The organism is Halolamina pelagica (assembly GCF_900115675.1).
Taxonomy (GTDB): Archaea; Halobacteriota; Halobacteria; order Halobacteriales; family Haloferacaceae; genus Halolamina; species Halolamina pelagica.
The window spans coordinates 54,529-102,340 of the sequence record NZ_FOXI01000007.1 but is presented as its reverse complement, the minus strand read 5'-3'; the positions used below and the strand labels follow the sequence as shown (position 1 = coordinate 102,340).

Genomic DNA, 47,812 nt, shown 5'->3' with positions numbered 1-47,812 from the left:
CCAGAACTGCTGACCATTGATTCGGATCACCGTTTCGTCGAGCGCAACGTGATCCGGACTGGCATCGTCGGCCGGCTGTAGATCGGCCTTCTGCACCCAATCATGCACGGCTTTCCGTGACCGATTGACACCGAACTTCTCAATTTCTCGAATGGTATTCGAAAGTGATAGTCCAGACAGATGAAGCCGAATACCGAGTTTCATCAGCTCACTCGGAGTCCGCTCTCGCTCCACAAAATCTAACTCAATCCAGTCGCTATGACCGCTGAGGCGTGTGATTTCTGCCATAGATCAGCACAAAATCACCACGCCTCACTCTTCATGCTTAACTAAACACGACCGCCCGAACCGGCCGAACGCTTACTTCGGCCCGGCGCCATCCCCGAAACGTGATACCTGAGTCTCACGTCGACGTCTTCGAGTCGGAGTCGTTCGCGCACGTCTCCACGGTCGGTCCCGACGGCTTCCCCCACGTCACGCCGGTCTGGGTCGACCACGAGGACCGGGAGTACGTGCTGATCAACACCGCCCGCGGGCGCCGGAAGGAGAAGAACGTCCGGCACAACCCGAAGGTCGCGGTCTCGGTCTGTGACCCGGACGACCCGTACCGCTACGTCGCGGTGCGCGGCGAGGCCGAACTCACCGAGGAGGGCGCGAAAGAACACATCGACGAACTCGCCCAGCGGTACTTCGACGTCGAGGAGTACCCACACCACGGCGAGGAGTCGGGCCCGCGGGTGCTGATCAAGATCCCGACCGAGCGGATCATGACCAGCGGGTGAGCGGCCGAGGCTTCGACGCGTCTCGCCGGCGTCGGCGCCTTCGCCAAGCAGTACGGTTTTAGTGTTCGGCACGTGACTCCCGATAGCGTGAAGGGAAAGGAGTGGTACCAGGCCGACGACGTCGCCGAGGAGTACGACGCCAAGCGGTTCTCCCGCGGCGGCCGCCTGATCGACCGCCGGGAGAAGCAGGCGGTGCTCGACGCCGTGGGTCCCGTCGAGGACCGGAGCGTACTGGAGATCGCCTGCGGGACCGGCCGGTTCACCGTGATGCTGGCCGAACGCGGCGCGGATATCGTCGGGCTGGACATCTCCGACGCGATGCTGGCCCAGGGCCGCGAGAAGGCCCGACAGGCCGGCGTCGACGACCGCGTGGAGTTCATGCGCGGCGACGCCGCACGGCTCCCCTTCCCCGACGATCACTTCGACGCGGTGGTCGCGATGCGGTTCTTCCACCTCGCGCCCACCCCCCGGAAGTTCATGGCGGAGATGGCCCGCGTCTCGAAGGACCAGGTGTTCTTCGACACGTTCAACGACTTCAGCACGCGCGTGCTCTACAACCGACTGCTGCCGATGGGGTCACACCTCTACGGCCGCGACGAGGTCGAAGACCTCCTCGGCTCGGCGGACCTTGAGCTCGCCGACGCGGACCACGACTTCGTGCTCCCCTACGGGTTCTACCGGAAGATCCCCGACGCGATGGCGGGGCAGTTCCGGAAGCTGGACACGGCGATCGGAAGCTCGCCGCTGGGCGAGAAGCTCTGCTCGGTCAGCTGGTGGAACGCCCAGGTCGGGTAGCTACTCCTCGATGATCTCCCCGACGGCGAAGTTCGACTTCACCTCGGAGACCTCGATCTTCACTCGCTCGCCCACGTCGGCACCGGGGACGATGATCACGTACCCCCGCTCGACGCGGGCGATCCCGTCGCCCTGCTTGCCGATGTCCTCCACCTCGACGTAGCGCACTTCGCCCTTCTCGACGGGTGGCTGGGGCTCGCCCTCGCCGCCCGTATGCTGGGTGGTTGAGGTCGTCGTCCCGCCGCCGCCGTCGCCGTCCCCGTCGATCAGGGCGACGCGGTAGGTGTCGCCCGACTCGAGCGAGCCGCGCTCGATCTCGCGTTTGGGCACTTCGACGACGTACCGGTCGCCCTCCTCGCGGACTGTAGCACTGAACAGACAGAGTAGTTCGTCGGAGATCTCCATAGCTGAGACTCGAGTACGACCAGTCGGGCCTCCGTAATATGTGTACCGCTCTCACGGGGCGGTGAACTCGCGTTCACTCGGCCCGCTCGATCGAGGTTCCGTCCGCGTGTTTCGCGCCTTCGGAGTCGTGAACCACCACCTCGCCGTCGCCGACGTCGACCGGGTCGTACTGCTCCCGTAGCGCGATCGCCTCCTCCAGTTCCCTGACGGCGCGCTCTTTCAGCGCCGCGGCGAGGTCCTCGGCGTCGTCGCGGCTGATCTCCCGGCCCAGCCCTTCGCACTCGTGGGCGCGGACGAGCCCCTCGGCGTCGACGGGGTCGCCGGCCGGTTCGGCGGTGCCGTCGAGCGCGACGCTGAAGGGGTAGGTCTCACAGATCAGCGGCCGGTCCGCGTGCACCGTACAGGCCCCCAGGCCGTCCTCCTCCTCGTAGAAGGTGCAGTCGCCGCAGGCGTCGGTCTGGAGCGCCCACTCGAACGTCTCCCCCTCGGCGCCGTCGTCGCCCTCGGAGAGCCCGTAGGGCATCGGCCGCGCCACGTCGCGCCACTCGCGGTCGGCGTCGCCGGCCCGCTGGAGCGTCCGAACCTCGTCGGGGAACACGGTCGCCGTGTGCGGTTCGGTCTCGCCGTCGGGGGTCTCCTCCCGGGTACAGCAGGCGCCACACCGCGTGCACTCGAAGCCGAGGGACTCGACGGCGTCGGCGAGGTCGGCGGTGTCGAGCCCGCGGGCACGGTCGAGCTCGTCTTCTAGAGACACACCCGGGTTCGGTGACCGCGGGGGAAAACGTCGTCGGCGCGCTGTGGCCTCACTCCGGCCGGACGCGGCCGCTCTCGCGGTTCCAGTCCACCCGACCCTCGACAGCCAGTTTCTCGACGTGGGCCCGGACGGTCGCCTTCGCGAGGTCGCGCACGCCGGCGAGGTCCTTGTCGTAGGCGGCGTCGACGACCGAACCGAGGTCGCTCGCGCCGTTCCGAACCGCGTCGAGGACGGACCGCTCGCGATCCAGTCGGTGGCCGATCAGCCGGTCGAGGCTCGCCCGCGGCGCCGGCTCGCCGTCCATCGCCGGCCCGTGGCCCGGCAGCAGCCGGTCGGGATCACGTGCCCGGAGCCGGCGCAGCGAGGTGAGGTATGCCCGCAGGTCGCCCTCCGGCGCGCCGACGACGACGCTGCCCTCGGCGACCGCGAGGTCGCCGCAGAGCACGGTCCCGCCGAGTTCGAACGCGACGTGGTCGACGGCGTGACCCGGCGTGTCGAGCACCGTCACCGTGCCGGCGCCGGTCTCGATCTCGCTTCCCTCGGTGATCTGTCGGTCGGGGTCGACGCCCGTCGCGTCAGCGAAGCGTTCGGGGCGCCGGGCGAGCAGGGCCGCCCCGGTCTCGGCGGCGTACTCCGCGACGGCGCCGACGTGATCCGGGTGGGTGTGGGTGACCGCGACCGCGCCGATCTCGCGCTCGGCGACGAGCGAGTCGAGGCGACCCGTACGCCCCGCGGGATCGACGAGCAGCGCCGGCGAGTCGCCGACGACGTAGGCGTTGGTCGTACCGGTCGGCGCGCGCGTTTCAACTGGTACCGGGACGCGCTCGACGGGGAACTCCCCGACCATCAGTCCGCGCGACTGCCGGGGTCGAACGTTCGGGTCACGTCCACGTCGGCGTCGTCCGCGGTCGCGAACAGCGAGAGGTCCACGTCCGCGGCGTCGGTGGCCTCCTCGATCGAGTCGTAGGGGCGGGAGACGACGATGTCGCCCGCGCGGCCGTCGCTGACGCCCGGGATCGTCGCGAGTTCGTCCATCGACGCCGCGTTCACGTCGAGCGGGTACGGGACGCCCGTCACCGAGCGGTAGCCGTGGTCGACGATCGCCACGTCGATCGCTCGGCCGAGCTCCCGTTCGCCCGGGATCCCCACGAGCAGCGGGTAGGTGCCGAGCTGGCGGCCGAACGTCTTGCCGTCCTCGTGGTACTCCAGATGCACGTCGGGCAGCACCGTCCCGGGCGGGACGACGCGCTGGAGCATCGGGTTGTCGACCTGCTCGCGGACCTCGCGCTTGTACTCCTGGAACTGCTCCTTGTGCTCCTTGGCGATGTCCGCGCCCGTGTCGCCCATCTCCGTGCCGGCGAACGCCATCACCTGCCGGATGTTGATCCGGCGGAGCATCAGCCCCTCGTCGTACACCTGCCGCAGGAACCGTCGGTTGTGGTCGTACGTCTCCGGGCGCTCGCCCGCCAGCCCGTGGACGAGGTTGATCCCCGGCAGCAGTTTGGGGAGGCGGTTCTCGTCCGGCCGCCAGCCGCCGGCCTCGTTCACCACCCGCACTGCCTCCAGACACTCGTCGGCGGTGACGAGCAGGTTGTTCTGCTCCTGCACGACGGGGTCCGCCGACTCCAGGCCGAACGCGGCGGTGTCGCCGGGCGTGTTGTGCTCGGCGATGATCTCGATCGCCTCCCGCGACGCCTCGGGGTAGTCCGTGATCGTCACGGGGTTCATGTTGTCGAGGTGGAGCGTCTGCAGGTCCGGCGCCACCTCGCGGATCCCGCCGTAGAGCTCCTGGAGCGCGTCGGGGTTGGGCGCCTCGCCGTCGCCGCCGAACGCGAGGATGTCGGCCTGTCGGCCGAGCCGGAAGTGTTCGACGCCGTGGTCCGAGAGCCGGTCGACCTCCTCGACGACCGAGTCCGGCGTCCGGAACGCGGGGTTGCCGTAGAGCGGTTCGGTACAGAACGAGCAGCGGTAGGCACAGCCCCGCGAGGTCTCCATCTCCGCGATCAGGTAGTCGGGGTGGTTGGGGTGCTGTTCGACGACGAACGCGCCCTCGGCGGCCCAGCGGTCGAGTTCCGCGTTGTCGCGCATCCGGTCGTTGAACCCCTCCAGCCCGGAGTCGACGAGGTCGTACGCCGCGGCCTCGATGTCGCCCTTGGCGACGAACTCGTAGTCGAGGTCCTTGCGCTCCATCTCCTGGGCGCCGGCGTTCTCCTCGCCGACGCCGAAGCGGACGGGGCCGCCGAGCAGCGTGGTCCCCTTCGCGGTCCAGGCGAGTTCCTTCACCTCGTCGGGTTCGGCGGGAGTCCCGCCGACGTACTTGCCGGGGACGGTCATCCCGCCCACGTAGACGAACAGGTCGGCGGTCGACACGTCGCCCCACTTCATCCGGTCGTCCCGGAGTTCGTCGATCGTGTGGTAGGTGATCTGCTCGCGGGGGACGCCGGCGTCGACGAGCGCGCCGGCGGTGAACCGGGGGTAGGTGGAGACGTACGGCGGCACCCCGAAGTGGGCCGGCTCGTCGACGTAGCCGTCGACGATGGTGACGGAGAGCGTCTCGGGGTCGGTCATACCTCGGGTTGTCGGCCGAGGGGTAAAACGCGTGTGGTGCGGGGCGTGAGGGGGTCTCGGTGGGGTCGAGCGACTCAGTCCGCGCTCGCGGCCGTCGTGCCGTCGTCGGCGCCGACCGACGCCAGCGCGCCCTGCGAGTCCAGCGCCTCCTCCAGCAGTTCGGCCACGTCGACGATCTCGAGGTCGTCCTCGAAGCCGCCGGTCTTGCGGCCGTCCTCGAACATCGTCGTACACATCGGACAGGCGACGACGAACTTCTCGATCTCGCCGCCCGCGGCGGTGTCCTCGACGCCCTCGCGCAGGCGCTCCTCGCTGGGTTTGGGTTCGTCGTCGAACTCCATCCAGAGGCCGCCGCCGCCGCCGCCACAGCAGAACGAGTCCTCGCGGCTCCGGGGCATCTCGTGGAGCTCACAGCCCGTGGCCTCGATGAGTTGGCGGGGCGCCTCGTACTCGCCGTTGTACCGGCCGAGGTGGCACGGGTCGTGGTAGGTGACGGTGTAGTCCAGATCCGCGCCCGAGAGGTCGAGTCGCCCGGCGTCGACGAGGTCCGAGACGACCTGCGTCCAGTGGAACACGCCGATCTCGCCGTCGGCGTTCCACTCCTCGTCGTACTCGAACGGCATCACGGGGTCGTCGGCGAACTCCGCGAAGTCGATCTCGGGGTACTCGTTCTTGATCGTGTTGAACGAGTGGGGGTCGGTGCAGACGATCTGGTCGAACTCACACTCCTCGAAGGACTCGACGTGGTGGCCCGCGAGTTCGAGGTAGAGGAACTCCTCGCCGACGCGGCGGATGTCGTTGCCGTCGTGCTTCTCGTCGTCGAACAGGATCCCGTAGCTCACGTCCGCGGCCTCGAACACCCGGGCCAGCGCGCGGGCGACCTTCTTGTTGCGGTCGTCGAAGCTGGGGTAGTCGCCGACGTACCAGAGGTACTCGACCTCCTCCTCGCGGGCGTCGGTCACGTCGAACTCCAGGTCGTCCGACCAGTCGCCGCGCTTGCGGTTGGGGTCGCCGAACGTGTTGCCCTTCTGCATCACGTCCTGAAAGACGTCCTGCATCTCGGAGTTCACCTGGCCCGTGTCGACGAGCTGGCGGTTCATCTTCGTGAAGCTGGTCAGGTGCTCGATGTCGACGGGGCAGGCGTCCATGCAGGCCATACAGGAGAGGCAGGACTCCATCGTCTCGGCGGCGATCACCGACTCGCCGCCGTCGGCGACGATGTCGATCTCCTCGCCGCCGGCGTCGACCTCCTCGCGGTAGCTCTTCAGGTCGAGGATCACGTCACGCGGATCGAGGTTCCGGCCGGACGCGTTCGCGGGACAGACCGAGGAACAGCGCCCACATTTCGTGCAGGCGTCCTGGTCCAGCGTCTCGCTCCAGGTGAAGGAGTCGATGGACTCGGCGCCGGTGTCGGCGTCGAGGTCGGCCGGGACGGAGGGAAGGCGTGCGCCGGCCTTGTCGTCGCTGACGACCACGTTCGCGAAACTGGAGATCATGTGGAACGGCTTGGCGTAGGGGACGAAGGCGACGAAGCCGAAGGCGATCAGCGAGTGGGACCACCAGCCCCACCAGTAGAGCGCCTCGGCGCCGGCGGCGTCGATGCCGACGCCCTCGATCACCATCGCGACGAAGTAGCCGACGAAGCTCACGGTCTCGAAGTCGGGAAAGCCCGTCCCGCGAATGCGCAGGCCTTCGAGCAGGTAGCCGCCGATCCCGAGCGCGAACAGCGTCCAGACGAACGCGTCGTCCTCCAGGCTCGTGTGTCTGCCCCAGAGGCGCCCCTCGCGCTGGCTGTAGCGCTTGTAGATGGCCATGCCGACGCCGACGACGAACAGCAGCCCCATCGCGTCCATCACCAGCGAGTACGCGAGGTAGAAGTCGCCCTTGAAGAACGAGGCGCCGGTTACGATCTGGTACACGTCCATGTCGAACCCGAGGATGGTCGTCCCGATGAGCAGCGTCAGGAACCCCCACAGGATGAACGCGTGCATCAGCCCGGCGTACAGGTCACGGTCGAACTGGTTCCGGTTCGAGAGCACCGTGGTCGCGGCGTCGACGACGCGGCCCGGCAGGTCGTCCAGCCGCGGGAACGGGTCCTCCTTCGCCCGTGCGTAGCGCCGGAAGCGCTCGTAGACGCCGACGGCGAACACGAGGATCGCCGCCGCCGCGAGGAAGTAGAAGGCCGCCTTCCCCGTCGGCGAAATCGTCCAGAACGTCTCGCGCGTCTGTGCAAGCATACCCTGTGTGCTGCGGTGCCGTCACCTAAATGGTGCCGACTGCGAGCGACTGCCGGCGGCGATTCAGACCAACACGGACGCCGCCAACCCCGCCGCCAGCGCCAGCGCCGGCGCGTCGACGGCCCGGAACCGGATCCGCGGCAGCGTCGCGTTCCACGAGAAACACCGGGCTGAGAGCGCCATCGCGAGCCGGTCCGCCCGCGCGAACGCCCGGCGGAGCCCGGCCGCGCCGACGGTTTGGAGTCGTTCACGGGTGGGCCGCTCGTCGCCCAAGCGAGCCCGCTCGGCGTCGCGGATCGCCGCCAGATCCCGGCGAAGGAGGGGCAGGAACCGGAAGACGAGCCCCACGCCCGCACCCAGCAGTCGCCCCGGTTTCCCGGGGATCGCCCACTGCACCGCCGCGCGGGACTCGCGGGCCGCGGTCGTCCGGACGTAGCCGGCGGCGACGGCGACGATGAGCAGCGTCCGGTAGCTCGCGAGCAGCGGGTCGACGGCCGCCGCGAGATCGAGCCACGGCGGGCCGAGCGTCACCAGCTCGAACAGCACCGCGGCCGCGAGCAGCGGGAGGAGGAAGCGGTAGCCCCAGAGCACCGCGACGGGGGAGAGCCGGGCGCTCGCGAGTGCGCCGGCCGTAACGACGGTCAGCACCGCCAGCCCGCGCGGGTCGGTGTGGGCGAACGCGGCGACGGCGAAGGTCAACTGGACCGCCAACTTCGTCCGGGGATCGAGACGATGAGCGAGCGAGTCGCCGTGTTGGTAGCCGAGCATCGCTCAGCGATCCGGTACGCGCACGCCGTACTCGGTCAGTTCCTCGGTCGCTGCCTCCGGCCCCGCGTCGACGACCACCTCGCCGTCGGCGAGACAGACCACGCGGTCGGCGTCGTGGAGCACGTCCCGGAGGTCGTGCGTGACGACGATCAATCCCGTGCCGTCGGCGTGGAGGTCGCGCAGGCGGGCGAGCAGGCGCTCGCGGGCGGGCGAATCGAGGCCGGTGAAGGGTTCGTCCAGCACGAGGTGGTTCGGTTCCATCGCCAGCGCGCCCGCGACCGCGAGGCGCTCGCGCTCGCCGCCGGAGAGCGTCTCGATCCGGTCGTCCTCGCGGCCGTCGAGGCCGACCGCCTCGATCGCGGCCTCGACCCGGCGGTCGATCTCGTCGTGGGAGAGCCCGAGGTTCTCGGGGCCGAAGGCCACGTCGCCGCCGACGGTCGCGGCGACGAACTGGTCCCGGGGCTCCTGAAACGCCATCCCGACGGTGGTTCGGGCGGCGACGGGGTCCTCGCTCGCGACGGTTCCGTCGACGAGCACCTCGCCCGCATCCGGTTCGAGCAGGCCGTTCAGGTGGCGGACGAGCGTCGACTTCCCGGAGCCGTTCGGGCCACAGAGCACGAGGAACTCGCCGTCCGGGATCGTCAGGGAGACGCCGTCGACGGCGCGGGCGCCGTCGTACTCGTGGGTCAGGCCGTCCAGTTCGAGCACGTCAGGTCGCCTGCACCTCGTCGGAGCGTACGATGCCGATCGCGGCGGCCATCTTCACCGCCTCCGCCGGGACGAACACGAGGCCGGCGCCGACGATCGCGGCGACGAGGCTGGTGTCGAGGTAGTACCAGTAGACGGCGATCCCGAGCGCGTAGATCACGACCGTGCCGGCGGTCATCGCGCCGACCAGCCGCGGGAGCGAGACGCCCTCCGGATCGACGAGGCCGTTGACGCCGTGGACGACGGCGCCGATCAGTGCGGCCGCGAACGGGTAGGAGAGCAGGTACCCCCCGGTCGGGCCGAAGATCTCTGCCAGCCCGGCGCTGGCGCCGGAGAAGACGGGGGCGCCCAGCACGCCGGCCAGTACGTACAGCGCCATCGCGAACCCGCCCCACGCGGGCCCGAGGTAGATCCCGGCGAGGAACACGCCCAGCACCTGGGCGGTGACGGGGACGGCCGGGTTCAACGGGTTGGGGAACGAGACGAACGCGAACGCGCCCATCAGCGCTGCCAGCAGTGCGGCGCGGACGAGGTTGACGGCCACCTCGTCGCCGACGAGATCGACGGAGTCGGTTGCGGTAGACACGTCCGACGCTTCTCGTAAACTCACCTTAACGCTACGGTTTACGACCGGTTACCGTCGGCTACCCAACCCTTATTCGCGCTGGTCCCGTCGTTCCGGCAGTATGGACGAACAAACCGAGGAGCTCCGGGACCTGTTCGTCGAGACCACCGGCGAGGAGACGGTCACGGAGGATCAGTCCGAGGACCGCGGCGACCTCGGCGACGCGGTTTCGGCCGAGGAGGCCGAGGCGCGGGTCCGGGAACTGGTCGGCCGGATGCGCGAGCGCTACGAGTTCCAGTCGGGGCTCGACGACGGCGACCTGGTCCGGGTCGTGACGGGCTTCCACGCCGGCGAGGGCGACGCCGAGATCGCGGACGCCCTCGAAACCGACGAGGGGACGGTCGCCCTCGCGCGGCTGGACCTCCACCTCGTCCGGGAGGGGGACCGCGAGGCGCCGCTGTCGATGGACGACCTGCGGGAGCTCATCGTCGCCGACGTGCCCCTCGAGGAGCGTGTCGACCGGCTCGACGCGGACGCGGAGGCGGTCGAGCGCTACTCGCGGGTGATCGAGGCCGAGCGCCGCGCGACCCGCGCGAACCACCGGTTCACCGACGAGTTCGCCGAGCTACTGACCGACGCCGATCTCCGGGACAGCCACGCCGCCGACGCCCGCGAGTCCGGCCTGGAGGAGGCGGCCGAGGACATCGAGACCAACACCCAACTGTAGCCCGTTTTTGAAGTGCGATGGCGGGACCACCCCTCCCGTGTCCCGCGTCGCCGCCAGCGACCTCGGTCGCGCCGCGTACTGCCCGCGTCAACTCTACTACGCCCGGCAGTCGGACGACCGCGGGCCGCCCGCCGACGTCCGAGCCCGCCGCGAACTCGCCTTCCGGTACCCCGAACTCCGGGACGCGACCCGCGCCGATCTCGCCGACCGCCCGCTCGCTGTTCCGCCCGAGGAGTACCGCGAGAACCTCGACGCGCTCGCGGCCGGCGACCGCTGGGACCGCCTCGTCGATCCGGCCGTGCGCGACGCCACGCTGACCGGACAGGACTGTCGCGGCGTCGCGCACAAACTGCTCGCGGGGGACGCGAACGAGCCACCGATCCCGGTGCTCGTCTCGGGCGGCGTCCCGCCGCCGGAGGGGGTCTGGGAGCCCCACTCGGTCCGCGCCGTCGCGCTGGCGAAGGCGCTCGCGTGGGAGCGCGAGCGCGAGGTCCCCCGCGCGCTCGTGGAGTACCCCGCCGTCGGCGTCGTGCGGCGGGTCCGGCTGACCACCCGGAAGAAGGCGCGCTACCGGGAACTGCTTCGGACGGTCCGGAGCCTCGACGGGCCGCCGCCGCGGCTCGACGACGACGCCAAGTGCGAGTCCTGCGAGTACCGTGCGGACTGCGGGGTGAGAACGCGGTCGCTCCGGTCGCTACTCGGCCGCTAGTGCTCGGCCAGCCACGCTTCGACCGCGTCGGCTCCCCGGCCGCGCCGGTGGATCTCGTCGGCCCCGGGATCGACGACCGTGCTCTCGCCGCCCGGGAGCTCGCCGCCGTTGACGACGGCGCCGACGCCCTCGCGGATCGCGTCGTCGAGGTCGTCGGGGTGGGTGGCGTTCGCCTCGCCGCTGCGGTTCGCGCTGGTGGCGGTGACGGGGGCGAACTCATCGAGCAGCTCGAGGGCGAGTTCGTGATCCGGGATCCGGATGCCGACGCGGTCCCGCCCGGCGGTCAGCGCGTCCGGGACGTGGCCCTGCCGTTCGAGCACGACCGTGACCGGGCCGGGGAGGAACTCGCGCATGAACGCCTCCTCGCGCTCGGTCGCGACCACGTGTTCGAGCGCTTCGTCCACGTCGGGCACCGCCATCGAGAGCGGGTCGTCCCGCGATCGGCCCTTCAACTCGTAGACCCGTTCGACGGCGTCGGCGGCGATGGCGTCGGCGCCGAGCCCGTAGACGGTGTCGGTCGGGTAGACCGCCAGCTCGCCCATCGCGAGCATGCTGGTGGCCTGAACCAGGTCGTCGCGCATACCCGGAGTCGGGAGACGCGGGCGAAAAAAGCGCGCGGTCGAACACGATGCCGCCGTCGTCGACGCTACACGTCCTCGATCGCGGCCTCGACGGCGTCGTAGTCGGGGAAGTCGGGCCACTCGCTGGCGACCCACGCGTACTCGACGGTGCGGTCCTCGTCGAGCAGGAAGATCGCGGGCCGGTGCTCGGTGATCCCGGCCATGCCGTCGAGGTCGTGTTCGATGCCGTACTGCTCGGCGACGCCGGCGCCGGGGTCGGAGAACAGGCGCGCGCCGTCGGCGCGCTCGTCGAGCAGGCTGCCGTGCTCGTACGGCGTCGAGATGGAGAGGCCGACCACGTCGACCGCATCGGCCCACTCGCGGTCGTCGATCTCGTTCCAGACGTACGTGGCCGGGAACGCGCCGTCCATGGGGTGGGCGACGAGCAGGACGGGCCCCTCCGCGGTGAGTGACGAGAGCGAGCGGCCCTCCCAGAACGCCTCGTTCACCAGCGGGCGGGTGAAGTCGGGCGCGGTGTCGCCGACTTCGGGGTGGTCGGCCTCGGGGAGCTCGACGACGTCGAACTCCATCAGGCCTCACCCCCGTAGGTCTTCTCGAGGTACTCGACGATGTTGCCCGACTCCGACATCGTGAGCCCGGCGTTCTCGTCGACGATCGCCGGCACCGAGCGCTTGCCGCTGATGCGTTTGACCACGTCGCGCTCCGAGTGCATCGGTTCGACGAACCGGGAGCGGTAGTCGAGCCCGTACTCGTCGAGTTTCCGGACCACCCGTTCACAGAACGGGCAGGCCTGCAGCCGGTAGAGCGTGATCGGCGGTTCGTCGGACATACCCCGCCGTTTGGGTGCCCAGCGCCTAAAGTCGTCGGCGACGACACGTGGATGCCGGGGGAGCCCGCTGAACGACTGCAGAGCCCGCGTATGCCGCCGAGAGGGGAACGCTTAATCCGGACGCCGAACTACCCCGACGCGAAATGGGCTTGCTTCCCACGGTCATCCCCGCCCTTAGCAGGGGCGTTCTGCAAACCGCCTCGCAGGATGCCGACCCGCTCACCACCGCGTTAGGTGTGGGTATTCTGATCGTCCTCATCGGGTTCTCCGCGTTCTTCTCCTCCTCGGAGATCGCGATGTTCGGACTCGAGAGCCATCGGGTGGACTCCCTCGTCGACGAGGGGGTCCCCGGTGCCTCCTTGGTCCAGGACCTCCTCGACGATCCCCACCGCCTGCTGGTGACCATTCTCGTCGGCAACAACATCGCCAACGTGGCGATGTCCTCGATCGCGACGTGGCTGTTCGGCTTCTACCTCTCGGAGGGACAGGCCGTGCTGGCCGCGACGTTCGGGATCACGACGGTCGTCCTGCTGTTCGGCGAGAGCGCGCCGAAGTCCTACGCCGTCGAGCACACCGAGTCGTGGTCGCTCCGCATCGCCCGGCCGCTGAAGTGGGCCGAGCGCCTGCTCCTGCCGCTGATCATCGTCTTCGACTACCTCACCCAGACGATCAACCGCATCACCGGCGGCGGGTCGGCGATCGAGGACTCCTACGTCACCCGCGACGAGATCCAGAACATGATTCAGACCGGGGAGCGCGAGGGGGTCATCGACGAGGAGGAACGCGAGATGCTCCAGCGCATCTTCCGGTTCAACCAGACCATCGCCAAGGAGGTGATGACGCCCCGACTGGACATGACTGCCGTCCCGAAGGACGCCACCGTCGAGGAGGCCATCGAGGAGTGTGTCCAGTCGGACCACGAACGCGTCCCCGTCTACGAGGGGAACCTCGACAACATCATCGGCGTCGTGAACATCCGGGACCTGGTGCGAGCGGCCCACTACGGCGAGGGGGAGCCGACGCTGGACGACCTGGTGCAGCCGACGCTCCACGTTCCGGAGTCGAAGAACGTCGACGAACTGCTGGAGGAGATCCAGGACAACCGCCTCCGGATGGTGATCGTCATCGACGAGTTCGGTACCACGGAGGGGCTGATCACGATGGAGGACATGGTCGAGGAGATCGTCGGCGACATCCTCGAGGGCGACGAGGAGCAGGCGATCGAGTTCGTCGACGAGGACACCGCCCTCGTCCGCGGCGAGGTCAACATCGACGAGGTCAACGAGGCGCTGGGGATCGACCTGCCGGAGGGCGAGGAGTTCGAGACCCTCGCCGGCTTCATCTTCAACCGGGCTGGCCGGTTGGTCGAGGAGGGGGAGTCTATCGAGTACGACGGGATCCGCATCCGCGTCGAGCAGGTCGATACAACCCGGATCAAGCGCGCCCGGATCACGGTGACCGAGGAGTACTACACCGACGACGACGTCGAGGAGGAAGCGGAGTCTACCGACGCTGCCGACGTGGAGTAGGACTCTCGGGTCGACCGCGCGCGAAAAGCGGCGGTTCCCTCCGCGAGGTTCGTCGAGTCGCTCGGTGACTGCGGGACCGAGCCCCGCCGAAAAGGCCCTCTCAGGGCGAGAGGCGCTGGCGGTTCCGCGAAAACCGTCCCGCATCTCGCCAGGTCTTCGTCCTCCGGACCCAGACGCTGGCGATCTCGCGGGAACAGCGTCAGGCACACACCGGTCGCCTGTGGCTCCCGCTCGACAGTTGCTCCTTCGCCTAGGGGCTTAGTCGCTGCCTGTCCCGCGGGAACAGCACGGCTTCGCGGATGTTCTCCAGGCCGAGCATCGTCATCACGAGGCGCTCGCCACCCATCCCCCAGCCGGCGTGGGGCGGCATGCCGTACTTGAACATCTTGGTGTAGTACTCGAACTGCTCGGGGTCGAGCCCCTGCTGCTCGAACCCTTCGACCAGCTTCTCGTGGCGGTGCTCGCGCTGGCCGCCCGAGACCAGCTCCATCCGGGGGTGCATCATGTCGAACCCGGTCGAGAGCGTCTCGTCGTCGTCCTGGTCCTTGATGTAGAACGGCTTGATCTCGCTGGGCCAGCCGGTGATGAAGTAGAAGGTTCCCACGTCCTCGCCCAGCGCGCGCTCGGCCTCCGTCGAGAGGTCGTCGCCGAAGACGAGCTGCTCGTCGAGTTCGCCCGTGGCGTTGATGCGCTCGATGGCCTCCTCGTAGCTCAGGCGCGGGAAGTCGCCCTCGGGAACGTCGAAGTCGTCGTAGCCGAGCAGGTCGAGCTGCTCCTCGCAGTTCTCGGCGACGGCCTCGTAGACGGAGACGACGATCTCCTCGGCGGCGTCCATCGCCTCGTGGTGGTCGGCGAAGGCCGACTCGAAGTCGATCGAGGTCGCCTCGTTGAGGTGCCGCGGCGTGTTGTGCTCCTCGGCCCGGAAGATGGGGCCGATCTCGAACACCGTCTCGAGGCCGGAGCCGGCCATCAGCTGCTTGAACAGCTGGGGGCTCTGGTTCATGAAGGCCTCCTCGCCGAAGTAGGTGATCGGGAACAGCTCCGTGCCGCCCTCGGTGCCGGTGGCGACGATCTTCGGCGTGTTGATCTCGGTGGCGTTCAGGTCGCGGAACGTCTCCCGGGCGGCGCGCATGACCTCCGCGCGGATCTCGAAGATGGCCTTGACCTCGGGCTTGCGGAGGTCGAGCGTGCGGTTGTCCAGTCGGGTCGGGAGTTCGGCGTCGACCTTCCCGGAGGGGTCGAGCGGGAGCTCGGGGTCGGCCTCGGCGACGACCTCGATCGATTCGGGGACGAGTTCGAAGCCCGTCGGCGCCCGGGGCTCCTCCTTCACGTCGCCGGTGACGTTGATCACGGACTCGCGGTGGACGCCGAGGCCGGTCTCGACCAGCTCGTCGTCCATCTCGTCCTTCTCGAGTTTGATCTGGAGCTTCCCGCTCTTGTCCCGGAGGATGAGGAAGGCGATGCCGCCGAGGTCGCGGATCTCGTGGACCCAGCCGGCCACGGTGGCCGACTCGCCGGCGTCCACGTCCGCCGCGTAGGTTCGATCCTGCATGGGCGGTGGTTCGCTCGGGGCATCTTTAAACGCGGTGTTTCGCCGGCGAACGGCTGGCTCGGGCGGGATACGCGTTTCGGCAGTGTGCGACGAACTGGCGCACGCCTCCCCCGAAAGCGACAGAAGACATATGCCGTCGCCCCGAGATCGTCCGGGCGTGTCCCTCCACCGACGCGGTGCCCTCTCGATAGCGGCCTCGCTGCTCGCCGGGGGCTGTCTCGGCGGCATCGGCAACGACGACTGTACCAGCGGCGTCTACGTCGACGCCGAACCGTTCGACCCGGTTGCGGCGCTCGAGGACCGACTCCGTGAGCAGGAACGGGGCGTCGGCGCCGAGGCCGTCGAGAACGACGGCGCGCGCCGCACGACCTACGCGGGGGTGCCGTTCCGCGAGCCGACGCTGTTCCCCCACGGCGGCGCCTTCTACCGGATCAGCCGGGAGACCGTCGAATCGGTCGACGTGCCCGCCTTCGAACTCGACGCCGAGTGGGAGGAGGGCCAGTCGGCGCCGGCCGGGACCGAGGTGGTCCCGTTCGCCGACCTGCCTGAGAACGACCGTCGGGCGTTCCGGCTCGCGATGCCCGAGGAGAAGGGCGGGCAGTTCCCGGAGGGGTTCTCGGTCGGGATTTACCCCGCGCCGTACCCCGACGGCGGCGAGGGCTCGCGACTGATCGGCGAGACGACGTGGGTCGAGTGGGAGGACCGAGCGGTTCGGGTCGAGGTCGCGGGCGAGCGGACGGGCACGACCGAGCGCGTCACGTACGCGTTCGCGGCCGAACGCGTCGCCGCCGACGCCGCGGGGTTCCGGGCGTTCCTCGCCGATGCGTACCTCGTCGATCTCGCCGACGCTCCCGAGGCGCAACTGGAGATCCTGCGGAACGCCCGGGGCGAGGGGAGCTACGAGGAGTGTCTGCCGGCTTCGGACGCGCTCGCGGCGCTGCGTGACCGGTTGGACGACGAGGAGAAACTGCCCGAACCGTACCGGAACGACTGGTACGTCGCGTTCGAGGGTGAGCGCTCCCGGCTCTCGGTGTCCGAGTGGGTGGCCTAGGCGTCCTTGGCGCCGTCGACGGTCTCCGCCACCGCGTCGACACCCTCGTCGTGGAGCAGGTCGCCGACGACGACCGTGTCGGCGTGGTCGCCCATCTCCCGGGCGCTGCCGTAGTCGTGGATGCCGCCGCCGTAGAACAGCGTCGCGTCGTCGAGTTCCTCGGCCGCGGCGGCGACGACCTCGGGGTCGCCGTAGGTGCCGGAGTACTCCAGATAGACGATCTCCTGGCCGAACATGCGCTCGGCGACGCCCGCGTAGGCCGCCACGTCGTCGGCGGTCAGGTCGCAGTCGGCGTCGGTGTACTCCGCGACCGAGGCGTCGGGGTTGAGGACGACGTACGCCTCGGTGTGGGTGTTCGCCCAGTCGAGATCGCCGTCGATGCGGGCCCACTCCTTGTGGGCGCCGGTGATCCAGAACGGGTCGCCCGCGTTCAGCACCGTGGGGACGAGGTAGCCCGACAGCGCCTCGTGGTCGATCACGACGCCGGGGTTGGAGGGCTCCTGGTAGATCGGCACGTCGTGGGCCGCACAGGCGTCGACGACCCGCTCCATCTTCTCGCTCGTCATGTCCATCGTGCCGCCGATCTCGAGGGCGTCGGTGCCCGTCGCGGCCACGTCGTCGAACGTCTCGTCGTCCAGCAGCTCCTTGTCGGGGTCCACCTTCAGGACGTGGTCCCACTGCGCCCACGGGCCGGTCATGGGGTGCGAATCTTCGGTCCGCGGGTAAAAAGGGCGCGGACCGCCCCGGTCGCGGGCGGTGTGGGACCAGTTCGCTTATCTACGTGCCGGCGAACGGACAGGTATGCGACGACCCTCCCGCGCCGTGCTCGCCGGCGGCGCGACGACGGTGCTCTGGATCGGCGGCGTGCTCCTGACCCACGCGTCGGGCACGTCGTCGATCATCGAGGCGCTCAACACGCTCGAACAGGTGTCGGGGCTGCTGCTGACCGCGGGGATCCCCGGCGGCCTCGTCACGGGCGTGCTGGCCGACGAGTACGCGCCGCTGATGAAGGAAGGCTTCCTGGCCAGCGTCGGCGGCGCGGCGGCGGTCGTCGTCGCCGTCGGCGTCTACGGGATCGTGCTGTCGATGGTGCTGGGGTACGGCGCCGACTCGCTGCTCTCCTTCATGTTCACGGGACCGTCGATGTTCACGTTCTTCCTGCTGCTGCCGCTGCTGGCGATGGAGGGCGTGGTGTTCGCGCTGCTGTCGAACGCGGTCTGGGGGCGGTTGCGGCAGGGGGCGGTGGCGTAGTTAGGCGACGTCCACCGATCAGTCAGCCTTCGCCTGCCAGTCCCGCACCGACCCGGCACTGACCCCGTCCACGCTCGCCGCGAGGTCGTCCGGGTCGGCCTCCTTCAGCCCGGACACGTCCTCGATGCCGGCTTCCTCGAGCTTCTCGGCGGTCTTCTCGCCGATGCCCTCGACGGTCTCCAGCTCCGAGTTCGCCTCGCGGGCCTGGAACTCCCGGTAGTTACAGATCGGACAGCCCAGCTCCCACGGCTCGTCGTCGTCGCCGTGGACGACCAGGTGGGGGAGGTCGTGCTCCTCGCAGACCTCGTCGGTGACCTCGATCTCCCCGCGCCGGGGCAGCGGCAGCGAGTAGTCACAGTCCGGGTAGCGCGTACAGCCCACGAGCCGCGAGCCCGAGCGCAGTTGCTTGATCGCCAGTTCGCCGCCCTCCTCCTCCCCACATTCCGGACAGTCGCCGATGATCCGGTCCGCCTCCGCGTCGGCCTCCTCGGCCTTGCAGAGCGGACAGCCGTGGACGAACGTCTTCCGCCCGGCGAGCATCTTCACGTGGTTGAGCCCGTGCTCCTCGCATTCCTCGTCGAGGATCAGCGGCTTGCCCGTGGAGGGCAGGGGCAGCGTGTACTCGCAGTCGGGGTAGCCGTCACAGCCGACGAAGTAGCTGCCGTAGCGGGATTTCCGGACGAGCAGGTCCTCGCCACACTCCGGACAGGGACCCAGGATCTTGTCGGCCTTCATCGACTTGCGCAGGTGGTCGCCCACCTCCTCGCGGGACTCCCGGAGCTCCTCGAACACCGCGTCGAGCATCTCGCGGGACTCTTCGGTCACCTCGTCGAACCCCTTCTCGCCGGCGGCGATGGCGCGCATGTCCGCCTCCAACTGCGCGGTCATCTCCTCGCTCACGATGCGGTCGGCGAACTCCTCGGCGGCCTCGACGACCGCGTGGGCTAACTGCGTCGGCCGGGGTGGGTCGCTCTCGACATAGTTTCTATCGTACAGCTTTTCTATGGTATTATGTCTCGTGCTTTTCGTGCCGATCCCCATCTCCTCCATCGTCTCGATCAGCCGCGACTGGCCGTAGCGCCGCGGCGGTTGGGTCTGCTTGGCGTCGAGGTGCACGTCGCTGACCGCCAGCGCCTCGCCGCGCTCAACGTCCGGCACGACCGTCTCGTCGGCCGAGGAGTACGGGTACACCGAGTGGTACCCCTCCTCCAGCAGGCGCTTCCCGTTGGCCTTCAGCGAGAGGCCGCGCTCGCCGCCCGAGGGCAGCGAGACGTCGCCCTCAACACCGGCGACCACGCGCAGGTGCTCCCACGTCGCCGCGGGCGCACAGGTCGCGAAGAAGCGCCGCACGACCAGTTCGTACACCTCCCACTCGTCGTCGTCCAGATCCGTCGGCATCTCGCCGGTCGGGTGGATCGGCGGGTGGTCGGTGGTCTCCTCGTCGCCCTCGGTGGGCTCGATCTCCTCTTGCTCCAGCAGTTCCGCGACGCTCTCGCCGAAGAACGTCTCCGAGAACGCGTTCAGCAGCTCCTCGGGGTCCAGATCGTCCGGGTAGACGGTGTTGTCCGTCCGGGGGTAGGTGATGTAGCCAGCCGTGTAGAGGTCCTCGGCGATGCTCATCGCGCGCTGGGCCGAGTACCCCAGCGAACTCGCCGCGCGGATGAACTGCGTGGTGTTGAACGGCGCCGGGGGCTCGTCGGTCCGGGTCCGGCGGTTCACCTCCTCGACGGCGGCGTCGCCGGCCGACGCGAGCGCCTCGTGGGCGTCGTCGGCCGCCGATTCGTCCCAGATGCGCCGGGCCTCGTTGCCGTCGTCGTCGAGGTAGAAGTACTGCGCCTCGAACCCCGCGCCGCCCTCCTTCGTGAGGTCGGCGAACAGCTCCCAGTAGTCGTCGGGATCGAACGCCTGGATCTCGCGCTCGCGGTCGACCAGCAGCTTCAGCGTCGGCCCCTGCACCCGGCCGACGGAGATGAAGTCCTCGCCGAGCTGGCCCGCGGAGAGCGAGAGGAACCGCGTCAGGGCAGCGCCCCACACGAGGTCGACGGTCTGGCGCGCCTCCCCCGCCGCGGCGAGGTCGAAGTCGAGCTCGCCGGGGTTGTCGAACGCCTCCGTCACCTCGCGCTCGGTGATGGAGGAGAACCGCGCGCGCTCGATGGGGACCGAGTCGTCCACGTCCCGGACGATGTCGAACGCCTCCTTCCCGATCAGTTCGCCCTCGCGGTCGTAGTCGGTCGCGATGACGACGCGGTCGGCGTCCCGTGCCAGCCGGCGGAGCGCGGCGACGATGGCCTCCTGGGTCGGTTCGGTGTCGATCGGCGCGTCGATGAGTTCGTGGGGCTCCACGTCCCGCCAGTCGTCGTACTCCGGCGGGAAGTCGACGCCGACGACGTGGCCCGAGAGGCCGATGACGCGCGTGCCTCCCCAGCCGTAGACGTTGACGCCGTTGACCCGGTCGGCGTCGGCGGTCCCGTCGCTGAGGATGTCGGCGATGCGACGGGCCGCGTTGTCCTTCTCGGTGACGATGAGTTCCATTCGGTACCGGCGATAGGCCGCTCCTCGGCCTAAACGTTTCGCGCTCCGGGACCGGAAGGCAGTTCCCCGACGGCTTCCCACGCTCGCGTATGCGCGAACACGACCCCTCTCGCCGGACGATCCTCCGCCGCGGCGCCGCGGCGCTGGCGGCGACGACGGCGCTCGCCGGCTGCGCCGGCGGCGACGCCGCGACCGAGACCGGGAACTTCGACGGCGAAGTCGTCGAGGTCGGCCCGGACGGCCGGAACGTCTTCTCCCCCGGCACGAACGACCCGCTCCGCGTCGACGCCGGCACCAGCGTGCGCTGGGTCTGGCGCTCGGCTAACCACAACATCGCGGTCCGCGGGCAGCCCGCCGACGCGAACTGGGGCGGCGAGCCGGACATCCACCACACCGACCACACCCACGAGCACACCTTCGAGGTGCCCGGCGAGTACCACTACGTCTGTGAACCGCACGAGGGGATGGGGATGGTCGCCGACCTCGTCGTGGAGTGACGCTCCCCCGCCGCCTCCCTCGCCTCGGCGCGGTCGACCGGGAGTCCTACTGGGGCTGGGTGGCGGCGGCGCTGTTCCTCCTCCTGCCGGTCGACCTGCTCACGACGCTTCTGTGTGCGGCGGTCGTCGGCGCCGACGCCGAGGCGAACCCGTGGATGGCGTGGCTGTTGACCCAGCCGCTGTCGGTGCTGATCGCCGTCCACGTCGCCGTCGGTGCGACCGCCGTCGCGGGCTTCGCCGCCTACGAGGCGATCTCCCGGCGCTCCGAGCGCTTCGGCGACGTGATGCTCCACGCGGCGCGGGTGTATCTGGTCCTGCTGGTCGCGGTGGGCTTCCTCGTCTTCTGGAACAACCTCGCCGTGCTTCTCTTCCGCCGGAGCCTGTTCGCGATGGCCGGCCTGTGAGGTCGCCCGGTCCACTCCGGCCGACGCCGACCTACTGCTTCCCCAGCCGCCACCGGTCGATCAGCAGCGACACCTCGCCGTCCTCGACGCGGAACTCGACCGGCTCGCGTCGACCCGCGGAATCGACCGTCTCGTACCGATACGCCGCGTCGGCGCGCTCGTTCTCCCCCTCCTCGGGCGCCGGGAACAGCACCGTCTCGCCGTCTTTCAAGGGGTGGTCGAAGTCGACCCGGAGCGAACCGCCGTCCCGTTCGACGGTCGCGCTCATCACGCCCTCGTACGCCGCGTACTCGCCCGCGAGCCGCCGGTGGCGCCGACGCAGGCGGACGAACGGCACCGACTCGGGGTCCTCGCCCAGCACCGCCGCCAGGACGCCCTCGCCGACGGCGCCAAGCGGGAACGCCGGCGAGGTGTTCGACGCCAGCGCGACGCCGACCTGTTCGTCGGGGAGGAAGCCGAGATACGCCGAGGAGACGGTGATCGACCCCGAGTGCCCCAGCAGCGTGCGGTCGCCGAGGAACCCCTCGTCGCGGAACCAGCCGTAGCCGTACTGGCGGTCCGCCCCTTCGGTGTCGGGCGAGCGCCCCGGCACGTCGACGTACCCCTCGTGCGCTCGGGCGAGCGTGTCCGCGTCGAGCAGGCGCTCGCCCGCGGCCTCGCCGCCGTTCAGGTGGAGCCGGAGGTAGCCGGCCAACTCCGAGACCGACGCGAGGATCCCGCCGGTCGCCTGCCCGATGTCCCGCGTCGGGAGCGACGACGCCATCAGCCCCTCGTCAGTCTGCCGGTACTGGGTCATGTGGTCGTCGGCCATCGAGAACTCGTGGTCGTCGAACGTCGACCGGTCCATCCCCAGCGGCTCGAACACGTGTTCGGTCACGTACTCGTCGAACGGTTTGCCCGTCATTGACTCGACGGCTTCACCGAGCAGGGCGTAGCCCGTGTTGCAGTACGCGAAGCGCTCGCCCGGCGGGTCGACGCGCTCGGCGCCGGCGGCGTTCACGTGGGCGTAGAAGTCGTCGACGTCCCCCATCGCGATCCCGGGGTCCGGGAGGCGGAGTCGGCGAGCCAGCAGCGTCTCGCTCACGCCCAGCGAGGGGAGCCCCGAGGAGTGAGTCAGCAGGTGGTGGATGGTGGGTTCGGGCTCGTCGAACTCGACGGGGAGGTACGCCGAGATGGGGTCGTCGAGGTCGCAGATGCCGCTCTCGACCAACTGCAGGACCGCGACGCCGGCGAACGATTTCGTACAGGAGGCGATCCCGTACAGCGTCTCGGGGGTCGCGGGGCGGTTCCCGGCCAGGTCCCGGGAGCCGAACCCTTCGGCGTACACGGTACCGTCGGCGTCGGTGACGGCGACGCTCAACCCCGGCAGGGTCTCGTCGCGCACGACCCGGCGACAGAGCCGGGCGATCTCGCTGGCGTCGTCGGCGATGGACATACCGGCGATGGGGGCGCCGGGGCGAAGAAGGTGCGGGAGCGCGCCCCGATCGCCCGTTCCCGTAGTTCTTTGCCCCGTCGCACCCCACGCTGTCCCATGCCCGAGACCGACGACGACCTGGTGACGATGACGTGGGAGGACGCCGAGGACGCGTTCGAGGACGCCGATGCGGCCCTCCTCGGGACAGGGAGCGTCGAACAGCACTCCGTCCACCTGCCCGTCTCGGTGGACACCCTCCGCGCCGAGCACCTGACGGAGGAGCTGGTCGACGCCGCCGACGAGCACGACCTGCGGTTCGTCCGCCTGCCCACGCTCCCCTACGGGATGAGCGAGCACCACATGAACTTCCCCGGGACGATCACGCTCGACCCGCTGACCTACGAGGACGCGATCGTCCAGATCGGCGAGAGCCTCGCCCGCCACGGCGTCGAGCGGTTCGTGATCGTCAACTGCCACGGCGGCAACCGCGAGCCGCTCTCGAACGCTGCGGACCGGCTCGTCCGGGAGTACGGCCTCGCGACCCACTTCGTCCACTGGACGGACTTCGCCCGGGAGCGCCTGGAGGATGTGTTCGGCGAGGGCTGGGGCCACGCCGGCGACCACGAGACCAGCGTGATCGAGCACTACCGCCCCGATCTGGTGAAGGACGGAAAGAAGGAGCCGCAGGGCGCGAAGGAGATGCCCGAGACCGCCAGCTACGGCTACTTCGACCGGGTGACTGACCTCGGTGGACTGGGCGATCCGACCAACGCCGACCCCGAGGCGATGGCCGAGGTCATCGACCACGGCACCGAGCAGATCCTCGAAGCGTTGCAGGACGACATCGACGCCGGCTGGTAACCGATCACACGCCGGGCGAACCCTTAGGCGAGCACCCGCCGGAGCGGCTGTATGGTCACCGATCGCTCGGACCACCCGACCCCCGCGGAGCTGTACGACTGCCGGTTTCAGGACGACCCGCGCGACGACGTGTCGTTCTACCGCGACCTCGCCGTCGACGCCGGCGGCGCGGTGTTGGAGCTGGCCTGCGGCACCGGCCGCGTCCACCTGCCGCTCCTCGATGCGGGCGTCGACGCCACGGGAATCGACCTCGACACCGGCCGCCTCGCCCGCCTGCGCGAGCGAGCGACCGCTCGCGGCCTCGACGCCGACGTGCGGGAGGCGGACATGCTCGACTTCGAGCCGCGGCGGGCGTACGACCTCGTCCTCTGCCCGTTCAACACGGTGCAGCACGCCCGCAGCGTCGACGACCAGCGAACGTTGCTCGCGCAGGTCCACGACGCGCTCGCGCCCGGCGGCCAGTTCGTCTTCGACACGTTCGTCCCCTCCTTCGACGTGATCTGTGAGACCGACGGCGAGTGGCAGGAAGAGCCAGTCCAGTACGGGGGCCGCACGTACACCCACAGGTCGCGTTCGCGAGTGGTCGACAGCGTCGAACAGCAGTTCGAGGTCGAAACCGAGACCGAGGCGCCCCACGGTGCGGTCGTCCACGAGTCGTCCTACCGGCTCTCGATGCTCCCGAAGCAGCAGGTCGAACTGCTCGCTCGGGACTCGCCGTTCGATTCGTGGTCGGTCGAGTCCGGGTTCGACGGCGGCGACCCCGACCCGGCGGCGTCAGTGAGGCCTGGACGCTCCAGAAGCTGACGTAGCCCGATCCTGCGGTGTGTTTACAAGGGGTGGCGGGAAACCACCAGGCGATGGAGGGCGTCCTGTGGTACGTGCTCGCAAGCTCCCGGGGCGGCCACACGCGGGTCCGCGTCCTGCGGGCCATCGACGAGCGACCGCGGAACGCCAACCAGCTCGCGGACGCGCTCGACCTCGACTACACGACCGTTCGTCACCACCTCGACGTGCTCCAGGAGAACAACGTGGTGCGCAAGAGCGGCGACGAGTACGCCGCCGTATACCTGTTCACCGACCGCGTCCGGTCGAACTGGGACACCGTCGAGGAGATATTCGACACCGTCGATCCGGACGGCGACGACGCGGCCACTGGGGACCCCTGATTATGGACGAAATTCGGAACAAACGTATGTCGATGGAGAACCTCTGGAGGGACGCATGAGCCGCTGGCTCGACGTGGCCCGGATCGCCGCGGGCGTGAACGTCGTCCTGCTGCTGGGGCTGGGGAACGTCTGGCTCCGGAACTACCGGCGCCACGGCGCCAGCCACACGCTCGGGCTGCTGGTCGTCGGGGGGTTTCTCCTGCTCGAGAACCTCCTCTGGGTCGGGCTCTACGTGTTCCACGACGGCTTCGTGGGCTGGTTCGTCGCCACCACGCCGGACGTACAGATCGGGATGACGCTGCTCTGTGGGCTGGAACTGATCGCGCTGGTGGTCCTCGCACGGCTCACCTGGACCTGACCGGAACGGGCCCCGATCGGGGCGGTCGTCGAACCGCCCCGTTTGGGGAGGAATTTCGGACGGAGTTCGGAAAACCGCCATATCCCTCCCCTGAGACAGTGTAACACGCCCATGGACGTATCCAGACGAACACTGCTCGGAACCGTCGCTGTCGGGACCGTACTGACCGCCGGCTGTACCGGGAACTCGTCCCCGCCGGGCGGGGACCGAATGACGACCGAAACGGAGTCGCCGACGGCGACGGTGCAGGTCCGCTCCCACCCCGAGCTCGGCGGCGTGTTGGTCGGCCCCGAGGGGATGACCCTCTACGCGTTCGATCAGGACACACAGGGATCGGGGGAGAGCACCTGCTCCGGTGGCTGCCTGGAGAACTGGCCGGCACTGACAGTCGACGGCGAGCCCTCGGCGGGACGCGACGTGACGGCCGCGCTCTCGACGTTCGAGCGGGACGACGGGACGACGCAGGTGGCCGCGAACGGCTGGCCGCTCTACTACTTCACGCCCGACGAGGAGCCCGGCGACGCGACTGGGCAGGGCGCCAGCGACGCCTGGTGGGTGCTCCGTCCCGACGGCAGCCCGGTTCGGTCGACCGGAACCGACACGGGGAGCGGGGGGTCGGAGGACACGGCGACGCCGACGGACAGTCGCTATTGAGATCGCTCAGACGTGCTCCTCCAGGAACGCCGCGATGCGCTCGAACTCCTCGATCAGGTTCTCCCGGTCGGTCGTGTGGTGCCCCTCGTCCTCGAAGATGCACGTCTCGACGGGGATCCCGCGCTCCTCGACGGCCTCGGCGATCTGCTCGGCCTCGCCGACGGGGACGCGCGGGTCGTTCGCGCCGTGCTGGATGAACAGCGGACACTGGATCTCGTCCACGTCGTGGATCGGCGAGATGCGTTCGAGCAGTTCGGGGTCGTCGAGGCTCCCGTACTCCGCGGCGCGGTGCTCGCGGCGCCACTCGCCGGTGTTCTCGAGGAACGTCTGGAAGTCGGCGATGCCGACGAAATCCACCGCCGCGGCCCAGAGGTCGGGGTACTGCGTGATGGCCGAGAGCACCATGAACCCGCCGTAGGAGCGCCCGTAGACGACGAGGCGGTCGGTGTCGGCGACCGGCTGCTCTTCCAGCCACTCGGTCGCGTACTTGACGTCCTTCACCGAGTCGAGCCGCTTCTCCTGGTCGTCGAGGTGGGTGTACTCCTTCCCGTAGCCCGAGGAGCCGCGGACGTTGGGTTCGAGCACGGCGTACCCCTGGTTCAGGAAGTACTGCTTGGTCGGGTAGAACCACGGCCGGCGCTGGTGTTCGGGGCCGCCGTGGATGTCGACCATCACCGGGACTTCCTCGTCGTCGTCCTCGTCGACGCCAGGGGGGAGCGTCCAGTAGGCCGGGATCTCCCGCCCGTCGAACGTCTCGTAGCGGACCGTCTCCGAACGCAGGAAGCGGTCCTCCGGGATGCCGAGCGTGCCGGGGGTGGTCCAGCGCTCGGCGTCGCCGAATTCGGCGCTGGCGACGTAGACGGAGTGCGGGTGGTCGTCGGCGCTGAACTCGATCGCCGCCCGCTCGCCGTCGGGGTCGAGTTCGACGCCGGCGACGACGCCCTCGGGGAGGTCCGGCTCCACGGCGTCGACGACGGCGGTGCCGTCGTCGGAGAGGGAGCCGAGATACGTCTCCGAGTAGCCGTCGACGTTCAGCGTGTACGCGACCCGCCCGGTTTCGGCGTCGATCCCGAGCGCGTCGACGTTCCACTCCTCGTGGCCCGCCTCGATCGTCTCGACGCCATCGCCACGCCCGGACACGTCCAGCCGACCGACGTAGGCCGTCTCGGCGCCGTAGTCCGTGACTGCGTAGAGGTCGCCGTCCGGCCCGAAGTTCACGTGGTGGTAGCGCGCTTCCTCGTCGGCGTCGGTGATCCGCTCGGTGGTGCCGGACTCGATGTCCAGCCAGTAGAGCACCTGATCCGCGCTGGAGTTCGACTCCTGCAGGACCAGCGCGTCGCCGTCGGGGTGCCACGCGGCGACGCCGACGAAGCCGCCCGGCCCCTCCCAGACGAGGTCGGCCCCTTCGCCATCGCGGCCCTGCACGTACACGTCGAACGTGTCCCCCTGCCGCCGGTTCGCGGCGAAGGCGAACCGGTCGCCGTCCGGTCCCCAACCGCCCCAGAGGTGCTTTGACTCGGGCTGATCGGTGAGTTGGTGCTCCTCGCCGGTTTCGAGGTCGTAGCGGTAGAGCTGGTCGCGCTCGTTGCTCCCCTCGTCCATGCCGAACATCAGTTCGTCGCGGGTGGGGGAGGTGTCGACGAAGGAGACGCGCTCGTCGTGGGCGGTCAGGCGCTCGGGCCACGCGCCCGGCGAACCGAGCCGGTAGACCTGCGGCGTGCCGGTGGTGTCCGCGAGGAACGCGAGGTCGCCGTCGGGCGTGAACGTTGGCGTGTCGGTGCTGTCGATGCCGATGTAGCGGGCGACGCCGTAACTCATGAGGGTGTGTGGTGGTGGTTCCGGGAAAGGCGTTCGGGCACGGGCCGAGACTGCCGGGACGCGTCGTCGACGCACGCCCGCGATGCCGTCACCGTGACCGACCGAAACCCCACCAGCCCGACCGCAACGGCGGGATTTATCGGCGCCCGTCTCCACCCCCACGGCGTGAGCGGGAACGATTCGCGCGTCGACATGACCACCGGCGCGATCACGCCGAAGCTGTTCGCGCTGTCGTGGCCGCTGGTGCTGGGCAACCTCGTCCAGACGCTCTACAACCTCGCGGACATGTTCTGGGTCGGCCGCGTCAACGCCGAGGCCGTCGCCGCCGTCTCGCTGATGTTCCCCACCTCGTGGATGTTCGTCTCGGTCGCGATGGGGATCACCGCGGCGGCGGTGGCGCTGGTCTCACAGTACGTGGGCGCCGGCGAGCAGCGGAAAGCCGACCACGCGGTCGGGCAGACGGTGCTGCTGACGGTGGCTGTCGGCCTCCTGCTGGCGACGATCGGCTTCCTGATCCGCTACCCGCTGGTGAGTCTGATCGGCGCGCAGGGGCAGGTGTTCACCTACTCGATGGACTACCTCGAACCGATCCTCGCGGCGATCCCCTTCACCTTCCTCTTCTTCGCGTTCCGCGCGGTCCTCCGGGCGGCCGGGGACGTGCGGACGGCGATGTGGCTGGTGGTGATCTCCGCGGGCGTGAACGTGATCCTCGACCCGTTCCTGATCCTCGGCTGGACGCTCGTCGAGGGCGCGCCGATCGTCGGCACGATCACGTTCCCGGCGATGGGCGTCCGCGGGGCGGGGATCGCGACGATGATCTCCCGCGTGCTCGCCGCGCTGATCGGCCTGCTCGTCCTGCTGGACGGCCGCTGGGGCGTCCGCCTGCGGATCCCGGACCTCCGGCCGGATCGGGAGGTACTGACCGACCTGGTGCGCATCGGCGCCCCCGGCACCGGCGACGGCCTCGCGCGCTCGTTCGCGGCCGTCTTCTTCGCCGCGCTGGTCGCCCGGTTCGGCCCGATCGCCACGGCGGCGTACGGGATCGGCGTCCGGCTGATGTCGGTCTCGTGGACCGTCTCCGGCGCCGTCGGGCAGGCGACGGCGACCGGCGTCGGCCAGAACCTCGGCGCCGACACGCCCGACCGCGCCGCGGAGGTGACGTGGAAGGCGACCGCGGCGACGATGGCGTTCCTGTTCGCGACGGGGGCGGTGGTCTTCGTCTACCCCGCGACGGCGGTCGGCATCTTCGTCGACGAGCAGCCCGTGATCGACGCCGGCGTCGTCCTCCTGCGGATCATCGCGCCGTTCTGGGCGTTCCTCGGCGGGCTGATGGTGATCCAGGGCGGCTTCCGCGGCGCCGGCCAGACGGCGCAGGCGATGGCGCTCTCGCTGGCCTCGCGCTGGCTCTTCCGAGTGCCCGTCGCCGCGCTGCTCGCGTACTACCTCGCGTGGGACGAGAACGGGCTCTGGTGGGCGATGGCGTTCTCGGGCGTCATCACGTTCGTCATCGGCGCGGCGTGGTTCAACCTCGGCAACTGGCGGGAGGGCGTCGTCGACACGGGGCCTGACGTGGCCGCGGGCGACGATTAACTGCTCGCGACGGCAGCACGCGGGACTGGGTTTTTGCGACGCGCGGCACTGGGCCGACGTATGCGCCCGCCAACGCGGCGCGAACTGACGATCGCGCTCGCGCTCATGCTCGTGGCGGTGCCGATCTGGGCGCCGCCGCTGGACGTGACGGGACCTGACTACCGCTACGAGGTGGCGGAACTCTCGAGCGAGGACGGGAAACTGGCCGTCGACCTCCCCGAGGGCGGCTACGTCGCCGACGTCGACGGGATCGACTGCGTCGATCGCTCCTTCGACTTCCCGCGACGGTGTCTCTACGACGGCGGCGCGATCGACGGTAACGTCACCGGGGTGAACCCCGCGATCATTGCCGTCTCCGGGCCGTCGGCGGGCGACGAACTCACTCGCCGGGCGGGCGACGAGTACGTCGTCCTCGGCGACGAAGTCTACCGCCGGTCGGCGACGTACGTCGGCACGAACGAGTCCGTCGGCATGGTCGTCGAACTCGGCGTCGAGCGCGTCGACGCCGCCACGGCCCTGGAAGACGTGGCGCGGGACCGGCAGCACGTCTCGGACCCGGCCCAGCGGGCGATCCGGGAGGGGACGATCACGACGGACGAGCCGATCGACGACGCGAACGCGGTGCTCGCCGTCGACGACGGCTACTACGTCGTCTATCGGGACGGTCGGCCAACGTCGATTTCGGCGAAACCCGGCGTCGAGCGCGCGCTCGAAGCCGTCTCGGTCGCCGCGGGGGCCGGGCTCCTGCTCCGGAGCCGGCGCTAAGCGAGCTCCTCCCGCAGTAGTTGGTTCACCTGTCCCGGGTCCGCGGAGCCGCCGGTCTTTCCCATCACCTGCCCGACGAGGAAGTTGAGCGCGCCGTCGTCGCCGGACTCGTAGTCCGCGACGGCGTCGGGGTTCTCCTCGATCGCTTCCGCGACGGCCTGCTCGACCTCGCCGCCGCTGGCTTTCCCGAGGTCCTCCTCCTCGATGATCGCCTCGGGGCTCTCGCCCTCGTCGAGCATCCGGCGCAGCACGACCTCCTCGGCGTTCTTCGCGGTGAGCTCGTCCTCCGCGACCAGCCGGATCACGTACTCGATCTCGTCGAGGCGGTCGGTGATGTCGGCGACGACCATGTCGCGGTAGTTGAGTTCGCCCAGCAGGTTGTCGGCGACCCACGTCGCCGCGAGGTCGGGCTCGAACTCCGCGGCCAACTGTTCGTAGAGGTCGGCGACGGACTTCCGGGAGGTGAGCTTCGAGGCGGCCTCCTCGCTCAGGCCGTACTCCGCGCGGAAGCGCTCCCGGCGGTCGTCCGGGAGTTCGGGGATCGGGATGCGCTCCTTCCAGTCCGAAACTTGGAGGGGCGGCAGGTCGGCCTCCCGGAAGTAGCGGTAGTCCTTCTCCGCCTCCTTCGAGCGCATCGAGACGGTGACGCCGCGGCTCTCGTCCCAGTGGCGGGTCTCCTGTTCGACCTCGCGGCCGCGCTTGACGGCGTTCTTCTGTCGGGTGACCTCGTAGGCCAGCGCCTGCTCGGCACCCTTGTGGCTGGAGATGTTCTTGACCTCCGTACGGTTGGCGTCCTCGAGCGTGTCCTCGGAGATGTCGCCGTCGTCGCCGACCTCGTCGGCCGGCACCAGCGAGATGTTGGCGTCGACGCGCAGGCTGCCGTCCCGGGTGGCGTCGAAGACGCCGAGGTACTCGAGCACTTCCTCCAGTTTCGCGAGGAAGGCGCGGGTCTCGGCGGGCGAACGGAAGTCCGGCCGGGTGACGATCTCCATCAGCGGCGTGCCGGCGCGGTTGTAGTTGACGAGGGTGTAGTCGGCGGTGTCGATGTTGCCCCCCTCGTGCTGGATGCTGCCGGGGTCCTCCTCGAGGTGAGCGCGGCGGACGCCGATCTCGCGGCGCTCGCCCTCGACGCGCACTTCGAGTTCGCCGTCGGCACAGATCGGCGCGTCGTACTGGGTGAGTTGGAACCCCTTCGGCAGGTCGGGGTAGAAGTAGTTCTTCCGGTGGAACGTGGTCTCCTCGGGGATGTCGGCGTCCAGCGCCTTCCCGATCTTGACCGCCGACTCGACGGCCGCCTCGTTCAGCACCGGCAGCGCGCCCGGCAGCCCCAGACAGACGGGGCAGGTGCGGCTGTTGGGCTCCTCGTCGTCGGCGGCGTCGGTCGAGCAGTTGCAGAAGATCTTGGTGTCGGTCTCCAGTTGGACGTGGACCTCCAGCCCGATGACGGCCGCGAGCTCCCGGTCCGCGAGCGCCTGACTCATTACGTCCAGATTTCGGTGGTTCGTGGTTAAGCGTGTCGGGACGGTAGGGAGGCCGTCGTCGGCTCCCGTGCCCCGGCGTGCTCAGTACACCAGCTCGCCGGAGATGAACTTCCGCGTGCGCTCGTCGCTGGGATCCTCGAAGATCCGTTCCGTCGGCCCGATCTCCGTGAACCCGTCGCCGAGCAGCACGCCCACGCGGTCGGCGATGCGCTCGGCCTGGTGCATGTCGTGGGTCGCGACGACGACGCCGATGCCGCGGTCCCGGGCCTCGCCGATCGCCGCCTCGATCAGCCCCGTGTTCCGCGGGTCGAGGTCGGAGGTCGGCTCGTCGAGCAGCAGGTAGTCCGGCTCGTACGCGAGCGCTCGCGCGAAGGAGACGCGTTGGGCCTCGCCGCCTGAAAGCGAGCGAGCCTGCTGGTCGAGCTTGTGGTCCAACCCGACGACGCCGAGCGCGTCCGTCACTGCCTCGGGCGGTTCGGTCGTCCCGACGAGCGAGCGGACGCGGGCCTGCAGCGGATCCCGGAGGCCGACCGCGTCGAGTCCGCGACCGACCGGGCCCGGGAGGCGCCGCGCGGCCACGAGCGAGCGGAGCTGGTCCCGCAGGCGCTCGCGCCACGGCTGCCGGACCCGGAGGCCGTACTCGACGTTCCGGGCGACGGTCGCGTCGAACAGGCTGGCGTCCTGGAACACCATCCCGACCTGCCGGCGGAGCGCCAGCCGCTCGTCCTCGTCGGCCTCCCACACCGCGTCGCCGTCGAGTTCGACGGTCCCGGCGTCCGGTTCGAGGAACAACGAGAGCAGCCGGAGCAGCGTGGTCTTCCCCACGCCCGAGGGACCGATGACGCCGACGACCTCGCCCTGGTCGATCGAGAGCGACACGTCGTCGACGACGGCCTCGTCACCGTAGCTGTGCGAGAGGTTTCGGAGCCGCATCATCGGTTCATCGACCCCGCGTCGCCGAACCGGACGACGATCGCGTTGACTGTCAGTACGAGCACCACCAGCACCGCGCCGAGCAGCATCGCCGTGTCGTACTGGCCCTGCCGGGCCTCCAGTTGGATGGCCGTCGTCAGCGTCCGGGTCTGGGAGATGCCGTCGGCGCTGGTGATGTTCCCGCCGACGATGAGCACCGACCCGACCTCGCTGATCGCGCGGCCGAAGCCGGCGAGGACGGCGGTCGCGATCCCGTATCGGGCCTCCTTGATCACGACCAGCGCAACGTCCAGCCGGGTCCCGCCCAGCGCGCGGGCGGCCTCGCGGACGTTCTCGTCGACGCCGGTGACGGCGGCGAGGCTGATCGCGGTGATCGGCGGCGTCGCGAGTACGAACTGGGAGATGATCATCGCCTCCTTGGTGAAGATGAGGTTCATCGCGCCGAGGGGGCCCTGGTTCGAGACGGCGAACAGCACCAGCAGCCCCACGACGACGCTGGGGAACCCCATCCCGGTGTTGATGACCGACTTCACGAACTGCTTGCCCGGGAACTCGGTGAACCCCATCACGAGCGCGACGGGGATGCTGAACAGCGTGCTCAGCACGACCGCGGTACAGCTCACGTACAGCGAGACGTAGACGATGCTCCGGACGTACCCGTCCCGGAAGGGGAACTCGACGAACAGCGGGAGTAGCGGTGCGACCGGATCGAGCGGCACGGTTACTCGCTGTCGGAGTCGCTACTCCAACCTTCCGGAACGTACTGCTGGAAGTCCGGGTCCTCCGAGAGCGCCCGCGGGTAGAACAGCTGCTCGCCGTTCATCTCGTAGTCCGCGATGGCGTCCTGCGCGCCGGGGCCGGTGATCCAGCCGATGTACGCCATCGCGAGGTCGTAGTTCGCGTTCTCGTGGACGCCGGGGTTGACCGCCAGGATCCCGTACGGGTTGGCGAGGATCTCGGGCCCGCCCTCGATCGGCCCCTGCACGAGGATCGTGAGGTCGATCTCCGAGCGCTGGGAGATGAAGGTCCCGCGGTCCGAGAGCGTGTAGGCGTCCTGCTGGTTCGCGTTGTTGAGCGCCTCGCCCATCCCGGCGCCGATCTCCTGGTACCAGTCGCCGCCGGGCTCGACGCCGGCGGCCGCCCAGAGGTTCAGTTCCTTGGTGTGGGTGCCGGAGTTGTCCCCGCGGGAGACGAACGTCGATTCCGACTCGGCGATCGCTCGGAGGGCCTCGGTCGCGGAGTCCGTCCCCTGGATGCCCGCCGGATCGTCCCCGGGGCCGACGATGACGAAGTCGTTGAACATCAGGTCCCGCCGGTTGATCCCGTAGCCGTTGCGCATGAACTCGTCCTCGAGCCCGCGGGCGTGGACCATCACGACGTCCGAGTCGCCGTTGCGGGCGGTCTCCAGCGCGGCACCGGTCCCCTGCGCGACGGCGTCGACGGTAACGCCGTACATCTCCTCGAAGTCGGGGTGGATCTCGTCGAGCAGCCCCGTGTCGTACGTACTCGTCGTCGTGGTGAGCGTCAGCGTCTCGCCGGCGACGCCGACGCTGGACTCGGTCTCGCCACTGCCGAGCTGGGTACAGCCGGCCGTGCTCGCGATCGCAGCGAGGCCGACCCCCTGCAGGAACGTTCGGCGTTGCATCGTGTTCGGCATAACGCTCACCGGGGAAAAGTGTTCGCTTCCCGGAGTAACTTCTAGAGGTTACGCGACCGTCGCATACAGCTGAATCATCGCCATTCGTGGCCGAAGACAGTTGCATCCCGAATCGGGAACGCAGGGGACGATACCCGCCTAGGCCGTCGACGGCCGGAGTGAGAACTCCTATAACGCGCCTGTGCAAACCCTCGGGCGACTACTGATGCCACTCGATCCCGTTCCTCCGGTCTGTCGTCCGTCGGTGGGGTGGTCGCCGTGACCGAGTCACGGCTGCTCGTCCCCGTCGACGAGTCGGCCAGCCTCCGGAACACGGTCGCCCACGCCGTCGAGGAAGCGCTGGATCGTGCCGGCGAGAGCGGATCGCCGGCAGCAGTCCACTTCGTCTACCCCCTGGCCGAGCGGATCTCCTTCCGGAGCAGTTCGACCCGGGCCGAGTCAGCCCGGTCGCTGCTCGACCGCGTGGCGTCGTGGGCCGAGGAGGACGCAAACGGCGCGGACGTGACCATCGAGACCGCGCTCGTGGCCACCCACGAGTACCTCTCGACGCCGAACGACTACGCCGACGTGCTCGTTCGCTACGCCAACGAGCACGACCTCGGGCTGGCGGTGTTCGACCCGCGGTACGACCCGATCGGGTCGACGCCGCTGCTCCCCTCGCTGGAGGCGGAGGTGCGCCGGGCCGGCCTCGGCGTCGAGGAGGCGCCGCGGAACGCCGAACAGTCCTCCCAGCCCCTGGTCCGGCGGGGGACGCTCACCCAGTTCTTCGCGCTCTTTGCGGCCTCGTTCGGGTTCTACCTGCTGCTCGCGGGATCGGTCGCTCCGTTCGAACTCGCGACCGGCGCAATCAGCGCGGGCATCGTCGCCGTCGCGCTGTGGCGCGTGTCGCTCACTTCGCCGGTCGCGCCGCCGGACACGGTCAAACGCCTCGTGCGCTTCTGCCTGTACGTCCCGTTCCTGCTCTGGGAGATCGTGAAGGCCAACGTCGAGATCGCGTACATCGTGCTCCACCCCGACCTGCCGATCGACCCGGAGATGGTGGAGTTCGACGCCGCGGTCTGGTCGGCGCTGCCGGTCACGACGCTCGCCAACAGCATCACGCTCACGCCCGGAACGCTCACCGTCGACGTGGAGCGCCAGCACCTGATCATCCACACGCTCACCGCGAGCGCACGCGAGGACCTGTTCGCGGGGACGCTCGAACGGGCGGTCCGGTTCGTGTTCTACGGCCGCGCGGCCGCCCGGATCCCCAGCCCGTTCGAGCGCCGCGAGGAGGAGGAGTCATGATCGAGCGGGTCCTGCTGGGCGCGGCGACGGTGTTCATCCTCGTCTCGCTGGTCGGTGTCTACCGGACGATCGTCGGGCCGACGACGCCGGACCGCGTGATCGCGATCAACTTCGTCGGCTCCAACGTGGTGATCGTGATCGCGCTGATCGCGGCCGCGATCGGCGAACCCGGCGCGCTCGACATCGCGCTGGTCTACGCCCTGCTGAACTTCCTGCTCAGCATCTCCATCTCGAAGTTCCAGGTCGAACGCGGGGGGGTGCTATGACGCCCCGCGAGATCGCCGTGGTGGTGCTGATCGCCGGCGGCGTCTTCTTCGCCGTCGTCGCCGCCGTCGGGCTGATCCGCCTGCCGGACGTGTACGCCCGAGCCCACAGCACCTCCAAGAGCGAGACGCTCGGGGCCGTACTCACGCTCGGTGCGGTCGCCGCCAGCTACGGGATCGGCTTCAACACGTTGAAAGTCGTGCTCCTGCTGCTCTTCATGTTCCTGACGAACCCCACTGCCGCCCACGCGATCACGCGGGCGGCGCACGAACTGGGCATCGAACCGTGGACCGGCGAGGAGGGTGAGGACGAGCCATGACGCCGCTCGAACTCTCCGTGCTCGCGCTGATCGTCGGCGCCGCGTTCGCGACGGCGGCGCTGAAGAGCGTGCTGAACTCGGTCGTCGCCTTCGGCGCGTACAGCCTCTCGATCGCGATCATCTGGGTGTTCCTCCGTGCGCCCGACGTGGGACTGACGGAGGCCGCCGTCGGTGCCGGCATCATGACCGTGCTCTTCCTGCTCACGATCGTGAAAACCGCACATCCCGACGTGGAACGGACGTTCGAACGTATCGACCTCAAGGCTGCCGGGGTGGCACTCGCGCTCGTGCTGGTGCTCTCGTCGACGCTGTTCGCGCTGCCGGCGGTCGGCGACGCGAACTCCGCGGTCGCCGACGACGAGGTCACCGAGTACTACCTCGAGAACGCCTACGGGGAGACCGACGTGAAGAACGCGGTGACGGCCGTGCTCGCGGCCTACCGCGGGTTCGACACCATGGGGGAGGCCGCGGTGGTCTACTCCGCGGGCGTCGGACTGTTGGTGGTGCTCAACAGGGAGGTGTTCGGATGAGCGACAGCGAACGCCGGGTCGCACGCGGCGGCCCCTACGTCGGCAGCCCGATCATCATGGCCACGGTGCGCGTGGTGATGCCGTTCGTGTTCACGTTCGGCCTGTTCGTGATGTTCCACGGCGCCGACTCCTCCGGCGGCGGGTTCCAGGGCGGCGTCATCGTCGGCACCGTCGTCCTGATGCTGGGGATCGCGTTCGGCATCGAGACGACGCGGGACTGGATCGGCACGCGCCTCCCGGTCGCCCTGATCGGGCTCGGCATGCTCGCGTTCCTGTTCACCGGGATCGGGAGCGTCCTGCTCGGCGCCGGCTTCCTCGAGTACGCGGTGTACGGCGACCTCGGGATCCCCCACGCCAGCAAGTACGGGATCGAGTTCGTCGAACTCGCGATCGGGCTGATCGTCGCCGGCATCGTCACCGGCCTCTTCTTCGCCATCGCGGCGGGGACCAAGGGGGGTGAGTCGGCGTGATCGACCTGCTGGCCACCCGGGGCTACTTCCTCGTCGCCTTCCTGCTGATGGGCGTGGGGACGTACATGTTGATCGGCAGCCCGAACCTGATCAAGAAGGTGATCGGGATGAACGTGTTCCAGACGGGCATCTTCCTCTTCTTCATCAGCTCGGCGTTCGTCCAAGGGGCGAGCCCGCCCCTGCTGTCGGCGCCGGCACCGTACGTCAGCCCGCTGCCGCACGTGCTGATCCTGACCGCCATCGTCGTCGGCGTCAGCCTCACCGCGGTGGCGCTGGGGCTGATCGTCCGCGTCTACGACGAGTACGGCTCGCTCCGCGAGGGGGAGATCCGGGAGGTGGCCGCCGATGAGTAGCCTCCCGGCGCTCCTGGTGGCGGCGCCGCTGCTGGGTTCGGTGCTGGCGCTGCTGGCCGGGCTGGTCCGTTCGGAGACGGGGTGGCCGGTCGCGCTCGTGACCGCGGCCGTGCAGGTCGCCGGCGCCGGCGTGCTCGCCTCGCGGGCGTTCGACGGCACCGTCAGCTACGTCGTCGGCGGCTTCACCGCGCCCTTCGGCATCGAGCTCGTCGTCGACGGGCTGTCGGCGACGATCGCGCTGCTGGTCGCCGTGGTCTCGCTGGCGGTGCTCGCGTACTCCCGCGTGGCGGGGCCACGGACGAACGCGTTCTACGCCGTCTACCTGCTGCTCGTCGCCGGGCTGACCGGGATGAGCATCACCGGCGACGTGTTCAACATGTACGTGTTCCTCGAGATCACGGGGCTGGCGGCGTACGCGCTGGTCGCGAGCGGCGAGGGCGGGCGCTCCGCCCGCGCGGCGCTGAAGTACCTGATCGTGGGCACCGTCGGCGCCAGCCTGTTCCTGCTCGGGATCGGCTACGCGTTCGTCGCGACCGGGACGCTCAACATGGCCGACCTCTCGACGCAGTTGGCCGCGGTCGGGTACACCGAACCGCTGGTCCAGGCGGCGTTCGCGCTGCTGGTCGTCGGCTTGTTCGTGAAGGTCGCGGTGTTCCCGTTGCACGCCTGGCAGCCCGACGCCTACGCCGGCTCGCCGGACTCGGTGAGCGCGCTGATCTCGGCGCTGGTGTCGACGGTCGCCGCCTACGCGCTGATCCGGATCGTGTTCACGGTGTTCACCGTCGACTTCCTGCAGGCCAACCCCGTCGCGCGTTCGCTGCTCGTGGCGGGGGCGATAGTCAGCATCGTGTTCGGGAGCGTGCTGGCGGTGTCCCAGACCGAGATCAAGCGGATGCTCGCGTACTCCTCGGTCTCGCAGTTCGGCCTCGTCGTCGGCGCCGTCGCCGTCGCCAACGAGACGGCGCTGATCGGCGCCACGGTCCACCTGGTCGGCCACGCGGTGATGAAGGGCGGCCTGTTCCTCACCGCCGGCCTGATCGCCACCGCCACGGGCGCTCAGACCGTCGACGACTACGAGGGACTGATCCAGCGGCTCCCCCTCGGCGCGGGCGCGTTCGGCCTGCTCGCGCTGGCGATGGTCGGCGTCCCGCCGGCGGTGGGCTTCGTCGGCAAGTGGTACATCGCGCTGGGCGCCGTCGAGGCCGCGGCGTGGCCGCTCGCGGTGGTGATCCTGCTGAGTACGCTGCTGACGCTGGCGTACTTCGCGCGGATCCTCGAGCGGATGTTCTTCCGTGACGCGAGTGGCGAGCGCGTCGCCGTCGACGGCGTCTCGCCCGGGATGACCGGCGTCGTCGTCGCCGCGGCACTCGCGGCGGTCGTCCTCGGCATGCTCGCCTTCGAGTACGGACAGCTCCTCGAACCGACGGTTCAGGCACTACTCTCATGACGGAGATACCCTCACTCAGACCTCTCGCAGCGGTGCTCGTCCCGGCAGTCGCCATCGTCCCGATCCTCGCCTCGCGCGGGCGCCCGAACCTCCGCGAGGGCTGGACGGTGGCCGCCGCGCTGTCGGCGCTCGGCGTCGTCGCCAGCATGGTGCCGGGCGTGCTCGCCGGCGACACGTACGTCAGCCGCGCCGGCACGCTCGTCCCGGGCGTCGAGTTCGCGGTGCAGGCCGACGCGCTGGGCGTGCTGTTCGGCCTGCTCGCCAGCCTGCTCTGGGTGGTGACGAGCTTCTACAGCATCGGCTACATGCGCGGCCTCGACGAACACGACCAGACGCGCTACTTCGCGGCCTTCGCCGGCAGCGTCGCGGCGGCGCTGGGCGTCGCGTTCGCGTCGAACCTGCTCGTGCTGTTCGTGTTCTACGAACTGCTCACGGTCGCGACCTACCCCCTCGTCAGTCACGACGAGACCGACGAGGCCCGCGCCGCCGGTCGGAAGTACCTCACCTACACGTTCGGCGGCGGCGTCGCCGTGCTCGCGGGCTCGGTGCTCGTCTACCTGCTCGCGGGGACGACCGCGTTCGCGCCCGGCGGCATCGCCGAGCTCGCGGCCGCCGACCCGATGCTCGCTCGGGCGGCGTTCGCCCTGCTGATCACGGGCTTCGGCGTGAAGGCGGCGCTGATGCCGCTGCACTCCTGGCTCCCCGACGCGATGGTGGCGCCGACGCCGGTCTCGGGGCTGCTGCACGCGGTGGCGGTCGTGAAGTCCGGCGTCTTCGGGATCGCGCGGGTGATCCTCGAGGTGTTCGGCCCCGAGGCCGTCGCCGACATCGGGATGGGCCTGCCGCTGGCCGCCATCGCCGCGTTCACCCTCGTCACCGCGAGCGTGATCGCGCTCCGGCAGGACAACCTCAAGCGCCGGCTGGCGTTCTCGACGGTGAGCCAGCTCTCCTACATCGTGCTCGGGCTGGCCGTCGGCGCCGCCGTCGCGCCGGGCCGGGCGTCGGCGTACGCGCTCGTCGGCGGACTGTTGCACATCCCCGCCCACGCGTTCATGAAGCTCACCCTGTTCTTCTGTGCGGGCGCGATCCACGTCGAGACCCACACCGACGACATCAGCGACATGGCGGGCATCGGCGAGCGGATGCCGCTGACGATGACCGCCTTCGGCATCGCCGCGCTGGGGATGGCGGGCATCCCCCTCATCGCCGGCTTCGTGAGCAAGTACTTCCTGCTGATCGGCACGGTCTCGGCCGGCCAGCTCGCCTTCACGGGCGCGCTGCTGGTCTCGGGCGTGCTCAACATCGCGTACTTCTGGCCGGTCGTCTACGCCGCCTTCTTCGAGTCGAAGGGCGAGGCGGACTCGAAACCGCTCGTCGAGGGCCCCCTCGGCGGTCGCTTCGGCGACGACGAACTGGCGACCGACGGGGGCGATGCCGACGGCGCCGATGCCGTCGACGGCGAGCACGACGAACACGGCTACGCCGACGATCACGAGGGTGACCACGGGCACGGCCACCACGGCGCCTGGGAGGCCCGTGGCTGGCTCGGCGACGAGTCGACGTGGTTCATGCTCGGGCCGATCCTGTTCGCGGCCACGGGGTCGGTCGTGCTCGGGATCGTCCCCGACACGGCAGTGTTCCTCCGGATCGTGCGTAGCATCGTCGCCGCGGTCACGGGGGTGAGCGTCTGATGGAACCGCTCGTCCCGCCGTTCGTTCCGGTGATCGTCGCCGCGCTCCTGTTGCCGTTCCTCGGCCGGAAGGCCGGCCACGCGCTGGCGGCAGTGCTCACGGGCGCGGTCGTGCCGTACGTCTGGCTGGTCGACGCGGGCGCGCACTTCACCGAGTTCAACCTGTTCGGCTTCGAGACGGTGATCTTCAACGTCGACCCGTTCTCGACGCTGATGGGGCTGATCTTCGCGTTCATCGGCGCCGTCGGCGTGGTGTACTCCTACTACAGCGAGGCCGCTCCCCTGCAGACCGCGTTCGCGCTCTCCTACGTCGCGTCCAGCCTCGGCGCCGTCTTCGGCGGCGACTGGCTCACGCTGATCTTCTTCTGGGAGCTGATGGCCGTCACCAGCACGCTGCTTGTCTGGCACTACGGCGGCAAGGCGGTGCGGGCGGGCTTCCGCTACGCCGTGCTCCACGGCATCGGCGGCACGCTCTTCTTGGGCGCCGTGATCTGGCACTTCGCGGAGACGGGCACCTTCCTGTTCGCGAGCGTGCCCGGCGGCCCCGAGACCGCGGGACTGGCTGGTTCTGTCGCCCCCGTGCTCGCGGCGCTGGGCGTCGGCGTCAACGTCGGCTTCGTCGGCCTGCACGCGTGGCTGCCCGACACGTACCCGCGCCCGCACATCGCGGCCAGCGTGTTCCTCTGTGTGTACACCACCAAGACCGGCGTCTACGGCATGTACCGCGTGTTCCCGCAGGACGGCAACGTCGCCGTCGCCTACATGGGCGGGATCATGGCCGTCTTCGGCGCGACGATGGCGCTGTTCCAGAACGACATGCGCCGCCTGCTCTCCTACCACATCCAGTCGCAGGTGGGCTACATGATCGCCGGCGTCGGCATCGGCTCCGCGCTGGCCCAGGCCGGCGCGTTCGCCCACGTGTTCAACCACATCCTCTACAAGGGGCTGCTGTTCATGACCGCCGGCGTCGTCGTCTACCGCACCGGCGAGGAGAGCCTGAAGAAGCTGGGCGGGCTGGCCCGCGAGATGCCGATCACCGCGGGGGCGTTCACCGTCGCGGCGCTCTCGATCGCCGGCTTCCCCGGGTTCAACGGGTTCGTGAGCAAGGGGATCGTGATATCGGCGAGCCACTACGACTTCGTGAAGGGACCCCTCGCGTTCGGCGACTTCTACACGCTGGAACTGCTGCTGCTGCTCGGCGGCGTCGGCACGTTCATGTCGTTCATCAAGTTCGGCTACTACGCCTTCTTCCACGGCGAGTACGACGGCGAGGTCCGGGACGCCAACCGCGGCCAGTCGGTCGCGATGGTGCTCGTCGCGGCGCTGTGTGTGTTCTACGGCGTCTTCGACGGCGCGCTGTTCAGCCTGCTGCCGTTCGACGTGACCGACGGGGCGGTCGTCTCGCACGTCTACCACACCTACACTGTCACCCACGTCGTCGAGGGCGTCGTGCTCGCGGTGCTGGGGCTGGTCGGCTTCCGCCTCGTGAAGAAGCCGCTCTCGGGGCTGGGCAAGGTGCCCGACGTGGATAGCCTCTACAACCCCGGGTCGCTGTACGGCAGCCGTGCCCTCGTGGTCGGCGTGACCGAACTCTACGCCCGCGTCGACGACGCCGCGGTCGCGCTGGCGGAACTCTCGGTCCGGACGGCGAAGCACCCCGACGCGGCCATCGCGCGGGTGACCGGCCGCGAGGAGGTGCGGACGAAGGCCGGCATCGACCGCAGTCTGCTGCTCGTGCTGGCGGTGCTGGTGGCGGCGCTGGCGCTGCTGCTGGCGTAGCGGCTCCCCTTTTCCGGATCTCCTCGGGCGACCGATCCCCCGTCAGTCGGCCGCCTGCCCGCCGTCAACCGCCAGCGTCTGCCCGGTGATGTACGAGGCGTCGTCCGAGCAGAGGAAGGCCACGGGGCCGGCGATCTCCTCGGGGTCGGCGATGCGGTCCATCGGCACCTCCCGCATCGCGGACGTGTCGTAGTCCGCCCGGAGCGTGCGGACGGTCATCCGGAGCAGTTCGACCGCCGTCCGGATGCGGTCCAGGAGCGACGACGACCCGGGCGTGCTACCGAGTACGCCCGACTGGATGTTCGTCTCCGTCGGCCCGGGGGCGACGGCGTTCACCCGGACGCCCCGCGTGGCGTACTCAAGCGCGACCGACTTGGTCAGGCCGACGACGCCGTGCTTGCTCGCGGAGTAGCTCGACAGCCCGCCGATGCCGACCAGCCCGGCCTCGGATGCCGTATTGACGATCCGGCCGCCGCCCTCCTCGACCATCACGGGGAGTTCGGCCTTCATACACGCCCAGACGCCCTTCAGGTTGATGTCGACGATGCGGTCCCACTGGGCCTCCTCGATGCCGGTGGTCTCGACGAAGCCGGTGAGGATGCCGGCGTTGTTGTGCGCGATGTCGAGGCTCCCGTACGTTTCGACCGCCACCTCGACCATCCGCTCGACGGAGGCGGTGTCGGACACGTCGACCTCGGCGAACGTCGCGTCGCCGCCGGCGTCCTCGATCAGTTCCACCGTCTCGCGTCCGCCGTCGGCGTCGACGTCGGCGACGACGACGTTCGCACCCTCCTCGGCGAACCGGAGCGCCGACGCCCGGCCGATCCCCGACGATGCACCCGTCACGACCGCCGTCTCGCCCTCGAACTCGTTCATACGTTGACTCGTCGCGCGATGCGCATAGCTGTTCGCCCCGGATGACGCGTGCCGTGACCGTCCGGTGGATTCACTATCCCGTCATGCGATTTATCAACGCCCCTCCCGCTCGTCCGTGGCTTTATACGAGTGGCCTCGGTAATCCGCCCATGAGCAACCGAGCGGACGATCTCGAGTCACAAGTCGCCGAGCTACAGGCAGCGGTCGACGGGCTGACCGAGGAACTGGTCGAGACCAAGGAGCGGGTCCGCCAACTCGAGGAGACGACCGAGGACCTGGAGGCGGACGCGAGCGAGCCGGCCCGCACCGGGAACGACGACGGCCGCACCACCGCCGAGGAGCAGGCGCAGGCGCGGGGCACCGACGAGCGCCGTGACGCCGAGCTCGTGGCCAACGACGGGGTCGACGAGGAACCCCCCGCCGAGGAGGTCGAGGCGGAGGACGACTCCGACGACGACGGCGACGACATCATCGTCGCGTAAGGCCGCATGCACATTCAGGAACTCGTTCTGGACGACTTCAAGAGCTTCGGGCGCGAGACTCACATCCCGTTCTACGAGGACTTCACCGTCATCACCGGCCCCAACGGCTCCGGGAAATCGAACATCATCGACGGCGTCCTGTTCGCCCTGGGACTGGCTCGCACGAGAGGCATCCGCGCCGAGAAGCTGACCGACCTGATCTACAACCCCGGCGGCGAGGACGGCGAGCAGAGCGGGCCCCGGGAGGCGTCGGTGACGGTCGTCCTGGACAACTCTGACGGCACCCTCACGCGCTCGCAGGTGGCCACCGCCGCCGGCAGCGACAACGTCGGCGACGTGGACGAGATCACCGTCAAGCGCCGGGTGAAGGAGACCGAGGACAACTACTACTCCTACTACTACCTCAACGGCCGGTCGACCAACCTCTCGGACATCCAGGACCTGCTGGCCCAGGCCGGGATCACGCCGGAGGGGTACAACGTCGTCATGCAGGGCGACGTGACCGAGATCATCAACATGACCCCCTACCAGCGCCGGGGGATCATCGACGAGATCGCGGGCGTCGCCGAGTTCGACGCGAAGAAGGAGTCCGCCCGCGAGGAGTTGGAGGTCGTCGAGGACCGGATCAACGAGGCGGACCTCCGCATCGAGGAGAAGGAGAACCGCCTCGAGCAGTTGGCCGACGAGCGAGAGACCGCCCTCGAGTACCAGAAACTGCGCGACGAGCGCGAGGAGTACGAGGGCTACCTCCGGGCGGCCGAACTCGAGGACAAACGCGAGGACCTCGAGCGGACCGAGGCCAAGACCGAGTCCGCCGAGGCCGACCTCGAGGAGAAACGCGCCGCGCTCGACGAGGCCGAGGGGAAGCTCTCGCGGCTGGAGGACGAGCTCGACGAGCTCGACGCCGAGATCGAGCGCACCGGCGAGGACGAACAGCTCCGGGTCAAAAGCGAGATCGAGGAGGTCAAAGGCGAGATCGCCCGGCTCGAGGACCGCATCGAGGCCAACGAGGAGCGCATCGAGGAGGCCGAAGCGGAGCGCCGGAGCGCCTTCGTCGACATCGACCGGAAGGAGGAGGAGATCGAGGAACTGGACGACGAGATCCGGGACCTGAAAGTCGAGAAGGCAAACGTCAAGAGCGACATCGTCTCGAAGGAGACCGACCTCCAGGAGGTCGAAACCGAGATCGAGAACGTCGACACCGCGTTCGACGAACTCAAGGCCGAACTCGAACGCGAGAAGGAGGCCCTGGAGTCGCTGCGCGAGCAGAAAAACGAGAAACAGCGTGAGAAGGACCGCCTGCTCGACGAGGCGCGGCGGCGCTCGAACCGCGTCAGCGACCGCGAGGACGAACTCGAGGACGTCCGTGAATCGTTGCCCGACCTCCGAGCCCGGGTGTCGAACCTCCACTCGGAACTGGACAAGGCCGAGAAGAACGAGTCCAAGGCCGAGTCGATGGTCGCCGACCTCAAGGAGCGCAAACAGGAGCTCAACGGCGACCTCTCGGACGTCGACGAGGAGCTGCGCGAGCTCCGCAACGAGTACGCGGAACTGGAGGCCAAGGCCAGCGACACCGGCGACAGCTCCTGGCCCCGCGCGGTGACGACGATCAAGAACGCCGGGATGAGCGGCGTCCACGGTCCCGTGGGCGAACTCGCCTCGGTCCCGCGGGAGTACGCCGAGGCGTGTGAGACCGCCGCTGGCGGCCGGCTCGCCAACGTCGTCGTCGACGACGACGGCGTCGGCTCGTCCTGCATCGACTACCTGAAGTCCCGGAACGCGGGCCGGGCGACGTTCCTCCCGATGACGGAGATGGACGACCGGAGTCTCCCCCGCGAGCCGAGCGACCCCGGCGTCGTCGGCTTCGCCCGCGACCTCGTCGACTACGACGACCGGTACTCGGGCATCTTCTCGTACGTCCTCGGGTCGACGCTGGTCGTCGAGGACATGGAGACCGCCCGCCACTTCATGGGCGACTACCGGATGGTCACCCTCGACGGCGACCTCGTGGAGAAGTCGGGCGCCATGACCGGCGGCTCCGGCGGCGGCTCCCGGTACTCCTTCTCGAAGTCCGGCGGCGGCCGGCTGGAGCGGCTGGCCGAGCAGATCCACGACCTCGAGGAGGAGCGCCAGTCGATCCAGGACGACATCGACGCGGTCGAAGCCGACCTGACCGACGCCCGCGAGCGCAAGAGCGCGGCCGCCGAGAAGGTCCGCGAGATCGAGGCCGACATCGACGACGCCGAGGAGGACGTCGACGACGCCGAGAACCGCGTCGAGGAGATCGAGGCGGAACTGGCCGAACTCCGCGAGGAGCGCGAGGACGTCGACGCGCAGATGACCGACCTCGACGAGGAGATCGGAGACCTCGACGAGCGCATCGCGGCCGCGGAGGACTCGATCGCGGAGATCGAGGCCGAGATGGCCGACTCGAAGATCCCCGAACTCTCCGCGCGGGCCGAGGAGATCCGCGAGGAGATCGACGACCTGGAGGACCGCAGCGACGCCCTCGACGCCGAGATCGCCGATCGCCGGCGCGAGAAGGAGTACGCCGAGGAGTCGCTGGAGGACCTCCACGACACCGTCGAATCCGCCCAGAACAGGAAGGCCGAGCTCGAGGCGGAGGTCGAGGAGTTCGAGGCCGAGATCGAGGAGAAGGAGGCGGCGCTCGAGGAGAAACACGAGACGGTCGCCGAACTCGAGGAGCAGCTCGCCGAGCTCAAGGAGGAACGCGAGGCGCTCAAAGCCGAGGTCCGCGAGGCCCGCAGCGAGCGCAACGACCGGAAGGACGAGGCCGACCGCGTGGAGAACCGGCTCGACTCGCTCAAGCGCAGCGCGGTCGCGCTCAGCGAGGAGATCTCCGAACTCGAGAGCCAGGTCGGCGAGTACGACGCCGACGAGATCCCGGACCACGACGAGGTCGAGGCCGAGATCGAGCGCCTGACCGAGGCGATGGAGGAGCTCGAACCGGTGAACATGCTCGCCATCGACGAGTACGACGAGGTCGAGTCCGACCTCGACGAGCTCCAGGAGCAGCGCGAGGTGCTGGTCGAGGAGCGCGACGGGATCGAGGAGCGCATCGAGGGGTTCGAGGAGCAGAAGGTCCGGACGTTCATGGACGCCTTCGAGGCCATCGACGAGCAGTTCCAGCGCATCTTCTCGCGGCTCTCGGACGGTACCGGGGAACTCGTGCTCGAGGACCCCGAGAACCCGTTCGAGGAGGGGCTGACGATGAAGGCCCAGCCCGCGGACAAGCCCGTCCAGCGACTCGACGCGATGAGCGGCGGGGAGAAGTCACTGACCGCGCTCGCGTTCATCTTCGCGATCCAGCGGCACAACCCCGCGCCGTTCTACGCGCTGGACGAGATCGACGCGTTCCTCGACGCGGTCAACGCCGAGCGCGTCGGCGAGATGGTCGACGACCTCGCGGGCGACGCGCAGTTCGTCGTCGTCAGCCACCGCTCGGCGCTGCTCGACCGCTCCGAGCGCGCCATCGGCGTCACGATGCAGGAGAACAACGTCTCCGCCGTCACGGGGATCGACCTCGCGGAGGGCGAGCCGCCGGATGCGGAGGTGGCCACCGACGATGACTGACGCGCGATGCGGGAACACGCGAGGCGGGAAAACGCGAGGGAGCCCCGCGACCGAGCGGGGAACCGCCCCGGGAGGCCGACCATGAGCGACGAGGAGTTCTCGCTCGACCTCTCGTCGGACCGCTCGGCGCCGGAGCGAGGCGAGCCGGGCGTCGACGACGACCTCGTGAGCGACGATCGTGCGCCGACCGACGCCGACGAGGGCGAGGTCGAGCCGGTCGAGGTGCTCGTCTCGCTCGCCGAGGAGGGGGAGATCGACCCGTGGGACATCGACATCGTCGCCGTCACCGACGCCTTCCTCGACGAACTCGACGAGGCCGACCTCCGGGCGTCGGGGCGGGCGCTGTTCTACGCCTCGGTCCTGCTCCGGATGAAGTCCGACGCGATGCTGAGCGACGACGAACCCGAGGAGCCCGGCCCCGAACCCTGGGAGGTTGCGATGGCGGACGAGACGCCCCCGCCCGGCGCCGACGACGGGTTCGACCCCGTCGACCAACTCGAGGCCGAGATGGACCGCCGGCTCGAGCGGAAGTCCACCCGCGGCACGCCCGAGACGCTGGACGAGCTCGTCCGGGAGCTCCGGGACGCCGAGCGCGGGAGCTGGTGGAAGGAGTCCCGGAGCTACGACACGACCGACTCCCCGTCGGGCTACTCGCGGGGGCCCCAGACGCTCGACTACCACGCCGGCGACGACTTCCGCCGGGACGAGGAGCCGACCGAGGACGACGTCACCGGCACCACCCACACCGAGGACATCGACGAGGTGATCGCCGACGTGGAC

49 protein-coding genes and 1 pseudogene (1 of these 50 cut by a window edge) are annotated in these 47,812 nt (G+C 69.5%); 28 read left to right on the top strand and 22 right to left on the bottom strand.

Translation table 11 applies throughout. The features are described 5' to 3' along the window. Positions 1-288 (bottom strand): annotated as a pseudogene (locus tag BMZ83_RS10965) (IS6 family transposase); the annotation flags it as partial. A 101-nt stretch (positions 289-389) separates the two neighbouring features. Between BMZ83_RS10965 and BMZ83_RS10960 the strand changes: the two are divergent. Together BMZ83_RS10960 and BMZ83_RS10955 are read left to right on the top strand one after the other, a co-directional pair. Beyond that, positions 390-782 carry a PPOX class F420-dependent oxidoreductase gene (locus BMZ83_RS10960; protein ID WP_074878589.1) on the top strand — a complete coding sequence of 131 codons (393 nt, stop codon included), beginning with the start codon at positions 390-392 and terminating at the stop codon, positions 780-782. Between the two features lie 87 nt (positions 783-869). Continuing rightward, the gene (locus BMZ83_RS10955; protein WP_074878587.1) at positions 870-1,577 is read left to right on the top strand and encodes a class I SAM-dependent methyltransferase; all 708 of its coding nucleotides are present in this window, start codon (positions 870-872) and stop codon (positions 1,575-1,577) included. On the opposite strand, the gene BMZ83_RS10950 is transcribed toward BMZ83_RS10955, so the two are convergent. The 8 genes from BMZ83_RS10950 to BMZ83_RS10915 form a co-directional block, all read right to left on the bottom strand. Next, complete coding sequence (locus tag BMZ83_RS10950) at positions 1,578-1,982, bottom strand: TRAM domain-containing protein (protein WP_074878585.1); 405 nt, start codon at positions 1,980-1,982, stop codon at positions 1,578-1,580. A 73-nt stretch (positions 1,983-2,055) separates the two neighbouring features. Beyond that, complete coding sequence (locus BMZ83_RS10945; RefSeq protein WP_074878583.1) at positions 2,056-2,736, bottom strand: YkgJ family cysteine cluster protein; 681 nt, start codon at positions 2,734-2,736, stop codon at positions 2,056-2,058. A 49-nt stretch (positions 2,737-2,785) separates the two neighbouring features. Then, a complete protein-coding gene (locus BMZ83_RS10940) occupies positions 2,786-3,583 on the bottom strand; it encodes an MBL fold metallo-hydrolase (RefSeq protein WP_074878582.1) in 798 nt (265 codons plus the stop codon). After that, the gene (locus tag BMZ83_RS10935; RefSeq protein ID WP_074878580.1) at positions 3,583-5,304 is read right to left on the bottom strand and encodes a radical SAM protein; all 1,722 of its coding nucleotides are present in this window, start codon (positions 5,302-5,304) and stop codon (positions 3,583-3,585) included. The genes BMZ83_RS10940 and BMZ83_RS10935 overlap by 1 nt, the downstream gene beginning before the upstream one ends. Before the next feature lie 74 nt (positions 5,305-5,378). Next, positions 5,379-7,541, bottom strand: coding sequence for a (Fe-S)-binding protein (locus tag BMZ83_RS10930; RefSeq protein ID WP_074878578.1), 2,163 nt, complete (start codon positions 7,539-7,541; stop codon positions 5,379-5,381). A gap of 63 nt (positions 7,542-7,604) precedes the next feature. After that, the gene (locus BMZ83_RS10925) at positions 7,605-8,309 is read right to left on the bottom strand and encodes an energy-coupling factor transporter transmembrane component T family protein (protein WP_074878575.1); all 705 of its coding nucleotides are present in this window, start codon (positions 8,307-8,309) and stop codon (positions 7,605-7,607) included. 3 nt (positions 8,310-8,312) lie between these two features. Then, positions 8,313-9,017: an energy-coupling factor ABC transporter ATP-binding protein gene (locus BMZ83_RS10920; protein WP_074878573.1), complete on the bottom strand. Its 705-nt coding sequence runs from the start codon at positions 9,015-9,017 to the stop codon at positions 8,313-8,315. A gap of 1 nt (position 9,018) precedes the next feature. Further along, complete coding sequence (locus BMZ83_RS10915; RefSeq protein WP_074878571.1) at positions 9,019-9,603, bottom strand: biotin transporter BioY; 585 nt, start codon at positions 9,601-9,603, stop codon at positions 9,019-9,021. A 100-nt stretch (positions 9,604-9,703) separates the two neighbouring features. Here BMZ83_RS10915 and BMZ83_RS10910 point away from each other — a divergent pair, with 100 nt between their 5' ends. Both BMZ83_RS10910 and BMZ83_RS10905 read left to right on the top strand, forming a co-directional pair. Next, complete coding sequence (locus tag BMZ83_RS10910; RefSeq protein WP_074878569.1) at positions 9,704-10,309, top strand: conditioned medium-induced protein 4; 606 nt, start codon at positions 9,704-9,706, stop codon at positions 10,307-10,309. A 37-nt stretch (positions 10,310-10,346) separates the two neighbouring features. Then, positions 10,347-11,018 carry a CRISPR-associated protein Cas4 gene (locus BMZ83_RS10905; protein ID WP_074878566.1) on the top strand — a complete coding sequence of 224 codons (672 nt, stop codon included), beginning with the start codon at positions 10,347-10,349 and terminating at the stop codon, positions 11,016-11,018. On the opposite strand, the gene BMZ83_RS10900 is transcribed toward BMZ83_RS10905, so the two are convergent. The 3 genes from BMZ83_RS10900 to BMZ83_RS10890 all read right to left on the bottom strand — a co-directional run bounded on the left by BMZ83_RS10900 (position 11,015) and on the right by BMZ83_RS10890 (position 12,428). Further along, positions 11,015-11,599: an L-threonylcarbamoyladenylate synthase gene (locus BMZ83_RS10900; RefSeq protein WP_074878564.1), complete on the bottom strand. Its 585-nt coding sequence runs from the start codon at positions 11,597-11,599 to the stop codon at positions 11,015-11,017. The genes BMZ83_RS10905 and BMZ83_RS10900 overlap by 4 nt on opposite strands. Positions 11,600-11,664: 65 nt before the next feature. Then, positions 11,665-12,171, bottom strand: coding sequence for a redoxin domain-containing protein (locus tag BMZ83_RS10895; protein ID WP_074878562.1), 507 nt, complete (start codon positions 12,169-12,171; stop codon positions 11,665-11,667). After that, entirely contained in the window at positions 12,168-12,428 is a 261-nt protein-coding gene (locus BMZ83_RS10890) for a glutaredoxin family protein (RefSeq protein WP_074878560.1), read from the bottom strand. The genes BMZ83_RS10895 and BMZ83_RS10890 overlap by 4 nt, the downstream gene beginning before the upstream one ends. Positions 12,429-12,571: 143 nt before the next feature. On the opposite strand from BMZ83_RS10890, the gene BMZ83_RS10885 reads away from it, so the two are divergent. Continuing rightward, positions 12,572-13,957, top strand: a complete 1,386-nt coding sequence (locus BMZ83_RS10885; protein ID WP_074878558.1) for a hemolysin family protein — start codon at positions 12,572-12,574, stop codon at positions 13,955-13,957. A 250-nt stretch (positions 13,958-14,207) separates the two neighbouring features. Here the strand turns inward: BMZ83_RS10885 and aspS are convergent, their stop codons facing one another. Further along, positions 14,208-15,509 (bottom strand): aspartate--tRNA(Asn) ligase, encoded by a 1,302-nt coding sequence (aspS, locus tag BMZ83_RS10880; protein WP_074878556.1) that lies wholly within the window; start codon positions 15,507-15,509, stop codon positions 14,208-14,210. A 157-nt stretch (positions 15,510-15,666) separates the two neighbouring features. Between aspS and BMZ83_RS10875 the strand changes: the two genes are divergently transcribed. Then, entirely contained in the window at positions 15,667-16,560 is an 894-nt protein-coding gene (locus BMZ83_RS10875; protein WP_079990163.1) for a hypothetical protein, read from the top strand. Here BMZ83_RS10875 and BMZ83_RS10870 read toward each other — a convergent pair. Continuing rightward, positions 16,557-17,258 carry a phosphoglycerol geranylgeranyltransferase gene (locus BMZ83_RS10870; protein WP_074878552.1) on the bottom strand — a complete coding sequence of 234 codons (702 nt, stop codon included), beginning with the start codon at positions 17,256-17,258 and terminating at the stop codon, positions 16,557-16,559. The genes BMZ83_RS10875 and BMZ83_RS10870 overlap by 4 nt on opposite strands. Positions 17,259-17,361: 103 nt before the next feature. Here BMZ83_RS10870 and BMZ83_RS10865 point away from each other — a divergent pair, with 103 nt between their 5' ends. After that, the gene (locus BMZ83_RS10865; RefSeq protein ID WP_074878550.1) at positions 17,362-17,811 is read left to right on the top strand and encodes a hypothetical protein; all 450 of its coding nucleotides are present in this window, start codon (positions 17,362-17,364) and stop codon (positions 17,809-17,811) included. Between the two features lie 18 nt (positions 17,812-17,829). Here BMZ83_RS10865 and BMZ83_RS10860 read toward each other — a convergent pair whose 3' ends face one another. Continuing rightward, entirely contained in the window at positions 17,830-20,343 is a 2,514-nt protein-coding gene (locus BMZ83_RS10860) for a DNA topoisomerase I (RefSeq protein ID WP_074878548.1), read from the bottom strand. An 89-nt stretch (positions 20,344-20,432) separates the two neighbouring features. On the opposite strand from BMZ83_RS10860, the gene BMZ83_RS10855 reads away from it, so the two are divergent. Then, a complete protein-coding gene (locus BMZ83_RS10855; protein ID WP_074878546.1) occupies positions 20,433-20,840 on the top strand; it encodes a plastocyanin/azurin family copper-binding protein in 408 nt (135 codons plus the stop codon). After that, positions 20,837-21,244, top strand: a complete 408-nt coding sequence (locus BMZ83_RS10850) for a hypothetical protein (protein ID WP_074878544.1) — start codon at positions 20,837-20,839, stop codon at positions 21,242-21,244. The genes BMZ83_RS10855 and BMZ83_RS10850 overlap by 4 nt, the downstream gene beginning before the upstream one ends. 31 nt (positions 21,245-21,275) lie before the next feature. On the opposite strand, the gene BMZ83_RS10845 is transcribed toward BMZ83_RS10850, so the two are convergent. Continuing rightward, positions 21,276-22,679 carry a serine hydrolase gene (locus tag BMZ83_RS10845; protein WP_074878543.1) on the bottom strand — a complete coding sequence of 468 codons (1,404 nt, stop codon included), beginning with the start codon at positions 22,677-22,679 and terminating at the stop codon, positions 21,276-21,278. A 96-nt stretch (positions 22,680-22,775) separates the two neighbouring features. On the opposite strand from BMZ83_RS10845, the gene BMZ83_RS10840 reads away from it, so the two are divergent. The 5 genes from BMZ83_RS10840 to BMZ83_RS10820 all read left to right on the top strand — a co-directional run bounded on the left by BMZ83_RS10840 (position 22,776) and on the right by BMZ83_RS10820 (position 25,697). Beyond that, positions 22,776-23,519, top strand: coding sequence for a creatininase family protein (locus BMZ83_RS10840; RefSeq protein ID WP_074878541.1), 744 nt, complete (start codon positions 22,776-22,778; stop codon positions 23,517-23,519). Between the two features lie 51 nt (positions 23,520-23,570). After that, positions 23,571-24,323: a class I SAM-dependent methyltransferase gene (locus BMZ83_RS10835; protein ID WP_079990162.1), complete on the top strand. Its 753-nt coding sequence runs from the start codon at positions 23,571-23,573 to the stop codon at positions 24,321-24,323. A 53-nt stretch (positions 24,324-24,376) separates the two neighbouring features. Next, a complete protein-coding gene (locus tag BMZ83_RS10830) occupies positions 24,377-24,685 on the top strand; it encodes a winged helix-turn-helix domain-containing protein (RefSeq protein WP_074878539.1) in 309 nt (102 codons plus the stop codon). 55 nt (positions 24,686-24,740) lie between these two features. Then, positions 24,741-25,043 (top strand): hypothetical protein, encoded by a 303-nt coding sequence (locus BMZ83_RS10825; RefSeq protein ID WP_074878537.1) that lies wholly within the window; start codon positions 24,741-24,743, stop codon positions 25,041-25,043. Between the two features lie 210 nt (positions 25,044-25,253). Then, complete coding sequence (locus BMZ83_RS10820) at positions 25,254-25,697, top strand: COG4315 family predicted lipoprotein (RefSeq protein ID WP_206674353.1); 444 nt, start codon at positions 25,254-25,256, stop codon at positions 25,695-25,697. Between the two features lie 6 nt (positions 25,698-25,703). Here the strand turns inward: BMZ83_RS10820 and BMZ83_RS10815 are convergent, their stop codons facing one another. Beyond that, the gene (locus BMZ83_RS10815; RefSeq protein ID WP_074878534.1) at positions 25,704-27,515 is read right to left on the bottom strand and encodes a S9 family peptidase; all 1,812 of its coding nucleotides are present in this window, start codon (positions 27,513-27,515) and stop codon (positions 25,704-25,706) included. Positions 27,516-27,707: 192 nt separating this feature from the next. On the opposite strand from BMZ83_RS10815, the gene BMZ83_RS10810 reads away from it, so the two are divergent. Both BMZ83_RS10810 and BMZ83_RS10805 read left to right on the top strand, forming a co-directional pair. Continuing rightward, on the top strand, positions 27,708-29,105 hold the full coding sequence (locus BMZ83_RS10810; protein ID WP_074878596.1) for an MATE family efflux transporter: 1,398 nt from the start codon (positions 27,708-27,710) through the stop codon (positions 29,103-29,105). 60 nt (positions 29,106-29,165) lie between these two features. Continuing rightward, the gene (locus tag BMZ83_RS10805; RefSeq protein WP_074878532.1) at positions 29,166-29,870 is read left to right on the top strand and encodes a hypothetical protein; all 705 of its coding nucleotides are present in this window, start codon (positions 29,166-29,168) and stop codon (positions 29,868-29,870) included. On the opposite strand, the gene gatB is transcribed toward BMZ83_RS10805, so the two are convergent. The 4 genes from gatB to BMZ83_RS10785 all read right to left on the bottom strand — a co-directional run bounded on the left by gatB (position 29,867) and on the right by BMZ83_RS10785 (position 33,929). Then, positions 29,867-31,351 carry an Asp-tRNA(Asn)/Glu-tRNA(Gln) amidotransferase subunit GatB gene (gene gatB / locus BMZ83_RS10800; protein WP_074878530.1) on the bottom strand — a complete coding sequence of 495 codons (1,485 nt, stop codon included), beginning with the start codon at positions 31,349-31,351 and terminating at the stop codon, positions 29,867-29,869. The genes BMZ83_RS10805 and gatB overlap by 4 nt on opposite strands. An 81-nt stretch (positions 31,352-31,432) precedes the next feature. Further along, positions 31,433-32,287: an ATP-binding cassette domain-containing protein gene (locus BMZ83_RS10795; protein WP_074878528.1), complete on the bottom strand. Its 855-nt coding sequence runs from the start codon at positions 32,285-32,287 to the stop codon at positions 31,433-31,435. Continuing rightward, complete coding sequence (locus BMZ83_RS10790; RefSeq protein ID WP_074878527.1) at positions 32,284-33,003, bottom strand: ABC transporter permease; 720 nt, start codon at positions 33,001-33,003, stop codon at positions 32,284-32,286. Before BMZ83_RS10790 ends, BMZ83_RS10795 begins: the two co-directional genes overlap by 4 nt. Before the next feature lie 2 nt (positions 33,004-33,005). Then, complete coding sequence (locus BMZ83_RS10785; protein WP_394327200.1) at positions 33,006-33,929, bottom strand: substrate-binding domain-containing protein; 924 nt, start codon at positions 33,927-33,929, stop codon at positions 33,006-33,008. Positions 33,930-34,199: 270 nt separating this feature from the next. Here BMZ83_RS10785 and BMZ83_RS10780 point away from each other — a divergent pair, with 270 nt between their 5' ends. Genes BMZ83_RS10780 through BMZ83_RS10740 form a run of 9 tightly spaced genes read left to right on the top strand, consistent with a single transcriptional unit; the run spans position 34,200 to position 42,080 of the window. Next, positions 34,200-35,228: a monovalent cation/H+ antiporter subunit E gene (locus tag BMZ83_RS10780; protein ID WP_079990164.1), complete on the top strand. Its 1,029-nt coding sequence runs from the start codon at positions 34,200-34,202 to the stop codon at positions 35,226-35,228. Beyond that, positions 35,225-35,494, top strand: coding sequence for a monovalent cation/H+ antiporter complex subunit F (locus BMZ83_RS10775; RefSeq protein WP_074878522.1), 270 nt, complete (start codon positions 35,225-35,227; stop codon positions 35,492-35,494). Before BMZ83_RS10780 ends, BMZ83_RS10775 begins: the two co-directional genes overlap by 4 nt. Further along, positions 35,491-35,811, top strand: a complete 321-nt coding sequence (mnhG, locus tag BMZ83_RS10770; protein ID WP_074878520.1) for a monovalent cation/H(+) antiporter subunit G — start codon at positions 35,491-35,493, stop codon at positions 35,809-35,811. The genes BMZ83_RS10775 and mnhG overlap by 4 nt, the downstream gene beginning before the upstream one ends. Beyond that, the gene (locus tag BMZ83_RS10765) at positions 35,808-36,341 is read left to right on the top strand and encodes a DUF4040 domain-containing protein (protein ID WP_074878518.1); all 534 of its coding nucleotides are present in this window, start codon (positions 35,808-35,810) and stop codon (positions 36,339-36,341) included. Before mnhG ends, BMZ83_RS10765 begins: the two co-directional genes overlap by 4 nt. Further along, positions 36,338-36,811, top strand: a complete 474-nt coding sequence (locus BMZ83_RS10760; protein ID WP_074878516.1) for an MnhB domain-containing protein — start codon at positions 36,338-36,340, stop codon at positions 36,809-36,811. The genes BMZ83_RS10765 and BMZ83_RS10760 overlap by 4 nt, the downstream gene beginning before the upstream one ends. After that, positions 36,808-37,164 carry a cation:proton antiporter subunit C gene (locus BMZ83_RS10755; protein WP_074878515.1) on the top strand — a complete coding sequence of 119 codons (357 nt, stop codon included), beginning with the start codon at positions 36,808-36,810 and terminating at the stop codon, positions 37,162-37,164. The genes BMZ83_RS10760 and BMZ83_RS10755 overlap by 4 nt, the downstream gene beginning before the upstream one ends. Next, positions 37,157-38,611 (top strand): monovalent cation/H+ antiporter subunit D family protein, encoded by a 1,455-nt coding sequence (locus BMZ83_RS10750; protein ID WP_074878513.1) that lies wholly within the window; start codon positions 37,157-37,159, stop codon positions 38,609-38,611. The genes BMZ83_RS10755 and BMZ83_RS10750 overlap by 8 nt, the downstream gene beginning before the upstream one ends. After that, the gene (locus BMZ83_RS10745; protein ID WP_074878511.1) at positions 38,608-40,302 is read left to right on the top strand and encodes a cation:proton antiporter; all 1,695 of its coding nucleotides are present in this window, start codon (positions 38,608-38,610) and stop codon (positions 40,300-40,302) included. The genes BMZ83_RS10750 and BMZ83_RS10745 overlap by 4 nt, the downstream gene beginning before the upstream one ends. Beyond that, positions 40,302-42,080, top strand: a complete 1,779-nt coding sequence (locus tag BMZ83_RS10740; protein ID WP_074878509.1) for a Na(+)/H(+) antiporter subunit D — start codon at positions 40,302-40,304, stop codon at positions 42,078-42,080. Before BMZ83_RS10745 ends, BMZ83_RS10740 begins: the two co-directional genes overlap by 1 nt. 42 nt (positions 42,081-42,122) lie before the next feature. Here the strand turns inward: BMZ83_RS10740 and BMZ83_RS10735 are convergent, their stop codons facing one another. Beyond that, positions 42,123-42,956, bottom strand: a complete 834-nt coding sequence (locus tag BMZ83_RS10735) for an SDR family NAD(P)-dependent oxidoreductase (RefSeq protein WP_074878507.1) — start codon at positions 42,954-42,956, stop codon at positions 42,123-42,125. Between the two features lie 149 nt (positions 42,957-43,105). Here BMZ83_RS10735 and BMZ83_RS10730 point away from each other — a divergent pair, with 149 nt between their 5' ends. From BMZ83_RS10730 to BMZ83_RS10720, 3 genes are all read left to right on the top strand, one after another. Further along, positions 43,106-43,438 (top strand): DUF7518 family protein, encoded by a 333-nt coding sequence (locus BMZ83_RS10730; RefSeq protein ID WP_074878505.1) that lies wholly within the window; start codon positions 43,106-43,108, stop codon positions 43,436-43,438. Between the two features lie 6 nt (positions 43,439-43,444). Then, positions 43,445-47,032, top strand: coding sequence for a chromosome segregation protein SMC (gene smc, locus BMZ83_RS10725; RefSeq protein ID WP_074878503.1), 3,588 nt, complete (start codon positions 43,445-43,447; stop codon positions 47,030-47,032). A gap of 81 nt (positions 47,033-47,113) precedes the next feature. After that, positions 47,114-47,812 carry the 5' portion of a segregation and condensation protein A gene (locus BMZ83_RS10720; RefSeq protein WP_079990161.1) on the top strand. Its footprint extends 363 nt past the window's final position, so 699 of the gene's 1,062 nt are visible here — the first part of the coding sequence; the start codon lies at positions 47,114-47,116; its stop codon lies beyond the right edge, outside the window.

Excerpts from the sequence above, each read along its gene's own strand:
- BMZ83_RS10950 (WP_074878585.1), bottom strand. The coding sequence starts at position 1,982 with ATGGAGATCTCCGACGAACTACTCTGTCTGTTCAGTGCTACAGTCCGC.
- BMZ83_RS10940 (WP_074878582.1), bottom strand. The coding sequence starts at position 3,583 with ATGGTCGGGGAGTTCCCCGTCGAGCGCGTCCCGGTACCAGTTGAAACG.
- BMZ83_RS10935 (WP_074878580.1), bottom strand. The coding sequence starts at position 5,304 with ATGACCGACCCCGAGACGCTCTCCGTCACCATCGTCGACGGCTACGTC.
- BMZ83_RS10930 (WP_074878578.1), bottom strand. The coding sequence starts at position 7,541 with ATGCTTGCACAGACGCGCGAGACGTTCTGGACGATTTCGCCGACGGGG.
- BMZ83_RS10925 (WP_074878575.1), bottom strand. The coding sequence starts at position 8,309 with ATGCTCGGCTACCAACACGGCGACTCGCTCGCTCATCGTCTCGATCCC.
- BMZ83_RS10910 (WP_074878569.1), top strand. The coding sequence starts at position 9,704 with ATGGACGAACAAACCGAGGAGCTCCGGGACCTGTTCGTCGAGACCACC.
- BMZ83_RS10900 (WP_074878564.1), bottom strand. The coding sequence starts at position 11,599 with ATGCGCGACGACCTGGTTCAGGCCACCAGCATGCTCGCGATGGGCGAG.
- BMZ83_RS10890 (WP_074878560.1), bottom strand. The coding sequence starts at position 12,428 with ATGTCCGACGAACCGCCGATCACGCTCTACCGGCTGCAGGCCTGCCCG.
- BMZ83_RS10885 (WP_074878558.1), top strand. The coding sequence starts at position 12,572 with ATGGGCTTGCTTCCCACGGTCATCCCCGCCCTTAGCAGGGGCGTTCTG.
- aspS (WP_074878556.1), bottom strand. The coding sequence starts at position 15,509 with ATGCAGGATCGAACCTACGCGGCGGACGTGGACGCCGGCGAGTCGGCC.
- BMZ83_RS10870 (WP_074878552.1), bottom strand. The coding sequence starts at position 17,258 with ATGACCGGCCCGTGGGCGCAGTGGGACCACGTCCTGAAGGTGGACCCC.
- BMZ83_RS10865 (WP_074878550.1), top strand. The coding sequence starts at position 17,362 with ATGCGACGACCCTCCCGCGCCGTGCTCGCCGGCGGCGCGACGACGGTG.
- BMZ83_RS10860 (WP_074878548.1), bottom strand. The coding sequence starts at position 20,343 with ATGGAACTCATCGTCACCGAGAAGGACAACGCGGCCCGTCGCATCGCC.
- BMZ83_RS10855 (WP_074878546.1), top strand. The coding sequence starts at position 20,433 with ATGCGCGAACACGACCCCTCTCGCCGGACGATCCTCCGCCGCGGCGCC.
- BMZ83_RS10845 (WP_074878543.1), bottom strand. The coding sequence starts at position 22,679 with ATGTCCATCGCCGACGACGCCAGCGAGATCGCCCGGCTCTGTCGCCGG.
- BMZ83_RS10840 (WP_074878541.1), top strand. The coding sequence starts at position 22,776 with ATGCCCGAGACCGACGACGACCTGGTGACGATGACGTGGGAGGACGCC.
- BMZ83_RS10835 (WP_079990162.1), top strand. The coding sequence starts at position 23,571 with ATGGTCACCGATCGCTCGGACCACCCGACCCCCGCGGAGCTGTACGAC.
- BMZ83_RS10830 (WP_074878539.1), top strand. The coding sequence starts at position 24,377 with ATGGAGGGCGTCCTGTGGTACGTGCTCGCAAGCTCCCGGGGCGGCCAC.
- BMZ83_RS10825 (WP_074878537.1), top strand. The coding sequence starts at position 24,741 with ATGAGCCGCTGGCTCGACGTGGCCCGGATCGCCGCGGGCGTGAACGTC.
- BMZ83_RS10820 (WP_206674353.1), top strand. The coding sequence starts at position 25,254 with ATGACGACCGAAACGGAGTCGCCGACGGCGACGGTGCAGGTCCGCTCC.
- BMZ83_RS10815 (WP_074878534.1), bottom strand. The coding sequence starts at position 27,515 with ATGAGTTACGGCGTCGCCCGCTACATCGGCATCGACAGCACCGACACG.
- BMZ83_RS10810 (WP_074878596.1), top strand. The coding sequence starts at position 27,708 with ATGACCACCGGCGCGATCACGCCGAAGCTGTTCGCGCTGTCGTGGCCG.
- BMZ83_RS10805 (WP_074878532.1), top strand. The coding sequence starts at position 29,166 with ATGCGCCCGCCAACGCGGCGCGAACTGACGATCGCGCTCGCGCTCATG.
- gatB (WP_074878530.1), bottom strand. The coding sequence starts at position 31,351 with ATGAGTCAGGCGCTCGCGGACCGGGAGCTCGCGGCCGTCATCGGGCTG.
- BMZ83_RS10795 (WP_074878528.1), bottom strand. The coding sequence starts at position 32,287 with ATGATGCGGCTCCGAAACCTCTCGCACAGCTACGGTGACGAGGCCGTC.
- BMZ83_RS10785 (WP_394327200.1), bottom strand. The coding sequence starts at position 33,929 with ATGCAACGCCGAACGTTCCTGCAGGGGGTCGGCCTCGCTGCGATCGCG.
- BMZ83_RS10775 (WP_074878522.1), top strand. The coding sequence starts at position 35,225 with ATGATCGAGCGGGTCCTGCTGGGCGCGGCGACGGTGTTCATCCTCGTC.
- mnhG (WP_074878520.1), top strand. The coding sequence starts at position 35,491 with ATGACGCCCCGCGAGATCGCCGTGGTGGTGCTGATCGCCGGCGGCGTC.
- BMZ83_RS10765 (WP_074878518.1), top strand. The coding sequence starts at position 35,808 with ATGACGCCGCTCGAACTCTCCGTGCTCGCGCTGATCGTCGGCGCCGCG.
- BMZ83_RS10760 (WP_074878516.1), top strand. The coding sequence starts at position 36,338 with ATGAGCGACAGCGAACGCCGGGTCGCACGCGGCGGCCCCTACGTCGGC.
- BMZ83_RS10750 (WP_074878513.1), top strand. The coding sequence starts at position 37,157 with ATGAGTAGCCTCCCGGCGCTCCTGGTGGCGGCGCCGCTGCTGGGTTCG.
- BMZ83_RS10745 (WP_074878511.1), top strand. The coding sequence starts at position 38,608 with ATGACGGAGATACCCTCACTCAGACCTCTCGCAGCGGTGCTCGTCCCG.
- BMZ83_RS10740 (WP_074878509.1), top strand. The coding sequence starts at position 40,302 with ATGGAACCGCTCGTCCCGCCGTTCGTTCCGGTGATCGTCGCCGCGCTC.
- BMZ83_RS10735 (WP_074878507.1), bottom strand. The coding sequence starts at position 42,956 with ATGAACGAGTTCGAGGGCGAGACGGCGGTCGTGACGGGTGCATCGTCG.
- BMZ83_RS10730 (WP_074878505.1), top strand. The coding sequence starts at position 43,106 with ATGAGCAACCGAGCGGACGATCTCGAGTCACAAGTCGCCGAGCTACAG.
- smc (WP_074878503.1), top strand. The coding sequence starts at position 43,445 with ATGCACATTCAGGAACTCGTTCTGGACGACTTCAAGAGCTTCGGGCGC.